This window comes from Streptomyces sp. AC512_CC834 (assembly GCF_019049325.1).
In the GTDB taxonomy this organism is placed as follows: Bacteria; Actinomycetota; Actinomycetes; order Streptomycetales; family Streptomycetaceae; genus Streptomyces.
This window is the reverse complement of sequence record NZ_JAGMUO010000051.1, coordinates 7,259-64,929: the sequence shown is the minus strand read 5'-3', so window position 1 is coordinate 64,929 and position 57,671 is coordinate 7,259. Positions and strand designations below refer to the sequence as shown.

Here is a 57,671-nt window from a genome sequence, read left to right as displayed (position 1 = left end):
CAGGGAGGCGGTCAGGGAGTCCTCCCTGCCTCCCTGGCCCGTCGGTGGTGCGCTCCCTGCCGGTTGAGCGGGTCAGGCGGCGTCGTCGAGGGCGGTCTGCTCGGTCACCCAGGCGCGGACGGCGGTCGGGTCGTAGCGGACGTGCTTGCCGACGCGGAAGCCGGGCGGTCCGATGCGCTTGCGGCGCCACTGGTAGACGGTTTCGACGCTCGGGAGGCTGAACATGGTGACGAGGTCTTCGGGGGTGAGGTAGCGGTCCGGGAGGCCGCCGCGCAGGGTGGCGCGGGCGTCGGTCGGCTCATTGGGTGGCATGGCGGTGGTGACTCCTCGTGTCCGTCGGGCGGTGCGTGGGAGTGGTGCCGGTCGCCGTCCTGGAGAGTTGCTGTATTTCAGCGTCCGCAGCGTCCCAGCGTCCGCACGGCCGCATTGGGGCAGGCCAGCGGGGGTGCGGGGTGTGGACGCTGGTGCGGACGCTGTGGACGCTGGACGGCTGTAGCGTCCGCAGTGCTGGACGTGTCCGGGCCGCTGGTGTGCGGCCCGGCCCGGCGGTGTTCCGGCTACGTCAGGACTGGTCAGGCAGGGTTCTGCCCTGCCCCGTGGGGGCCACCTCCGGCCACAGAGAGCCTTGGTCGGGTGCGGACGCTGACGGGTCGTCGTCGGGTGCGCGGGAGAGGATCAGCAGCTTGTGCCGGTGCCGGTCGCGGCTACGCTGCGTGTCGTCCACCGTGATGCCGATGGACCGCAGCAGCGGAGCGAGCCGCTTGACGCGTCCGCCGGCACGGGTGGCGTCCTTGGGCCAGGTCGGCGGCCGGACCGGGCCCGGCACGGGCAGCGCTTCGAGCAACTGCGCGGCGGTGCCCTGCCAGGTGCCCGCCTGGTCGACCAGGGCGGCGATGGCCATGGCGAACGGGTCGCCTTCCATCGCGTCCGTGGCGACGTTCGCCGACGTGGCGAGGTAGTCGTCCAGTGTGCGCCAGCCCTGCGTCTGGTCGACGGCCGCGAGGACGCGGGCGAAGTCGGCCATGCGCGGCATGGACTGAAGCCGCACCGACGGGAGCACGGCGAGCGCGCACGCCAGCACGTCGAACAGGGCGGCGAGCACGGCCGGACGGTCCACCGCGAAGGTGGCGTCCAGCTCTTCCTCGGAGCGGCGCCGGTGGGAGTCGATGAGCTGCAAGTCCAGCAGCAGCACGCGTTCGGCCAGGTCCCCCGCGAGAGCTCCCGCGTCGATCGTGGTCATGGCGAGCACCCGCTTGAAGGTGAGGACCACCACGTCGTCGTCGGTGTACAGGGCACGGTCGACCACGCCGTCACCGGTCACCGCCTTGCACAGGGTGTCCGACAGCCACGGGGCGATCGCGCTCACGTTGTCCAGGCACAGGGCCCACGAGCTGAACGCCTGCCGGGACCACGCCTTCTCGTCCCGCGGCTTGCTCCGCTTGGAGGCCGGGGACGGATCGATGAGGTTGATGAACATCTGTGCGGCCTTGGACTTGCCCGTGCCCTGCTCGCCCTTGCACACGAGGGCCGGGTGCGGGATGTCGGGAATCCAGGCCGCCACGAGCCACGCAACGAGCTGGTGGAACGCGGATTCGTCCATGTTCAGCAGTGCGTGCAGCTTGGCCAGGCCGTCACCGTCCAGCACCGGCGGGGGCATGGGGGCCATGGCACCGGAGCGGCGGAAGAGCACCGGCGAGCGGTCAACGACCTGCCAGCCGAGACCGGAGACCACGACCGCGCGGCCGTCGGCGCTGCCGAGGTCGACCACGCTCGCGCCGTCCGGTGCCTGCCCTACGCGCAGGTTCACCGGTACGGGGTCGTGGTCTTCCGCGATGCCTTCCAGCACGGTCATGGCGTCCGCGAGCGCGGACTGTGAGGCCACCTCCCCGGGGTAGGCGTCCGCGAACCGTCGGGCCAGACGCTGACGCAGGCCCGCCTTGCCCCGCAGCGGCACGGCGAGGTTCGCCCCGTCCAGGGCTACCGCGTAGGGGCGGCCGTCGGTGGACATCACGAACCGGTACGCCTCGCGCGCCATGGCCACGATCCGCGCGGCGGCCGGCGGCTGCTTGCCGCCCTCACCGCCGCCGCCGGGCGGGACCGGCCGACGGGTGTTCACGGTCCCGCCGCCGGTGTTCACGCGGTCGGGGGTCGTGTTCACGGGGCGGGTCGATTCGTTCATCTGAGTGTTCACCTCGTTCACGCGGACACTGCCTCTCCGGTCGGGCCTGCGCACGCCCGCACCGGTCGGGGTGCGCGCAGGCAGTCGGGCCGTCCGGCCCGCTGGACGGGGTGGTGCGGGGTCGATTCGTGCAGGTGGGGGGTCGACCGTGCGCCGGTCGCATCGGCCGTCAGTCGGGGCGTGACGCCGGGTGTGACGCGGGCCGTCACGCTGGCCAACGCCGTCTCGTGAACGTGCGCGAGTCGGGCCAACAGCGGCCAGTCGACCGGACGGACGACCGGCCGGGTCGGGTCGACCCACGCCAGCAGAACCAGGGCGAGCGACAGCGGCAGCCGGTCGGCCTTGCGGCGGTTGCAGTCGACGCACGCCAGCACCAGCGAGGTGACCGACCACGTCCGCCACAGCGACTGAGGCGCGATGTGATCGAGGGTGGCCTGACGCAGGTCGGCGAACGGGCAGCGGCAGTAGGCACAGCGCTGCCCGTGACGGCGCGCGAGCTGCTCCTTGCGCACGCGCCGCGTCGCGGAGTTGACCGGGCGGAGGCGACTCATGCCGCCTGCTCCATGTCGTCGGCCGTGAGCGAGCGCAGCGCCGTGGCGCAGGCACCCAGCACCGGAAGCACCTGGTAGCGCGGAACGTCCAGCCGCCGGGCCACCTCCGTGATGCTCAGCCCCTGCCCCACGTGCATCAGCAGGGCCCGGCGGGAGGTCTCATCCATGCGCAGCAGGGCCGCACGCTGCGCCGCGCTCATACGGGCCAGCTCCGTGCGCTCCCACGCGTGCAGCGACTCCACCGGCACCGGGTCCGCCGACAGTCCCGGGTTGTCGATCTGGATCAGCAGCAGCGCCGTTTCCACGAGCCGGTTGGCGGTCGGGTAGCTGGCCCCGAGACGTTCGGCCAGCCGCCGCATGGGCAGGCCCTCCAGGCGCAGCAGCAGGGCCGCCCGCTCACGCTCCGGGAGCGCGGACACCATCGTGTCGAGGTAGGCGGGCAACGTCGTGCGGGCACAGCCCTCGGGCAGCACCGGGCACAGGGTGTTGCAGGTCGACGGGTCCGTCCAGTCCACGAGGTACTCCGAGGTCGACCCACGGCGGAAGTACTGGTGAACCTCGGTCTTGACGCGACCGAACAGGAAGATCCGACGCTCATCCGCGCTCAGCTCATCGGCCGCCATGAGCGGCTTGGTGGTCTCCCTGGCCACGGCCACCCAGACGTCCTGCGCGATGTCGTCGGCCAGCCCGACGGCCCGGTCACGGTCCATGCCGTGGTTCATCAGCTTGCGGGCCGCGTAGCTCTCCAGACGGCCCCCGCCGAACTCCTCGTACAGGCCGGCCAGGCGCTCCGTCTGCTTGGGCGTGAGAGGGATGATCTCGCCCCGGTCCAGCCTCCGCCCACCGGGGCCGTTGCCCCGAGACGCGGTTGCCTTGATCCGACCTTCTGTCTTGGTTCCAGGCATGATGGATGTGCCCCTTCGAGGGTCAGGGAGCGGCTATCTGCTTGGCGGTAGGGAGCCGCTCCTTGCTTTGCCCTGGCGGATGACCAGGGCTTTTCTTGGTTCAGTGCACGCCGGGCAGGCGGTCTCCGTTCGATCCATCCGACCGGCGGGCACATCCCTAAGGTTCCCTAGGGCACCCTAGGGTGTCAAGGGGTACAGTAGGGATGTCGTCCACTGAGACAAGGGAGCTGACGAGATGTCGGAGCAGGCCGACAATCGAGCGCCGTACGCGCAGATTGCCGCCCACTACGCGGAACTGATCACGTCTGGTGAGCTACAGCCGGGCTCACTCCTGCCGAGCATCAAGAACCTTGCGCAGGAGTGGAAGGTCAGCTCCGCAACCGCCGAAAAGGCGCTGCGAAAGCTTCGCACTGACGGGCTCGTACGGGGGATCCACGGCATCGGGACAGAGGTTTTGGATCAGCCTTCCCCGATGTCTTCCGGGGCCCAGCGACAGGACCGGGGCCGCCGAAGCGGGTCGAGTTGGGGATCCGGCGAACGGTCCGACTCCCACCAGGCCGCCGTGGTGCCGGCGCCCGCAGATGTGGCGCGAGGCCTGGACATGTCGCCCGGTTCGGATGTGATCAGGCGACGTCGCGTGTATCGCGACCGGCACGGGATTGTTGCGCACTCCACGTCATGGATCCCCGCCCGGTACGGGAAACTGATCCCGGAGTTGCTGAAGAGCGACCGCCTGACCGGCGGGACGTCGCTGCAGCTCATCGCTCGCGCCACCGGCCACCCGATCACTCACCGGATCGATACCGCGTCCGCACGGCGACTGACGTCGGAGGATGCACAACTCTTGGAGTTGAACCCCGCAGAGCCGCCGACAGAGCCGGTGGTCGTGATGACTGCCAAGTTCGTCGACAGCGAAAGCAACGTTGTGGAGTACGGCGTTGACCTCGGAGGGCCTGGCCGAACATGGCGCACCGAATCGGAAGTCTCCTAATGGCAGCGGCCGACAATGCCTCCCAGCCACTCTGTGTCCTGATGGCAGGGCTTCCGGGATCAGGTAAGACGACGCTTTCCCGTGCGCTCACGGCTCGTGGTTTCGTGAGGCTTTGCCCAGACGAGGAGATGTTTCACCGACATGGCGTGTATGGGGTCGATTTCCCTCGAGGGGTCTTCCCGACCCTCGAACGTCCTGTTCTCGAAGAGACCGCCGAAGAACTCCGCGAGCAACTCCGGTCCGGCCACGACGTTGTGGTTGACCACGGGTTTTGGACGCCGGACGACCGCGCTCGTTGGCGGTCAGTCGCGACCGGTGCCGACGCGAGCACGGCGCTCGTCTACCTGGAAGCAAGCCACGAAGAACTCTGGGCCCGCGTGAGCAAGCGCAATGCTCGGCATGCGGCCGATCCGAACTCGATCTACTTCACCGAAAGCGACCTGATTCGCTACCGATCCCGTTTTATACCCCCGGAGCAGGGCGAACCGCACCTTGTGTACAACGGCGACCCCGAGTCGGTGCTGAAAGCGTTGAACGAGGAGGCTCAGCAGAGCAGGGGATAGAAGGAGCGGCCACGCCGCGCCTCCCACTGGCAGCTCGCTTCGCTCGCGCGCGTCAACCGGCCGGACCGCTCGCCGCTCGCGAACAGGCAAGAGGAGCACCCCCGCCGCCGCTGCTCCTCTTGCTTCCGCGCCCCTCGTCACCCACTGAAGAGACCACCCCGCGCGGGGTGGTCTCTTCGTCTTCTGGAGAGGTTAGCGTCCGCAGCGTCCGCAACCCCTCGCCCACTAAGAGCCTCCCTGACCTGCCCAAAGAGGCTCTTAGTAACGCGTGGTGACCGGACGCTGCGGACGCTGGCGGACGCTAAACAGTTTGTTTAGCGTCCACAGGAACGGTGCAGGTCAGAGAGGGTCCGAAAGGTCCGGCGGACGCTGCGGACGCTGTTTTCCCTCAACTCTCTAGGAGAAGAGGATGGGGAGCTCTTCAAGGGAGAGTCGCGTGGTCTGTACGGCCGCCTCCCCACCTGAAGAGCCGTCGTAACCACGCCGGGAGCGGCAGGGGCCCGTGATGGCTGCGCAGGGAGGCCGTCTGACCCCTTGGAAGACCCCAGGATGGCAATCCAGGGGGGCGGGGCGCCTGGATTGCCATCCTCGCGTGCACACAACCGGTGTAGCCGCGCACCGGGCCTGCTTCGAGTAGCGGCCGGCGCGCGAGCGGAGCGAGCCGAGAGACTCGCGGCCGTAGGCCGCTCCTCCTTGCCCTTCCTTCTCGAAGGGGAGGCCCGCAGGCCACGTTGAGTAGGGGTCTCCTGGTTTCCGAGCTGGGTCGAGCCCATGGGTTAGCCCGGACACGACGACGGAAGGATGCTGGCATGCCCAAGCCGAAGAGCTTCACCACATGGTTGAAGACCCACGCCGATCAGCGCAATGCCATTGGGGATCTCGCGCGGGACGTCTCCGCTGACCCTGACTGGCCCTCACGTAAGGGAAGGCAGGGCCAGCTTGACTACCTCGAAGAGTGCGGCGCCATCGACGCGGCTATCGAGACGCTCGAACGTGCCTGGGCTCAGTACGAGGCATACCGGGCCGTTCAGACAGATACCTGAGTGGTCGGGAAGGCGGATGGCGCCTCGTTCGCCGTAGGCCATGAGCGAGCCAGGGCCCGGAACCTGTCTGGAACCTCCGAGGTCAACAAGCAACGACAGGCAACGACCACCAACGACCGACCAACCCCAGGTCAGTTGAGGTGCACGTCTCACTGACCAGGGCCGAATCACGGGCGGTCGAAACCCAGGGCAAGAAGAAGTAGACGTACGCCCAGTAAGCCCCTGTCCTGCGGTTGCTTCGCGGGGCGGGGGCTTACTGGTGCTCAGGGGTCGTCCGCGGACCGGCACGTGGACGCTTGGTCGTATCAGGAGGGCGGCCAGGCGTCGGCCATCTCGAAGGAGACCACCGTTCCGCCGAAGCGGCTGGGACCGGAGTGCCATGAGTCGGCGATGGAGTCGACCAGCAGTAATCCGCGTCCGTGCGCGTCGTCGGCGTCGGGGCACCTCAGTCGCACGCTCTCCGGGAGTCCCGGATTGTGTACTTCGACCCGGAGCGAGGTCGTCACACGGAACCACTCCACCCGGACGAGCCAGGGCGTATCCGACTTGCCGTGGACGACGGCGTTGGTCACCAGTTCCGAGAGCAACAAGGCACAGTCGTCGACCGAACAGGTCGGCTGGTAGGGAGAGAGGAACTTCCGGAACCAGCGCCGAGCCCGGGGCACGGACTCGGTGACGGGGTGCAGGGTCATCGCGCCGAGACGTGGTGACCCTCACACGGAAAGCGGTCGATCGTGTAGGCCATCAGTACCTACTCCCGCCGCAGTGGAGGCGACGCCGCTTCCGACTGCGGAGCTCCCGTCTGTCCGCGCTGACGAGCTTTGAAGTCGTCGTTCTCGCCGCTGACACCACAGCAGCGGAATGGTCGATCCCGTACGACGCCATACAGCACCCCTCATCTTGAAGACCGTTCCCGCAACATCTCTAGACATGAACTGTGGCCAACGTCTCTAGAGACGTCAAGTCGTTTGAGAAAAGCGCCTCTTGGCAGAGCGGGGCGGCTACTCGCAGCGAGCGAACCCCCGACCTGTGGCCTAAGGTGTCTAGAGAAGAAGAGGAGGCTGACGGGATGGCCAACACCGGAGACGACCGGCGCCCCAAGTACCAGCGGATCGCGGACACGCTGCGCGAGGCGATCCAGTCGGGCGAGTACGGTCCCGGTGATCGACTCCCGGGAGAAAACGACCTCATGGCCACGCACGGCGTGGCCCGCATGACGGTCCGCCAGGCTCTGAGCGTCCTGCGGGACGAAGGCGTTGCCGAAGCTCGCAAGGGAGCCGGCGTGTTCGTCCGGGAGTTCCGTCCGCTTCGGCGCCGGGGCATCCAGCGTCTGTCCCAACGGCAATGGGGCAACGGCCGTTCCATCTGGTCGGCCGACATCGAGAACCGCTCACTCGAGGTGGACCGGGTCACCGTGTCCGAGGAACCAGCGCCCGACGGCATCGGCGCGGTCCTGGACCTGGCCGACGAGGAGACGGTGTGCGTGCGGCGTCGGCGCTTCGTCCTGGACGGCAAGCCCGTCTTGCTCTCGACGAGCTACCTGTCCACGTCCCTGGTCGCCGGGTCCGCGATCACCCAGGAGGACACCGGACAGGGCGGGACGTACGCCAGGCTGGCCGAACTCGGCTACAAGCCGGTGCACTTCCGCGAAGAGATCCGCTCGCGCATGCCGTCGAAGGACGAGGTGGCCCAGTTGAGCATGTCCGCGGGCACCCCGGCCATCCTCGTCTGCCGCACCGCATACACGGACGAAGGCCGCCCCGTCGAGATCAACGAAATGACGCTGGACGCCGCTTCGTACATCCTGGAGTACGAATTCGGCGCTTGAACCCGGCGGTCGTGACCGGCTCCAAAACTGACGGTCATCGTTGGCACCTGGGTCTCTGGTCACTAGGAGATCCACATGTCGAAAGACGCCTCCGGCCGCCGTGCGGGTCCCGGACCCGGAAGCCGTGCAGGCGGATGTTGTCCGTGTCGACGTCGTCCGGCTCGGGGCGGCCCTCCAGTACGAAGCCGCAGAGCGCGCGCAGTGCGTCTTCGCCCAGTTCCAAGGGGTGGAACGGCAGTGGGTACGGCTCTTCGTCGTCGTCCGGCCAAGGAATGACGTCGGCCGGACGGTCTCCGGCCCAGTAGGGCAGCTCGAAGGTCATTGGTTCGCCGATGTTCTCGATGATGCCGCTGTCCGGGGACAGGCTCAGAGAGCGGACGAGTCGGCCGTCCTCCCACACTGCGAACGCGAGCCAGTCCACGACGCTGTGCATGGCGTGCAGCACGAGCCGCCGCCCGATGCTCGCCGCCACGAGGTGTTCCGGGAGCTGGGAAGGAAAGTCGATCATCACTCTCTGGTCGCCGATGACATCGAGGCCGGGCCAGCTCGCCGCGTACGCCGTCCCCTCCGGGGGGTATACGCCGTCCCAGAGCGTCGAGCCCTCGCTCTCCTCTGTCTCCCAGCCCGGGTAGAGCAGCCGCATCATGCCGGCCGTGCGTACGAGGTCCGCCGGGCCCACTTCTCGCAGCAGCCTCGGTACGTCGCCGTCGGCGTACACCAGAAAGCCCGTCTTGGCTCCCAAAGCCCCTCCCCAGGGTGTGCCCTTCGTTGACGGGTGCACCGTAGCCGTCCCCACTGACAACGCGAGATGGCGAAGCCCGAGGTCCCGGATGGGCCGTCTCTGGGCTGCCCGAGGTCACGCGACAGTGGCCAACCATGACGGCCAACGTCGACCGCCAGGCGCACGGCCACACTGCCCCTGACCATCCCATCCCTCCAGGTTGACTCACAGAGCGCCGCAGATCACAGGACGCGTACCGGGATACGCTCACAGCGTGGCTCGGGTCAGCCGATCTGCTTCCCAGGGGGGAATTGTGAGGAATCCATCGCATGGTCGGATATCGCGCAGGGTGACGAGCGCGGCGTTCGCCGTCGTGCTGCTCACTGGAGGAGCGGTTGCCTGCGGAGAGGAGGCGGCGAGCGACTCCGCGTCCGTGAATGAGGGTTCGCCCGGGGTGCCGCCCGCAACGGCCGTGGCGAAGGCGGCGACGGGCTCCGAGGGCATCACGTCGCTTCATTACCGGGTAACCGGCACCGTGCCGGAGCAGGGCAGGGTGACGGCCGAGGCGTCCATGAGCACGGCGCCCCTGACCATGAGTATGAAGATGAACGTGACCGACCAGGGTGAAGACAGCCGGCTGGAAGTCCGGTTCGTCGACGAGGTGATGTACGTCCGGGGGGATGCCGTCAACTCCGAGATGTTGAAGGGCGCGAGCTGGTTCAGCGCCGCGCCGGCCGTGTGGGGCCGTGACGCGGTGGACAACAATTCCTACGGATTGCTGCCACGTCAGCTCGAAGGCAGCCCGGCCGTGCAGTCGGCGATGCTGACGGCCTCCAAGGACGTGCGGAAGGTCGGGACGGAGACGATCGACAGCACCCGGACCACTCACTACAGAGGAACGATCACCAGTAAGGGCATACGCGCCGTCCGCGCCGCTGCTACCGACAAGGCGGCTCGCGAGCGCCAGAACGACAGTCTTGGCCAGTTCACGGCTCTGCGTGTCGAAGGCACGCTCACCATGGATCTGTGGATCGGCGCCGACAACCACACCAAGCGGTTCCGCATGCGGGCCGATACGTACGCGACACGGGGCGGCACCGAGGGCAAGCCGCTCGAGCTCATCGACGGCGATCCCCTCGACATGACCATCACATTCCTCGACGTCAACCAGCCGGTGACCGTCGAGGCGCCACCGTCCGAAGAAACCATCGACCTCGCCGCACTGGCGGACGAGGCACAGGCAGGCTGAGCGACAACGGCCACGGTCCGGAACATAGTTGGCCAATGCCTGAGTTCAGTTGGCCGGAGCGCTCCCTGGTGCCGGCCTCGGATGTCATGGACCGGAGCTGGCCCGTAACAGTCTCCGCCCTGCCCCTTGGATCTCATGTCGGCGGACGGGTCATCGGCCGACAGCCGTTCGGCGTCTTCCTCCTCCTCGACGGCGTGCCGAACGCAGTCGGCCTTGCTGAGGTCACCGCCATGCCTCACCACATGGAGCTGCCTGCTTTGGGCGCCACCGTCGCCGGTGAGGTGATCTGGCACGCGGACCACAACCGTCAGGTGAAGATCCGCCTCGATGAATGGCATGTGCCCGGCTGATCACCCGCCCCGAAGCGGCGCCCCTGGGCCGTCCGGGATTGCTCGACAGGGCGGTTCCTACAGGTTCGCACCGCTCGTCGAGACCGAAGCGGGACCACATTGCGAGGTCGGCGTCACGGAGAGTGGCGATCGGCGGCAATACGCAAGCCCGTGCAAGCATACTCAAGTATGCTTGCTGTATGTCCTCAACGACTCGCATCACCGTCACGCTCCCCAGCGATCAGGTGGCGGAGCTCCGCAAGCTCACGGACAACGTCTCCGGCTACGTGGCGGAAGCTGTGGCCCGCCAGATCCGGCACCAGCTTCTGGGTGACGACCTCCGTCGGCACGAGGAAGAGCACGGAAACTTCAGCGACGAGGAACTCGCCGAGGCCCACGCGAAGATTTTCGGCACTACCGGCTCCGCCAAGGACGCGGACGCCGCGTGAGCGAGCGCGTCGAAACCGTCGTTCTGGCCTCGGAAGGGCTCTCCTCCTGGATCACGCAGGACCGCAAGCTCCTCGCGATGTTGCAGGTCTTCCACGACATGGGAGCCGACCTGGTGATCGGGGCGAACACCATCGTGGAAGTCAGCCATGCCCGTGCCAACATCCCCCGCCTGAACTGGGCCCTGTCCCGTATCAAGGTAGAACCGGTCACCGAGCAGGCAGCCAAAGCGGCAGCGGAACTCCTCAAAGGAGCCGGGCTGCACGGGCACAAGTACGCCATCGACGCCACGGTCGCCGAGGTCGCGCTCCGCCAGCCGAAACCCGTCGCCCTGCTGACGTCCGACAGCGACGACATGACCAAGCTCTGCGGCAACCAGGTCCGCATCATCTCTCTCTGACCCACCAGCCCACCCGGAGCATGCACCCTGGCAGGTTCTGTTGTACTGCCGCCACCCGTGTCCCATCCGCCGGCATGGTGTGGTGGTGGCTACTCACGGCGAGGTATCACACCGTGCATGCGTGTCGGGCAGTACTTGGCACTGTCAGTAGCCAGAGAGCAGAGTTGGCCAATGAACTCGTGGTAGCTGTCGGGGGCGTCGCGCTCCTTGCCGGGCGGCCCGTCGACCCAGTGCTGCCAGAGTCCGTTCGGGGCGAGGAATCGCGCGGCGTGATCAGCACCGAGTCTGGCGTCGAGCAACAAGAGCGCGCCGAGGGCGGCCGGCTGGTCGTAGTAGAGGTCCGGGCGAGGTAGGTACCGGTCAAGGTAAGCGATCAAGGGATCGGCGTCGGCAGGGGTGCCGAAGGTGGCCAGAGCGACGCAGTACGCCTGCCCCGCGTAGGGCCCTTCGCTGGCGAGCAAGAGTTCGCCAAGACGTTCCCGGTACTCGGTCCGGCCGGCAACGGCGATGAGCCAGGCTGCCGTCTTGCGCTCGCGCCATCCTCGGTCGAGCAGCATGCCCAGTTCACCAGGACTGATCTCACCGGCAGCCTTGCCCAGCTTCCGCAGGAACTTGGCGCGGGCGCGCCCGCTCATACCGAGAAGTGGGCCACCGACCTTGAGGTACCGCCGGTCGGGCGTGACGTATCGGCGGATCAACTTGAGCCGCTCGTCCTCTTCTTCGGTGTCACACATGGCAGCATCCTCGTATGGACGAAGCCGTCGGACCAGCGACGTCCGAGAAGCAGACTTCCCCGGACTTCCCAGTGGCCGTCCGGTGCCGGGGGCGCGGTCTTCGCGGTGATCCCTGGTCAGTGCGGCCAGCAGCTTGGGGTCGGAGTAGACCTCTCTGCGGTGCAGGAGCAGTCTCGGCGGTTCCTGGAGCCGGGCATGGGTCTGCTTGTTCTTGTTCACCAGCTCGGAGAAGTTCACGGCTGCGCTCTCGCTACTGGTGAGCTGCCGCGGGGTCAACGCACCAGTGGGAGGAAGATCGTGTCGACGATCTCCTCGATGACGTCGTCGGGCACCGGGGCGAAGGTCGAGAGGATCTCGTGGCGCAGGAGGACGAAGGGGAGGGTCTTGATGCGCTCGGTGAGGAGCTCGGGCCTGATCTCGCCGCGGTCGACGGCGCGGTCGAAGAGCGAGTCGAGCGCTGCCTTGCGGCCTGTCGCCACGGGATCGAACAGGCCGCTGGGGTCTCTTCCGGTTTCCCGGTGGTAGCCGGCCAGGTGCGCGTACATCACGGTGACCAGCGGCACATGAGCGGAGCCGATTTCCCGCATGAGGGTGAGGACGTCCTCCCGCAGGCTTCCCGTGTCGGGAACGGTGGGGCGGGACTTCGTCAGGATGTGGACGATGGTTGCCCGGATGAGTTCTTCACGGTCGGACCAGCGCCGGTAGAGCACCGGGGGGCTGGTGCCCGCGCGCTTGACGACGGCGTCCATGGTGAATCTGGCGTAGCCGTTGTCGACTAGCTCTTCCCAGGCCGCGTCGAGGAGTGCCTTCTCCAGTGCTGCACCGCGGCGTCGCTGAGTCATCGTTCGTTCTCCACTGTAGATAGAGTTGTCTTTCTTACGGTATCGGCTTACCTTGAGGAGGATAAGGAAGATTCTTCTATCTTAAGGTGCTGACCGTGAGCACTTCCCACAGGCTCGCCCCCGCCCCCACCGACACCGGCCGTGTAGACCCCGCCGTGGTGCGGATGGCGATCACCCTCATCGTCGGCGCCCTCGGGGTCGTCTTCGACACCACCATCGTCAGCGTCGCCCTGAACGGGCTGGCCAAAGACTTCGACGCCCCGCTCTCCACGATCCAGTGGGTCAGTACCGGCTACATGCTGGCCGTCTTCGTCACCATCCCGCTCGCCGGATGGGCTCAGTCGCGGATCGGCGGCCGGCGCCTGTGGATCGTGGCCCTGGGTGCGTTCCTGGTCGGTTCGCTCCTGAGCGCACTGGCCTGGAGCGTGACGAGCCTCGTCGTCTTCCGTCTCGTGCAGGGCCTCGCGGGCGGCGTCATGATGCCGCTGATGTACACCCTGCTCATGCAGGCGGCCAAGGGCCGCAACATCGGCAAGGTCATGGCCGTCATCACCGTGCCCACGGCGCTCGGCCCGATCCTCGGCCCGGTTCTGGGCGGTCTCATCCTTCACCTGGCCGACTGGCGATGGCTGTTCTTCGTCAACATCCCCTTCTGCGTCGTCGGGATGTGGCTCGCCCGGCGCACCCTGCTCGACGACCGGCCCGCACCCGACAGCCCCCGCACCCGCCTGGACGTGGTCGGCCTGCTCCTGCTGTGCCCGGGTTCCGCGGCCCTCCTCTACGGCCTCTCCCAGGTCGACGGCAGCACGGACTTCGCCGGCGCCCGGGTCCTCGTTCCGCTGCTTGCCGGGCTCGTTCTGGTCGGGGGCTTCATCGCCCGGGCTCTCGCCCTGGACACCGGCTCACTGGTCGACGTGCGGATGTTCCGACACCGCTCGGTGGCCTCGTCCTCCACCCTGCTCTTCCTGGGCGGCATCTCTCTGTTCGGGTCGATGACGCTGCTGCCCCTGTACTTCCAGCAGGTCCGCGGCGCGCCCCCCCTTGACGCCGGACTGCTGCTCATCCCCCAGGGAGTCGGCGCCCTCGTCGCCCGCGGCCTGGCGGGCAAGTACATGGACAGCGTCGGCCCCCGCGTGGTGGCGCTCGTGGCCTTCGCGTTCGTCGCCGCATCCACCGTGCCGTTCGCCTTCGTCACCGCCGAGACCAACGAAGTCCTGTTCATGGCCGCGCTGTTCATCCGCGGCATCGCCCTGGGCGCTGCCATGATCGCGCCCATGGGCGCCGCCTTCGTAGGGCTGGAGCACCAGGAGATCCCTGACGCCAGCATCATCACCCGCGTCGCCCAGCAGATCGGCGGCGCGGTGGGCGTCGCCGTCCTCGTCGTCGTCCTCCAGCAGAACATCGGCGACGCCCACACCCCCGGCGCTCTGGCAGGCGGCTTCGACCACGCGTTCTGGTGGTGCGTGGCCCTCACCGCCGCCGCTGTCCCGCTCTGCCTGCTCCTTCCCGGCCTCCCCGAGCCGACGGCCCCCGCCGACGGCAAGGCAAGGGGGACCGACAGGACGACGGATTCGTCCGCACAGTGAGCATGGCCGTGTCGGCACCTCATGAGTCCCAACGCCCCGCTCACGTCGGAAGGGCGTCGCCGACTCTGTAGCGTGCGCGTGGACAGCGGGCTTCCGACCGCACACGTCGCAACCTCCCGAGACACCACACCTAATCGGCGTACCCGGGCAGCGACGGCCACCGCACCGTCAGGACCACGGACTCCTCCTCCGCGTACCACGAGTGGTCGACACCTCTGCCCCACACGACGTAGTCGCCCTGTTGGGCCAGTACGACGCTGCGGCCGGGCAGTTCCACCCGGAAGCGACCGCTGATGAGGACCTGGAGGGCAGTGCGTTCTTCACCGGTGACCCAGTGCGTGCGCTCGTCCCCCTGCGGATGGACACCCCATTTGATCTCCACCGCCTCGCTGTGCCGAGGGTCGGAGGCGTCCTTGAAGTGCCCCAGCAGCCACCCTCGGTCCAGTGCCGCGTCCTTGCCCGCGTTGCCCACGTACACGCTGTCCGTCATGGCTCCGGAAGCTAGCAGCCGAAGCTGGGGGCCGTGTGTGTGCGTGTCCGGCGAAAACCCTTCGCACCTGCACGCCTTGCCAGGTACGGTCGCCAGCGCGTTCCCGGCGTGGGGAGTTCGAGAGCCCCGCGTGCGGCCGCACCCGTAGTTCCCGCTTCCCGCTTCCCAAGATGAGAGCAGGTTTCGTCCATGGCATGTCGTATCGGTGAGCTGGTGCTCGGTTGCCGCGACCCCGAGGTGCTGGCGCGGTTCTGGTGCGAGGTGCTGGACTTCGTGGTGCTCGATCAGGAGGGGAACGAGTACTTCGAGATCGGGGCGCGCGACGGGTTCGGCGGGAAGCAGCCGACGATCATCCTCAGCCGCAGGGACGAGCCGGAGCCCGGCAAGTCCCGGCTGCACATCGATCTCAACGCCACCGACCGCGATCAGGACGCCGAGCTCGAGCGCCTCCTGAAGCTCGGGGCGCGCCGGGCCGACATCGGCCAGACCGGCGAGGAGCAGTGGCATGTCCTCGCCGATCCCGAAGGAAACGAGTTCTGCCTGCTCAAGGCCCGGCTCAACCCGCTCTGATCGACTCGCCTGATCGATCCGCTCTGATCAAACCGGCGTCCCCTCGGGCGGCATGAGTTCTCGTACTCAGGTGGCCTGCGGGGGCGCTTGCTACGTTGTGGCCCACTTCGTGGTCACGGCGTTCAGGGGGACGGCATGCGGTCGACCGGTGGTAGCGGGGGTATGGGGGGTACGGGGGGACTCCAAGGGCTCAGGCCCGGCGATCCCCGGGAGATCAGCGGCTACCCCGTGCACGCCCGCATCGGCGAGGGCGGCATGGGCACGGTCTACCTGTCGCGCACGCGGGGGAACCGGCCGGTCGCGCTCAAGGTCATCCGCCGCGAGTACGCCGAGGACCCGCAGTACCGTCTCCGGTTCGCGCAGGAGGCCCGGGCGGCCCGGAAGGTCGCCGGGTATCACCTGGTCCCCGTCGTCGACTTCGACACCGATGCCGAGCAGCCGTGGATCGCGACCGCGTACCAGCCGGGCCCGGCTCTCTCCGCCGTGCTCGATGCGTACGGTCCGCTCCCGATGGCGGCCGCCCTCCAGATGACGGGGTGCGTGGCACGGGCCCTGCACGCCGTGCACACCGCCGGGTACGTGCACCGGGACGTCAAGCCCAGCAACGTCCTCCTCGGCGCGGAGGGCCCCTGGCTGATCGACTTCGGCATCGCGCGCTCGGTCGGATCCACCCGGCTCACCACCGCCGGCGGCCTCGTGGGAACGCTCCGCTACATGTCGCCGGAGCACGCGCGCGGGACGCGCCCCGGACCGCCCAGCGACGTGTTCTCCCTCGGCCTGCTGGCCGCGGTCGCGGCGACCGGGCGGCATCCCTACGGCGACGCCGGTGACGTGGCCGTCGCCGCGCTGATCGCCGGTACGGACAGCCACCCGCCCGCGCTCGACGACTGTCCCGCGCCCCTGCGGCACATCCTGCGGGCGGCTCTCGCCGCGGAGCCGGAGGAACGGCCCGACGCGGCCGCTCTGGCGGCTCTGTGCGAGGAGGCGGCCGGACGTTCCCTGGCCGACCTCGACGGGTGGTTGCCGGGGCCGGTCGCCGCCGTTGTGGCCGATATGGAGGAGGCGGTGACCGCCGCCACCAGGAGTGCGGCCGATCCCGATCCCGACCCCGGCCCCGGCCCTTCGTCGGCGACGCCGCCGATGCCGGGCGCCGTACCGGCCGCCGCACCAGCCGCCGGGTTCGGGCCGCCGCCTCACATGCCCACGGTGCTCGTCCGTCCCCGTCCCAGTCCCCGTCCGTCGCTGCCCGGGCGGGGGCGCCGACGGGTGCTGACCGCCGGGGTCGGTGCCCTCGCGGCCGTGGCCGTGGGTGTCACCGCCACGGTCGTATGGCAGGGGAGGAACGACGGGACAGGGACCGGGACCGGGACCGGGGTGGTGTCGCCGGAGCCGTCCACGAGCGGTGGTGTCGGCGGCGAGCGCCAGGTGCCCTACGCGCCTGAGGGCTACCAACTGCTGTTCGCCAACAAGCCCTTCACCTTCGCCCCGCCCTCCCGGGACGACCAGGCCAACCACCTGGACCTCGACGTCCCCCGGGCCACGTACATGGAGCGCGGAGCCCTGCCGGGACCGGCGGAACTCGTCTACAACTCCGACGGCTGGCTCGGCAGCATCCTGGTCGTCGTCGGGGAACGGAAGACCGTCTGCACGGAAGAGCAGCAGACGGCCGTACTGTCCCATCCGCTGCCCGCCGCCGAACTGCGCCTGGGCCGGCAGGTCAAGGTCGGCACCATCCTGTGCGCCATCACCAGCAACGACAGCGTGGCGGAAGCGGAGATCACCGGCATCGTGCCGGGGGAGGGGAGCACGGGACTGCCGACCTTCAAGGGGTACGTCAGCGCGTGGAAGCGCCCCCCGGTGGACAACTGACGGCAAGCGGCCGGCTCGGGTCAGCTCGGGTCGGCTCAGGCCGGTTCCACCGGCAGCCACAGCTCGCTCGTCGCCGTCGTGAAGTCCTCCGCGCGGTCGAGGATCGCGACGATCGACGGGCCCGGGCGCAGGCGCCACGGGTTGGAGGGGAACCACTCGGACGCGGTGGCCGCCCAGGTGGTCTGGAGGGCGTCCGGGTAGCGGCCCGAGCTGCGGAAGACCGCCCAGGTGCCGGGCGGTACCTCGATGGCGTCGAGATCGTCGGGCGCCGGGGTGTCCCGGGAGACGGCTACGCCGTGCAGGTAGGTCAGTTCGGTGCCCTCCGGACTGTCCTGGGCGAGGTCGTCGGTGACCTGGAGCAGGCCCGCCGGGTCGGTGTCGCCGAGGGACTTCAGGCGGACGTGCTCCTGCGGGGGCAGCGCGGCGATGTGCTCCTGGATGTGCGGGTTGACGCCCTCGTAGATCAGCGGGACGCGGGTCGCGTGTCCGATCAGGCGGAACGCGGGGCGGTCGGCGAAACGGGTGTCCATGGGGGTGCTCCCTTCGACGGTCAGGCGGAACCTGAGCTGCGGCTGTGTCTGAAGGGGGCCGCCGTCTCGGCGTACGTCACGCGGGGCGGCGCCGTGGACCGTCCGGAACGCACGTCCGAACGCCTCCGTGGAGCCGTACCCGTGCCGCACGGCGATGCTCAGCAGGTCGTCCTCGCCCCGTACGACGTCGGCGGCCGCCACGGTCATGCGGCGCCGGCGGACGTACTCCGACAGCGGCATGCCCGCCAGCGACGAGAACATCCGGCGCAGGTGGTACTCGGTCGTGCCGAGCGTCGCGGCCAGTGCGGGTACGTCCGGTTCCTCGCCGAGGTGTTCCTCGACCAGGCCGACCAGCTCGTTCAGTGCCGAGATCATGAGACGGACCTCCCTTCGGCATCCACCGTGGCAGGGGGTGCCCCTGCCGCACCCGATCGCGCCGGTCCGGTCCGGTTGGGTCCGGTCCGGTGGGGTCAGGCGGATACGGGGGCGTGGTCCGGCCAGGTGAAGGCGTAGCCCGGGCTGCCCCCGCGGGCCAGGCGCACGTAGCGGAGCAGCTCGCGGACGATGCCCGCGTTGCCCATCGCCCAGCCGGTCTGCGGTTCGAGGTCGCGTGGCGGCGGCCCGAGTTCGACGTTGGACCAGCGGGCGCCGTCGGTGTCCCGGGTCGCGCGGGTGACGAGGTCCGTGACCAGGACGTCGGCAAAGCCGAACGCGTCCTGCTGCTCGGCGATCCGGTCGCAGGCCAGGGCCAGGACGCCCGCGGTGCCGCAGCAGCGGCCGTTGTTGTCCCAGAAGCCGGGGCGCAGCCGCTGGGGGATGCCGGAGTGGGTGACCGTGTGCCAGCAGCGGTTGGCCAGGGCGGTCCAGGCGGGGTCGGACGTGACGTCCCGCAGCGTGCGGAAGAGCTGGGCGTCGCCGGCCGGGCCGTGGCACCAGCCGTAGGCGACGGGGGCGATCCGGTCGGGGAGGAACTGCGGGGTGGAGTGGGGGGCCAGGAAGCCGTGGGGGCCTGCTTCGTCCCGGGCCACGACGTCCGCCGTGGCGGACAGCGCCAGGTCGAGCAGGTCTGTGCGGCCGGTGGCTCCACCGACGCGGGCGAGGGCCAGGGCGATGCCGAGGGTGCCGTGCGAGACGTGGTGCAGGCGGGAGTCGGTGTCTGGACGGTGCGGCCAGTGGACGCCGTTCGCGGTCTGCTCCGCCGTACGCAGGTACGGCTCCACGGCGAGGACGGCCAGGTCGGGGTCGCCGGCCAGGAGTGCGCCCAGGCCGATGCCCGCGTTGCCGCCCATCAGCTCGAAGAGTGTGCCCCAGCGGGCGCCGTCGAAGCGGGACCGGACGAGCCGCAGGGCGCGGTCCGCGGCCTCGCCCGCAGCCGTGTCGCCCAGTTCGGCGTGGACCGTCCGCAGGACCAGGGCCAGCCCCGTGCGGCCGAAGTACAGGGAGTCGTCGTCCAGGTCGTCGACGCGGGCGGCGAGGCCGCGGGCCGCCCGCAGGGCGGTGTCGGCGTACGCGTCGTCCCCGAAGTGCCGCCACGCTTCCAGGAGTACGGGGATGGTGCCGGCCGTGCCGTCGTAGAGCATCGGTTCGACGGCGTCGTCCGAGGGCCTGGTCGGCCAGGCGAGGCCGCCGTCCGGGGTCTCCCTCGCCGTCCCCGTCAGCCACCGCAGGGCGTCCACCGCGATGTCGTCGACCTCGTCGACCGCCACGACCGTGGCTTCTGGTGCCGTCATGGGGGACACTCTCGCATCCGTGTCCGGTCCGGCCCAGGGGTCCTCGCAGGCCGCGGGATCAGTTCGCCGGCGTCAGGTGCCCGCGGCTGCCCCGGCTGCCCCGGCTGCCCCGGCGTCCGCGCAGGGTCCGCCACACCGCGCCCAGGGCCAGCGACTGGACCAGCGCCGAGAGCACGATGCCGCCGATGAGGAACCACGTCGGGGTGTCGCCGGCCCAGCCCGCCTCGCCGAGCCAGGCCACGAAGCCGAAGGCCGGGAAGGTGAACAGGGCCGGCCAGACCCAGATGAGGGACGCGTCGGGGCCGGTCGCGAAGAGGGGTGCCGCCGCGGCGATCGCCATCGCGCCGCCGACCAGGGTCAGGTAGACCGCCGAGACGCGGTTGGCGACGGCCAGGCGGGTCAGGCGGGTCAGGGTGCGTATCGGGCTGGTGGTCTTCATCGGCTCTCGGGCTCCCCGTGCGTCGGCTTGGTCCGGCTTCCTGTCTCCAGGGTCGGACGGGCGCGGGCTCGGGGCCTGAGTACCCGTACTCAAGTGGGACGACGCGACACCTACGCGACACCTGTGCGAGGGCGTACGGGCGTACGGGCGTGTGGGCGTGCGGTACTGCGGCGACCGGGGTCGGCCCGGCCGCCGTAGTACTGCCGCGGTACCGCCGTAGAGCCGCCTAGTACCGCCTAGTACCGCCTGGTGCCGCCTAGCACCGGCGTGGTGCCGCTACCGCGTCAGCCGCACTGGCAGGGGTTGCCCGACTGGCAGCCGCAGCCGCAGCCCGAGCCGCAGCCGCACGCGGCGATCAGCGGCAGCTCGCGGATGTCGGTGGGCTGCTCGGTGGGACGTTCCTGCGCGGGGTCGGGCTTCGTGCTGGGGGAATCGGCCATGGTTCCTCCTGGAAGCTGGTGCCTGGGTCTCCGGGGCTCTGAGTCTTCGGATCCATTGCACGCCCCGAGTGGCCGTCGCATCAACGGCGCACTGGAGCGAACGCGCGCCGCCGGTCCGCCCCCGCGCGAGCGGGGTCAGGCGCCCTCGACCTGCGTCGCCGGCTGGATGTCCGCCTGGAGGTCGTCCGCGTGCTCGCCGGTGACCAGGTAGACGACCCGCTTGGCGACCGCGACGGCGTGGTCGGCGCAGCGCTCGTAGTAGCGGCCCAGCAGGGTCACGTCGACCGCCGTCTCGATGCCGTGCTTCCAGCGGTCGTCCATCAGGTGCTGGAAGAGGCCGCGGTGCAGGAGGTCCATCGCGTCGTCGTCCTGCTCGAGCTGGAGGGCCAGGTCGACGTCCTTGGTGATGATCACTTCGGCGGCCTTCGCCATCAGGCGCTGCGCGAGCTGGCCCATCTCCAGGATGGTCGCGTGCAGGTCGTGCGGCACCGCCCGCTCCGGGTAGCGCAGCCGGGCCAGCTTGGCCACGTGCTGGGCCAGGTCGCCCGAGCGCTCCAGGTCGGCGGACATCCGCAGCGACGTGACGACGATGCGCAGGTCGGTCGCCACCGGCTGCTGCCGGGCCAGCAGGGTTATCGCCCGGGCCTCCAGTTCGTGCTGGAGGTCGTCGACCTTCTGGTCGGCCTCGATGACGGCCTCGGCCAGCTTCAGGTCGGAGTCGAGGATCGCGGTCGTGGCGCGTCCGATGGCCGACCCGACCAGCCGGGCCATCTCCACCAGACCGTCACCGATCGAATCAAGTTCCTCGTGGTACGCGTCCCGCATCAGGATTCCCTCTCGTACGTCCGTTTCGGGGGCTCGCAGCGGCCCGCTGCCCCTCGCCGTGCCCCCACGCTTACACGTTCCGGCCTGTACGCGTCCGTTTCCGGCACCACAAATGAACCATCACTGGCTCCAAGGTGAACTCTGGGCGACGAGTGTTCGAGGTCGCACCCCGATGGCTGGGGCGGGGACGTTCGCCATGCCTAACCTGGAGACATGGACGTGAACGCGGCGGTCGCCGCAGCGGCTGCGATCGCCGGAGTGCTCACCGGCGTCATCGCCATGCTGGCGTTCCGCTGGAGCGAGCGCGACCAGAACCGCCCCACCCGCACCTCCCTGCACACCGACCCGGTGCTCCCGCCCGGCGTGGACACCGTCCTGTCGGTGCTCAGGTCCTCCGCCGTCGTCCTCGACGAGGCCGACGCGGTGGTCAAGGCCAGCTCGGCGGCGTACGCCCTCGGCCTGGTCCGGGGCGGCAAGCTCGCCGTCGAACCCATGCTGCAGATGGCCCGGGACACCCGGCGGGACGGGGAGATACGGCAGGTCGAGCTGGATCTGCCCAGGCGGGGGACGGGGCGCGGAGAGGCGCTCGCCGTCTCCGCACGCGTCGCGCCCCTCGGGTCACGGCTGGTGCTGCTGCTGGTCGAGGACCTCACCGAGGCCCGGCGCATCGAGGCCGTACGCCGCGACTTCGTCGCCAATGTGAGCCACGAGCTGAAGACGCCGGTCGGGGCGCTCTCGCTGCTCTCCGAGGCCGTCATGGACGCCTCGGACGATCAGGAGGCGGTGGAACGGTTCGCCGGACGCATGCAGATCGAGGCGACCCGGCTCACCAGCCTCGTACAGGAACTCATCGACCTCTCCCGGGTCCAGAACGACGACCCCCTCGACGACGCCGAGCCCGTCCGGGTGGAGGAACTGGTCGCCGAGGCCGTCGACCGCTGCCGGCAGGCGGCCGGCACCAAGCAGATCACCATGGCCGCCGGAGGAACGGCGGATCTGCGCGTACGCGGCAACCGCGGCCAGCTCGCCGCGGCCCTCGGCAACCTCGTCGAGAACGCCGTCAACTACTCTCCGGCCCGCACCCGCGTCGGCATAGCGGCCCGCCGCGTCGCCGCCACCGGCGGCGACCTGGTCGAGATCGCCGTGACCGATCAGGGCATCGGCATCTCGGAGAAGGACAAGGAGCGCGTCTTCGAGCGCTTCTACCGCGTCGACCCGGCCCGCTCAAGGGCCACCGGAGGCACCGGTCTGGGTCTCGCGATCGTCAAGCACGTGGTCGCCTCGCACGGCGGGGAGGTCACGGTGTGGAGCGCCGAAGGCCAGGGCTCCACCTTCACCCTGCGACTGCCGGAGGCGGGCCGGGCCCGCGACCGCGCCCAGCAGCGTTCCGACCGCGCCGGACTCAGCGACGAGACCGAGCGGTCCCTCTCATCCCCCCCGACATCCCCGTACGAATCGCTTCCCGCCCCGGAGGTCCTTCCGTGACCCGTGTGCTCGTCGTCGAGGACGAGGAGTCCTTCTCCGACGTCCTGTCGTACATGCTCCGCAAGGAGGGCTTCGAGGTCGCCGTGGCGACCACAGGCCCCGACGGACTCGACGAGTTCGAGCGCAATGGCGCCGACCTCGTCCTCCTCGACCTGATGCTGCCCGGCCTGCCGGGCACCGAGGTGTGCCGCCAACTGCGCGGCCGCTCGAACGTCCCCGTGATCATGGTGACCGCCAAGGACAGCGAGATCGACAAGGTTGTCGGTCTCGAGATAGGGGCCGACGACTACGTCACCAAGCCCTTCTCCTCCCGCGAGCTGGTCGCTCGCATCCGTGCCGTACTGCGCCGCCGCGGCGAGCCGGAGGAGGTCGCGCCCGCCGCCCTGGAGGCCGGTCCCGTCCGCATGGACGTCGACCGGCACGTGGTGACCGTCGGCGGCACCAAGATCGACCTGCCGCTCAAGGAGTTCGACCTGCTGGAGATGCTGCTGCGCAACGCCGGCCGCGTGCTGACCCGCATGCAGCTCATCGATCGGGTGTGGGGTGCCGACTACGTCGGTGACACCAAGACCCTCGACGTCCACGTCAAGCGGCTGCGCGCCAAGATCGAGCCCGACCCGGGCGCGCCGCGGTACCTGGTGACGGTGCGTGGGCTCGGGTACAAGTTCGAGCCGTAGAGCGGCCGGCGCCGGGTCGGGCGGATCGCCCGGCCGGACGTCCAGCCGGCGTGTACGCGTACGGCGAAGGGCGGGACCTCTCCCGGAGGCCCCGCCCTTCGCCGTACGGCGGTCTCAGTGACCGGTACCGGTCTCCTGCGAGTCGCCGGTGCCCGTGCCCGTGCCGGTACCCGTGCTGGTACCGGTCCCGGTCCCGGTTTCGGTGCCCGTACCCGTACCCGTGCCGTTCGTGGCGGCTCCGGTCTCGTTCGCGTCCCCGGTGGGCTCACCGGTGCCCTCGGTACCGGCGGCCGTCTCGCCGTCGGCCGGGGTGCCCGGGCTCTCGCCGTCGGTGGGCTCGCCGGAGTTCTCCGCGGAGGCTTCCCCGGAGGGCTGCGAGGACGCGCCCGGGGCCGCCGGGACGTCGCTCGGGCCCCAGTCGGAGAAGTACCGCTCGGCGGGCACGACGAAGGCGCGCAGGCTCACGTCGCCGGTCTCGCTGAAGGTGAAGGTGATCTTCTGCGCGTTGCCGTCCTGGATCGCCTCGCGGCTGCTGGGCAGGACGGCGGCGGCGTTGTCCTTGCCGCCGAGGATCAGGGAGCCCCCGGCCGGGACGGTCAGGTCGCCCTGCTCGCCCTTGGCGGGCTTCAGTTCGGCGGACTTGCCGGTGCCGGACACGGTGATGGACTCGAGCTTCTGGTCCGTCCTGCCGTTGTTGAACAGGGTGGCGGAGACCACGGCCGGGCCGGTCGACTCCAGGTCGGGCTGCGTGATGACGACCGCGTTCTGGATCTTGATGTCACCGACGGTCGTCGCAGCGTTGTCCGGCTTGATCTCCAGCGTCTGGGCGTTGTGACCGGCACCGCACGCGGCGAGCGAGGCGATCGAGAACGCGATGGCGGCGGCGGCGAGGGCACCGCGTCGAAGGCTGCTGCTCACGGCGGCGGCAACTCCTTGGACTCGAGCGTTGGTGGCGGCAACGGATAAAGCCGCCCTAAGTGACTGTCAGCGACCTCAGGCTACCGAGCCGTTCCCGGGCCGCCGCACCCGACCCTCCCCGAAGACACCCGGCTTCGCTCGCCAGGCGGTAGGCCCGGGGCGCGGGCGGGGGTGCGGTCGGGGCGCGGGCGGGAGTGCGGGTGGGGGGCGCGGCGCGCCGCTTCCGGGCCCGTTCCCGAGTCGTTTTCTGGCTCGAACTCGTCCGCCTTTCAGGTATGCGGCGCTCCGCCATACCGGTCGTGGATCGGTACGCGAAATTTCCGTGAAGGAATGCGCGGGACGCCCGGAAATTGATCACCGGTCGGCCGGCCCGGAGCGCCTCGTGATCAATTCCGGAATCGTCCGGAACCCCGCCATGACCACCGAACGGAGTAGCGGAAGTCGCACACGCGGAACCGGACATATGGGGATCTTCGGGTGGGTGGCGGGGGCTCCGGATGTGTGTGACGTGCGCGTTTCGCCCGGCCTGGAGAGCCGCTCCGACCTGCGAATACTTTCTTCCGCTCGCCCGGCGCAGCACGTTCCTGTTGCTGTTGTCAAGCCCCGAGATATGCCCTGACCTGCGAAAACGCCATTCAGAAGACGCCGTTTCCGTGTTACCCTGGATAGCCACGGAAGGGGTACCTGTCACATGACGTTCAAGGTTGGCGACACCGTGGTCTATCCCCATCACGGGGCCGCGCTGATCGAGGCTATCGAAACTCGCCAGATCAAAGGCGTGGACAAGACCTACTTGGTGCTGAAGGTCGCCCAGGGCGACCTGACGGTACGTGTGCCAGCGGACAATGCGGAGTTCGTCGGCGTGCGTGATGTGGTCGGTCAGGACGGGCTGGACCGGGTCTTCGAGGTGCTGCGTGCGCCGTACGCCGAGGAGCCCACGAACTGGTCGCGTCGTTACAAGGCAAACCTGGAAAAGCTCGCCTCCGGCGACGTCATCAAGGTCGCGGAAGTCGTACGCGATCTGTGGCGCCGCGAGCGCGAGCGCGGACTCTCCGCCGGTGAGAAGCGCATGCTCGCCAAGGCCCGCCAGATCCTGGTGAGCGAGCTGGCTCTCGCGGAGAACACCAACGAGGACAAGGCGGAGGCCCTGCTCGACGAGGTGCTCGCCTCCTGACCTGAGGCGAGGCGCAGACCGTCACCCACTCGGTTCAGCGCACTGAAATGCCGTGGTGCCCGATGACATCTCTGCTGTCGCCGGGCGCTGCGGCATGTTCGTACCCGGATTCGGTTTCCCGCGTCCGGACGCCCGGAAGCCGATGATCCTCGTACGCTCATCCCGGGAGGCTTTCCCCGGGTCCTGGCGTGCCGGGCCCGGGCTGCTGGCTCGACCAGGGTCACGGAAGGGTCCGGTCAAGGCGTCGCGCCCGGCACGGTGAGGCCATACCCAACTAGGTCGAGCACACAAACCTGACAGGAACCGATGTCTGACGAATCGCGTCCCTCGCCCACCCGGCAGGCCCCCGACACCCGTGCGAACACACCGACCGCCGCCGTGATTCCGGCGGCCGGCCGGGGCGTACGGCTCGGTCCGGGCGCTCCGAAGGCCCTCCGCGCGCTGGGCGGCACGCCCATGCTCATCCACGCGGTCCGGGCGATGGCCGCCTCCCGCGGGGTCTCCCTCGTCGTGGTCGTCGCCCCGCCCGACGGCGCGGCCGAGGTCAAGAGCCTCCTCGACGCACACGCGCTGCCCGAGAGGACGGACTTCCTCGTGGTGCCCGGCGGCGAGTCCCGGCAGGAGTCCGTACGGCTCGGTCTGGACGCGCTGCCGCCCGAGTACGGGATCGTCCTCGTGCACGACGCGGCCCGGCCCCTGGTGCCGGTGGACACGGTGGACGCCGTGATCGACGCCGTACGGGAGGGCGCGCCCGCCGTGGTGCCGGCGGTGCCGCTCGCCGACACGGTCAAGCAGGTCGAGCCCGCCGAGGTGCCGGGCGAGCCGGAGCCGGTGGTGGCGACGCCGGAACGGGCACGGCTGCGGGCGGTGCAGACGCCGCAGGGGTTCGACCGGGGGACGCTGGTGCGGGCCCACGGGACGGTGACCGAGAACGTCACGGACGACGCGAGCATGGTCGAGCAGCTCGGGCTCGCGGTGGTGGTGGTGCCGGGGCACGAGGAGGCGTTCAAGGTGACGCGCCCTCTCGACATGGTGCTCGCGGAGGCGGTCCTGGCGCGACGGAGGATGAACGATGGGTTCTGAGGGTTCTGGCGGTCCTGAAGGTTCCGAGGGTTCCGAGACGGGCGGGTTGCCTTTGCTGCCGCAGGTCGGGATCGGTACGGACATTCACGCCTTCGAGGACGGGCGCGAGCTGTGGTGCGCCGGGCTCAAGTGGGAGGGCGAGGGTGCCGGGCTCGCCGGGCACTCCGACGCGGACGTCGTCGCCCACGCGGCGTGCAACGCGCTGTTCTCCGCTGCGGGGGTCGGGGACCTGGGGCAGCACTTCGGCACCGGGCGGCCGGAGTGGTCCGGGGCGTCGGGGGTGACGCTGCTGGCGGAGGCGGCGCGGATCGTGCGGGCGGCGGGGTTCCGGATCGGGAACGTGGCGGTGCAGGTGGTCGGGGAGCGGCCCAAGATCGGCAAGCGGCGGGACGAGGCGCAGAGGGTTCTTTCCGCGGCGGTGGGGGCGCCGGTGTCCGTGTCGGGGGCGACGACGGACGGGCTGGGGTTCCCCGGGCGGGGGGAGGGGCTGATGGCGGTGGCCACGGCGTTGGTTGTGCGGGTGGATTGATGCCGGACCGGGGGTGACCCGGGGGTGACCCGGGGGTGAGGGGTGCGCGGCGTACGGCGTACCGTGCGGGGCTCCGCCCCGCGCCCCGCCAGGGGCCCCGCCCCTGGACCCCGGCCTATGCCCACCCACCACCCGACTCGGTCGGGCAAGAGGCGGGACCCCCTCCGCGTTCCGACTCGGTCGGGCGAGAGGCCCGCATTCGTCCGCGCTCGGGCTCGGTCCGGCAACAACGCGGGCCGTGTGCCCGTGGCAGTGCTCGGCGCCTATTACCCTGGACCTCGTGACTATTCGGCTGTACGACACCAGCACCCGGCAGATTCGTGACTTCGCCCCCCTCGTACCGGGCTGTGTCTCGATCTACCTGTGTGGTGCCACCGTGCAGGCCGCCCCGCACATCGGGCACGTCCGGTCGGGGCTGAACTTCGACATCATGCGCCGCTGGTTCGCGTACCGCGGCTACGACGTCACGTTCATCCGCAATGTCACCGACATCGACGACAAGATCATCAGGAAGGCGGCCGAGCAGAACCGCCCCTGGTGGTCCATCGGGTACGAGAACGAGCGGGCGTTCAACGATGCCTACGACGCCCTCGGCTGCCTGCCGCCGACGTACGAGCCGCGCGCCACGGGCCACATCACCGAGATGGTCGAGATGATGCGCGGGCTCGTCGAGCGCGGGCACGCCTACGAGGCCGAGGGCAACGTCTACTTCGACGTACGGTCCCTGCCGGGCTACCTGTCGCTGTCCAACCAGGACCTCGACGACCTGCGCCAGCCCTCCGGGGAAGGCGAGACCGGCAAGCGGGACCCGCGCGACTTCGCCATGTGGAAGGCGGCCAAGCCCGGAGAGCCGAGCTGGGAGACGCCGTGGGGGCGGGGGCGGCCGGGGTGGCACCTGGAGTGCTCCGCGATGGCGCACAAGTACCTGGGGACCGAGTTCGACATCCACGGGGGCGGGATCGACCTGATCTTCCCGCACCACGAGAACGAGATCGCCCAGGCCAAGGGCTTCGGCGACGCGTTCGCCCGGTACTGGGTGCACAACGCCTGGGTCACCATGAGCGGCGAGAAGATGTCGAAGTCGCTCGGCAACAGCGTGCTCGTCGGCGAGATGGTCAAGCACTGGCGGCCGGTCGTGCTGCGGTACTACCTCGGTACCCCGCACTACCGCTCCACCATCGAGTACAGCGAGGAGTCCCTGCGCGAGGCCGAGTCCGCGTACGCGCGGATCGAGGGCTTCGTGCAGCGCGTCACCGAGCTGGCCGGACGGAGTGTCGAGCCCGCCGCCGAGGTGCCGCCCGCCTTCGCCGAGGCGATGGACGACGACCTGGGCGTGCCGCAGGCCCTCGCGGTCGTGCACACCACCGTCCGGCAGGGCAACAGCGCGCTGGCCGCCGACGACAAGGACGCCGCGGTCGCCCGCCTCGCCGAGGTGCGGGCCATGCTCGGGGTGCTCGGGCTCGACCCGCTGGCCCCGCACTGGGCCGGGGAGCAGGAGCAGGGCGAGGATCTGCGGCACGTCGTCGACAGCCTCGTACGCCTTGTCCTCGACCAGCGGGAGTCCGCGCGGGCCCGCAAGGACTGGGCCACCGCCGACGCCATCCGCGACCGGCTCGGGCAGTCCGGTCTGGTCATCGAGGACAGCCCGCAGGGGCCCCGCTGGAGCCTCGGCTCCCGCTGACCCGGCCCGGCGTCGAAGACCGGTTCCGCAGGCCGGTTCCGCAGGCCGGTTCCGTAGATCGATTGTGCCGCCCGGCCCTCCGGGCGGCACACTGCATAAGACGTACGCAACCAGACGCACGCACCACGCACACCCCGAGAGACGCAGAGAAGCGGAGACAGGTAACTCATGGCCGCGAACAACCGCCGCATGTCCGGCAAGAAGGGCGCGCAGGTCGGCAGCGGCGGCAAGCGACGCCGGGGCCTGGAAGGCAAGGGGCCGACGCCCCCCGCCGAGATGCGCAAGGGGCACGCCAAGCAGCGCGCCGCCAACGCGAAGGAGCGCCGTGCCACGGGCGGCCGCCCGCAGCAGCGGCGCGGCGGTGGCCGGTCGACGTCCGAGCTGGTCGTCGGCCGCAACCCCGTCTACGAGGCGCTGCGCGAGGGCGTGCCCGCCTCCACGCTCTACGTCCAGCAGTTCATCGACAACGACGAGCGGGTCCGCGAGGCCCTCCAGCTCGCCGCCGAGCGCGGTGGGATCAACCTCATGGAGGCCCCCCGCCCCGAGCTGGACCGGATGACCAACGGGCTGAACCACCAGGGCCTCGTGCTCCAGGTCCCGCCGTACGAGTACGCGCACCCCGAGGACCTGGTCGCCGCCGCCCACGACGAGGGCGCGGACCCGCTTATCGTCGCCCTCGACGGCGTGACCGACCCGCGCAACCTCGGTGCCGTCGTCCGCTCCGTCTCCGCCTTCGGCGGCCACGGCGTCGTCGTGCCCGAGCGGCGCGCGGCCGGCATGACGGCGGGCGCGTGGAAGACGTCCGCCGGTACCGCCGCGCGTACGCCGGTGGCGCGCGCCACCAACCTCACCCGGGCGCTGGAGTCGTACCAGAAGGCCGGCATCACGGTCGTCGGCCTGGCCGCCGACGGCGAGGCCGAACTCGGCGACCTGGACGCCCTCGACGGTCCCGTGGTCATCGTCGTCGGCAGCGAGGGCAAGGGCCTGTCCCGGCTCGTCGGCGAGACCTGTGACCACCGGGTCCGTATCCCGATGCCGGGCGGTGCGGAGTCCCTCAACGCCGGTGTGGCGGCGGGGATCGTGCTCTACGAGGCGGCGCGTCGGCGGGTGTGAGGGCGAAGGGGGAACGGGTGTGCGACTCGGTCCCCCACACGGGGTGTTCCGGGCGGTCCGGACCCGCTTGACGCTGTCCGGACAGTTCCGGGCGGTCAAGGCAGTGTCCTAACGACACATCACTCGGTTAGATGAGTGTGGACACCAGAACACCCCGCACACCCACGGGGGACCGCTCGTCGGGATACGACGACGCTCCCGCGCTGAGCATGGTGAAGGTGCCGAGCGATCCGGCCCAGGTCATCGTCAACCACGCGAGTTTCCGCGTGCAGTTCGGTGCCTCCGCGCGGCGGACCCAGTCCCCGCGGATCGAACGGCACCTGAGCGCCACCCAGGACACCGCCCGGATGCCCGCCGCCCCGGCCGCCGGCCGCCGCCGCGCCGTCGTGTGGAGCGGGCGGTCCGACCCGGACGACACCGGCGCGCACCGGCTGCTCCAGGCGGTGCGGGCGGGAGTCGGCCGCCACGCCGAGGACCCGGGCGCCGACCTCTCCGCCGACGCCGGGGCCACGCAGGTCATCCCCCGCGTCGACCTCGACGGCGGCCCCCTGGACTACGACGACGGCCCCGCCACCCAGACGCTCGAGACGCCGCTCGTCGGCGCCCAGCGCGGTCCCGTCCCCGACGGCACCCGGCTGCTGCCCGCCATGCGCACCGTCGGCAGCGCCTACGACGAACCCGGCTACGGTCAACCCGCCTACGGCACCGAAGACTTCGGGTCCGGTACGGACGGCCACGACGGCTACGCGGGCCACGACGGTTACGGCGACGAACCGGACCCGGGCGGGCCGCGCAGCAGGCGCCGCTCCGACGACACCGCGCGGCACGCCTACTTCCCGGGCCGCCGCATGAACCTCGGCGTCGTGCTGCTGCCGCTGCGCGTCTTCCTCGGCTTCATCTCCGTCTACGCCGGCATGGGCAAGCTCTGCGACCCCGTCTACTTCGACGGCGGCGAACGCGGCTCCATGGTCAAGTGGCTCAACACCCTGCACCCCTGGGACGTAGCCGAACCGCTGCGTCAGTTCGCCCTCGCCCACCCCGTCGGCGCCGGACTCGTCATCGCCTTCCTCCAGGTCCTCGTGGGCGTCCTGACCGTGCTGGGCTGCTGGCAGCGCGTGGCCGCCGTCATCGGCGCCGGCCTGTCCGCCGCGCTGCTGGTCACCGTCAGTTGGAAGAGCGTCCCGGTCTACGACGCGCCCGACATCATCTACCTCGCCGCCTGGTCCCCGCTGATCATCGCCGGCGCCCCCGTCTACTCCGTGGACGGCAGACTCGCGGGCGGGGCCTGGCGCCGGCTCGGCCCCCGCGCCGACATCTGGGACCTGCGCCGCTACGTCCTGCGCCGCGGCGCGCTCGTCACTTTCCTCGTCGCCGGTGTGACTCTCCTGATCGGCTCCGTCCTCGGCGGTGCCGTCCGGGACGCCGACCGCGTGGTCGTGCCCGGACCCGGCGAGTCCCCGCGCAACGAACTGCCCGGCTCCCCGCTCCCGCAGGACCCCGGCACCAGCAAGCCGAAGACCTCGTCCCCGGAGGCCTCCGCCTCCCCCACCCAGGGCGCCACCAGCGGCGCGGCCACCCCGTCCAAGGACGCCGCGACCACCCCGGGGGCGACCCGCGACAGCGGCACCGTCACCGGCGGCGGTACGCCCAGCCAGACCCAGGGCACCACGGGCCAGGCCCCGCCCCGGCAGTCCTCCCCGGCCGACAGGGCGCCGAGCACCACGGCGGGACCGACCGCGGGCGGCACGACGTCCGGCGGCGGCGGAGGAGGAGGCTCCACCGGCGGCTCCACCGGGAGCGGTGACGGCGACGGCTCCTCCTCCACCGGAGAGCCCGGCGGCCGTCTCGTCGGCGGTCTCCTGGGGTAGCCCGACGTGCCCGCGCCCCGCTCCCGGCGCCCCGCTCCCGGTGGCAACCGGGCGCGGGGCGCGCGCCGTTGGCGCGTCTGTGCTCCGCCGCGTACGTCGGGAAGCCTCGCCTGCCGACGTGTACCGGCACTCCAGCACCGGTCTTCGGCTGGACTTTCCCGGGCTGAGCCGGGCACATGGCAGCCAGCCCGGAGTCCGTTATGGCCCACGTTATGGCCCATGCGGTCCAGAACTTGTATTGTGCTGGTATGCCTCGACCTCGTGAGTTCGATGAAACCCGTGTGCTTCTCGCCGTCCGTGACGAGTTCTGGGACAAGGGCTACGCGGCGACATCGATGGACGACCTCCTGCGCGTGAGCGGGCTCGGTAAAGGCAGCCTCTACGGGGCGTTCGGGGACAAGCGCAGCCTGTTCCTGCGGGTGCTGCGCGACTACGACGACGCGAACCTGCTGGTGCTGCGCGAGCGTCTGGATTCCGCGGCGCGGGGGATCGACATGGTGCGCGAGTTCGTACTCGGCCTGGCCGGCGATCCGACCGGGACGGCCGCGCGTCGGGGTTGCCTGCTGGCCAACAGCAACGCGGAGCTTGCCGCCAGCACTCCGGACGTCGCGGCCGAGGCCCGCCGCAGCTACGACGCGATCGCCACCGTCCTCACCGAGGCGCTGGAGCGCGCCCAGCGCGAAGGCGACCTCGACCCCGACCTCGACCCTTCTGAGACCGCCCGCGCGGCCCTCGTGGCGCAACTGGGCCTCATGGCTCTCGGGCGCACCGGCATGGACGTCGGAGCGCTCGCCGGGACAGCCCAGTCCGCCCTGGCGCGGTTGCTGCCCGCTCCGGCGCGGTAGCGGCAACGCACCGGCCGACCCGTACCGCCATGGCCTGCGACCGGCGGCTCCGAACCCCGGGGCGCGCCGTGAAGACCCGACGCCAAGCAATCTTGACTGTACGGTCCATATCGGGGAGAGTTGTGGACGCAACGGTCCACAACTTGAAGGAGGGCGGCATGGCCGTCTTGGAAGACAAGGTCGCCGTGGTCACCGGGGCCAGCAGCGGCATCGGGTTCGCGACCGCGCGCGCATTCCGCGACGAGGGCGCCACGGTGTTCGTCACCGGCCGCCGCAAGGACGCGCTGGACGCCGCGGTCGCCGAGCTCGGTCCCGGCGTGACCGGCGTGGTCTGCGATGCTTCGGTGCCCTCGGAACTCGATGCGTTCTACAACACCGTGCGCGACCGGGCCGGACGCATCGACGTGCTGGTCGCCAACGCCGGCGTCGGCACCGCGGCGCCGTTCGGCGAGGTGACGGAAGATCTGATCGACTCGCTGTTCGCCACCAACGTCAAGGGAACGATCTTCACGCTCCAGCAGGCACTGCCGCTGCTCAGCACAGGCGCTTCGGTAATCCTGACGGGTTCGACCGCTGCGACCCGGCCCAGCCTGGGACTTGAGATCTACGCGGCGTCGAAGGCCGCGATCCGCACGCTCGCCCGCGGCTGGGCTCTCAGCGCCCGCACACACGGCTTCCGGGTCAACGTCGTGTCCCCGGGCAGTACGCGCACCCCTGGTCTGCTTGAGCTGGTCCCACCCGAGATACTCAAGCAGGCCGAAGGCGACATTCCCCTCGGCCGGCTTGCCGAGCCCGAGGAGATCGCCGCCCTGACGACGTTCCTCGCCTCGGACGCGTCGAGCTATGTCAACGGTGCCGAGTTCTTCGCCGACGGTGGATACGCGCAGGCATGAGCCCTCTCGCAGGCGCCGATTAGGCGTTGTCCCGACAACCGCCGCCCCCACCCCTCGCCCCCACCCCCCGTACCGGCTCGTCCGCATCGGGTACGGCAGGTGCCTCGTGGTGCCGACCATCCGGGGCGAGTGGGCCGTCGCCCACGGGCCGGGCCCCTCAGCGGGCGGCCAGGGCCGCCAGTTCGCGGGCCGCCTCGGTCAGGTCCTTCGCGGTGTCGATCGCGCGCCAGTAGGAGCCCTGCGGGATCGGGAAGCCGGACAGCCGGCGCTCGCGGGCCAGCCTCGGGAACGTGGTCCGCTCGTGGTCGCCGCGCTCCGGGAGCATCGCGGCGAAGGTGGACGAGAAGACGTACACACCGGCGTTGATCTCGAAGGTGGACGGCGGTGCCTCGATGAAGTCGGTGATGTGACCGAAGCCGTCCGTCTGCACAGCGCCCCACGGCAGGCGGGGGCGGGCGAGGGCGAGGGTCGCGACGGCGTCCCGCTCGGCGTGGAAGTCGGCCATGTCGCGCAGCGAGAAACGGGTCCAGATGTCGCCGTTGGTGGCGTACCAGGGCCGGTCCGGGTGCGGCAGGTGCGCGGCGGCGTACTTGAGGCCGCCGCCGCGGCCCAGCGGCTCGGGCTCCACGACGGTGGTGACGGAGAGCGGCAGGTCGGCGCTCTCCAGCCACTTCTGCAGCACCTCGGCCAGATGACCGCAGGACACCACGACGTCCGTCACGCCCTCCTCGGCGAGCCAGGTGAGCTGATGGCCGATGATCGGAGTCCCCGTGCCCGGGATCTCGACCATCGGCTTGGGCCGGTCGTCGGTGTAGGGGCGCAGCCGGGAACCCTGCCCACCGGCCAGGACGACGGCTTGAACGGGGCGGCGGGACGCGGCGTTCGGATCGGTCATGCCCGAACTGTACGCGGCGCCCCACCGGCCGCCGGAGGGTCCTTAGCTGTGCGCCGCCAGGACGCCCGAGGCGAAGGCGGTGTCGCAGACAGGGCGGGCGTACGACTGGGCGCGCGTCGGGCCGTACACCTTCACCGCGGCGCGGCCGAGGGCGCGGGCGATGGTGGCGCAGTGGTCGGCCAGCGACGGACGCTCGTTCACGGCCTGCTGGAGGTGGGTCAGGGCGACGCCCGGGTCCTCCTCCTGGAGCTCGGTCAGCAGCCGGTCGCGCAGCACCTCGTGCGGCGCGCGGGCGGCGGCCCGGGACGAGGCCTTGGACGAGGAGGCTTCCGACGCGGCGAGCACCGAGTCCGAGGGATCCCCGGACCAGTTGACCCGGGTGACCGCGAGGGTCCCGGAGAGCACCAGGACGACGGGCAGGACGAAGGCGAGAGAGCGGCCGATCCGGCGGGCGGGGCCCCGGCCGCGTCGCGTCTGTCGGGCGGTGGAGTGCTTCACGGAATGCTTCACGCGAGTGAGGGTAGCGCCCGGTAATGATTTGGCGACATTTAGTCACCCTATCGGGGGATGAAGGGCGGCTCGGAACGGGATAGGGCGTTGACGAACGCTGGTCGAAAAGTCCGGTGTGCCGGGGTATTTGTCGACAACGGGTCGACGGCGAGGCGACGAGGTGACGACGAAAGGAGCCCCGCGGCAGGCCGCGGGGCTCTTTTTCGTCAACGCGGGTGAAATCACCCGGTCGCGTGGTTTCTCGGCGCGGGGTTTCCCGCGCCCACCGGCTCTCAGTCGGTGAGACGCTCGCCCGTGGAGGACGAGAACACGTGCGCCTCGCCCGGACGCGGCACGACGTGGACGGTCGCGCCCTTCTCCGGCACCGCGCGGCTGCTGACGCGGACCACGAGGTCCTTCGTCTCGCCGCCGACGTCGACCGTGCCGTAGATGTAGCCGTCCGCGCCGGTCTCCTCGACGACGTTCACCGAGACCGCGAGACCCGCCGGGGCGTCGTCGGCCTCCTTCGACAGGGTCTTGGACGCGCCGCCGTTCAGCTCCACCACGTCGAAGTGCTCGGGGCGGACACCGACGGTGACCGTACGGTCGCCCTTGTCGGAGGCGGCCTTGAGGGCGTCGCGGTTGACCGGGACGACGCTGTTGCCGAACTTCACGCCGCCGTCGGTGATCGGGACCTCGACCAGGTTCATGGCCGGGGAGCCGATGAAGCCGGCGACGAAGAGGTTCGCGGGCTTGTCGTACATGTTGCGCGGGGTGTCGACCTGCTGGAGCAGACCGTCCTTGAGGACCGCCACGCGGTCGCCCATCGTCATGGCCTCGACCTGGTCGTGGGTGACGTAGACGGTGGTGATGCCCAGGCGGCGCTGGAGCCCGGCGATCTGCGTACGGGTGGAGACACGGAGCTTGGCGTCCAGGTTGGACAGCGGCTCGTCCATGAGGAACACCTGCGGCTCACGCACGATCGCGCGGCCCATCGCGACCCGCTGGCGCTGACCGCCGGAGAGCGCCTTCGGCTTGCGGTCCAGGTACTCGCTGAGGTCGAGGATCTTCGCGGCCTCCTCGACCTTCTTCCGGATCTCCGCCTTGTTGACGCCCGCGATCTTGAGGGCGAAGCCCATGTTGTCGGCGACCGACATGTGCGGGTACAGCGCGTAGTTCTGGAACACCATGGCGATGTCCCGGTCCTTCGGCGGCAGGTGCGTGACGTCGCGGTCACCGATGCGGATGGCGCCGCCGTTCACGTCCTCGAGCCCCGCGAGCATGCGCAGCGAGGTGGACTTGCCACAACCGGACGGGCCGACCAGGACGAGGAACTCGCCGTCCTCGATGTCGATGTCGAGACCGTCGACGGCGGGCTTCGTGGAACCCGGGTATACGCGGGTCGCCTTGTCGAACGTAACAGTGGCCATGGTGATGGGCCCCCTTCTACCGGCAGGAACGTGCCGGACGATCCGTTGTAGGAAGGTGGTGGTGTAGTCCACACGAGTGAAGCTGGGCAGGACGGTACCCGGCGTTCACCTGGTCTGTCAGTACCTGTGGGGGTGTGAACTTCGCCGAAATTTTCGAATCCCGTCGTTCACCGGCTCTGTGTAGAGTGGAGCGGCCTGCGCGCGCGCCGCCGCGCGTGTGCCTCCTTAGCTCAGATGGCCAGAGCAACGCACTTGTAATGCGTAGGTCGTCGGTTCGAATCCGACAGGGGGCTCCAGCTCCGGCACGGACACCGCCCCCGCGATCTTGGATCGTGGGGGCGGTGGCGGTTCTTCGCGTTTTCGCGGCTACTTGCCTTCCGGCAGGGGTTCCGCCTCGCACGTCGCGCCGGGGCGCGGGAGCTCTCCGTTCAGCAGGTACGCGTTGACGGCGTTCTGGACGCAGGGGTTGCCGCTGTCGTAGGCGCCGTGGCCCTCGCCCTCGTAGGTCAGCTCCACGCCCACCTTCTTGCCGAGCCGCTCCGCCATGCGGGCCGCGCCCTCGTACGGGGTGGCGGGGTCGCCGGTGTTGCCGACGAGGAGGACCGGGGGTGCGCCGGGGGCGCTGACCTCGGGGTGTTCGGCCGCCCCCGGTACGGGCCAGCCGTCGCAGGACAGGGCGCTCCAGGCCAGGCCGGGGCCGAAGAGGGGGGAGGCCTCGAGGAAGTCCGGCAGGCGGGAGAGGACGTCCGCGACGGTGTAGCGGTTGCTGGAGTCGTCGCAGGTGATGGCTCTGAAGGCGTCGTCCTCGTTGCTTTCGTCCGGGTCGGTGTCGTCGGGGTCCGTGTCGTCGGGGTCCGTGTCGCCCCCGGCACCCTGCTGGCCCAGTGCCTCGGCGAGGTCCTGGAGGATGTCGCCGTCGTCGTCGGCCGCCGCCTCCAGGGCGACACGGAGCGCGGGCCAGTAGTCCTGCCGGTAGAGCGAACCGCTGATGGCGTCGATGAGTTCGTCGCCGTCGAGTTCGCCCCCGTCCGAGGCGGGGAGCGGGGTGTCGTCGAGGGCGGCCTCGAGGGCGACGGTGGCGTCCACGATCGCCTCGGCGTCGGAGCCGAGGGTGCAGCCCTGTTCGGCGCACCAGGTGGCGAAGTGCTCGAAGGCGAGCTGGAATCCGGCGGCCTGCGTGAGGGCTTCCTGCATCATGTCGTGGGTGGGGTCGACGACGCCGTCGAGTACGGCGCGGCCGACGTTCTCCGGGAAGAGGTGGGCGTACACGCCGCCGAGTTCGGTGCCGTACGAGATCCCGAAGTAGTGGAGTTTCTCGTCGCCGAGGACCTGTCGCATCAGGTCCATGTCCTGGGCGGCCTGGGTGGTGCCGACGTGGGGGAGGACGTCGCCGGAGTTCTTCTTGCAGGCGGCGGCTGTTTCCCGGTTGAACTCGACGAGTGCGTTGGTCTCGTCGCCGCCGTCGTCGGGTGTCGCGTCCACCTCCTCCTCGTCGGGGAGGCCGGCGTCCAGGCAGCGCACGCCGCTGCTGTTGCCGACGCCGCGCGGGTCGAAGCTCACGAGGTCGTACCGGGTGCGGAGCTTCTCGTAGTCGGGGGCGAGGCCGGGCAGAGTGGTGACTCCGGAGCCGCCGGGGCCGCCGAAGTTGAAGAGCAGCGAGCCGATCCGGTCGTCCGGGTCGCCGCTGGTGCGGGCCCGGATGAGTTCGATGCCGATCGAGTCGCCGGAGGGATTCTTCCAGTCCAGCGGGGCTCGCAGGGTGCTGCACTGCCACCGGGTGCCGTCGGGCAGTGCTCCGGGGGCCTGACCGCCGCCCTGGACGGGGGTGGGGGCGGGGCAGTCCTTCCAGTCCAGGGACTGGCCGCGGAACTCGTTCATCGCTTGTTCGTCGGTCGCCGTGCCGCTGTCCCCGCGCCGCTCGCCGTCCTGTGCCGCCGGCGCGCAGGCCGTCAGGGAGGAGGCGAGCAGGGTGGCCGTGGACAGCAGGACGACGCTGGATATCGCGCGTGCTGAGGGCATGGCCACAGCCTCCGGCCGCCCGGCCCCGGACGCACGGTGTGGCGTCCATTCGGGGGCCGCGCGGCCGGGCGGTCGGGCGGTCGCCTTCTCGTTCAGTCGGCTTCTCGGGCGGTCGGCTACTTGGGCGGTCGGCTACTTGGGCGGTCGGCTTCGGGGGGCAGGAGCAGACCTGAACGGATGGCGTTGACGCCGGTCTGGAAGCGGCTGGTGGCCTGGAGCTCGTCCATGAGTTCGGCGATGTGCCGACGCGTGGTACGCAGGGACATGCCAATCCGGCGTGCGACGACTTCGTCCTTGTGTCCTTCGGCCATGATGCGGACGATCGCCGCCTTGATCTCGTCGCCGGTGTGGTCGGTCTGCCCAGTGGCCGACGGGTACGGGGTGGCTCTGGCCCAGTGCTGGTCGAAGATGCGGGTGAGGAGAGCGAGGACGGTGGGTTCGCGCACGACGACGCAGGAGCTGTCCCCGGGGAGAAAGGCGATCTCGCCGTCGTAGACGGTGAATTGGTCGGCGATCTCGGTGGTGGTCCGTATGTGCGCGCCGACGTCGGTCAGTTCGTCCGCGAGTGACGAGGTGGGTGTGTCGGTACGGACGGTGTGCTGGTAGAGGGTGCGCACGCGGACGCCGCGACCGAGCAGTCCGAGGGCCGTGCGGCGGGCCTCGGCGAGCTGGGCGGGGAGTGGAGGACCGCCGGGCTGCATGGTGAGTACCTCGGATTTGCAGCGGTCGGTGATTTCTTCGATCATGAGCTGCGCGGTGCCGGTGTCGAGGACGACGTCGACGGCGTCGCACTGACTGCGCGCGCGGCGGCCCTCGAGGTAGCAGGGCAGGAGGGACAGCAGACGCGCGCGTGCTTCGGTGACGCTTTCCTGGAGTTCGTGGATCTGTCTTTCGGTCGACCCGACCAGTGCCACCACCGCGGCGTCGGGGCTCACGGGGACCAGCGTGCCGTCTTCGGCCATCGGATGCAGCAGACACAGTGAGCGCAGTACCCGCTCCACGCGTGCGACCTCGTCCGTGGTGAGGTGCAGTCGCGCCAGTACTTCCCTGCGCTGAAAGCGGCCGGCCCGCACGGCGTGCTGGTAGGCGGCGCTCGCCACCTCGTCCAACTCCGCCAACTCCGCCAGGTCCGGTCCGCCGTCGAGACTGAAGGACATTCGGTGGCTCTTCCCTTCGCTGCTCTCGTCACGGATACGTGACTTTAAGAGATGAACCGTGCGGTGCGCTTCGGGCGGGTGATCCGCGGGTGATCTGCGGGTGGCGTAGGGGTGTTGGCAGGTACACCATCCTTCGGGGCTTGGAGCCAGTGACCACGACCGCGATTGCGGGCACAGTTGATCCGGTAGACAGACGTGGGCACCGACAGCGGGCACCGACAACGGGGCACCGACAACGGGGCATCGACAACGGGAGACGACATGAGCGTTCGGGCCGGATTGACGGCTTCAGCAAGAGGCCTGGGCCTGGCCCTGATGTCGATGGTGTTCTCGCTGGTGTTGTTCTGCCTCTCGGTGGTGTCGGTCGCGCTGGTGATCGTGGGTATCGGTGTCTTCACCACCCCCTGGGTGACCGCCGCCGCGCGGGCGAATGCCAATGCCCGCCGGCGGCTGGCCGGAGAGTGGAGCGGCGTGCGCATCGCTGTGCCCTACCGGCCGGAGCCGCAGTGGCAGGGCGGGATCGTGGGCCGGGTCCAGCGCTGCCAGTGGGTGCTGAAGGACCCGGCGACCTGGCGTGACCTGCTGTGGATGATCGTCGACCCGATCGCGGGCTTCGTTCTCGCCATGTTCGCCGTCGCGCTCGTCCTCTACGGGGCGTGGGGCTTCGTCCTGGCGGCCGGGGTGTGGCGTCCCATGCGGGATGTCGGCTACTGGTACGCGTTCATTCCGGTCGACGACCAGCTCACCGCGGTGGCGGCGGCCGCCCTGGGCGCGGTGTTCATCGCCCTGGGGCTGCGCTACAACCCGGAGATCCTGCACGTGCACGGTCGGCTCGCCCACGTGTTCCTGGCGCCCGACCACGAGCGCGAGCTCCAGCTCCGTATCGAGCACCTCAAGGAGACCCGGGCCGACGCGGTCGATGTCTCGGCGGCCGAACTGCGGCGGATCGAGCGCGACTTGCACGACGGGGCGCAGGCCCGGCTGGTGGCGATGGGCATGAGCCTGGGCACCATCGAGCATCTCGTACGCACCGATCCCGACCAGGCGACCCGGCTGCTGGCCGAGACCCGCAAGTCCTCCGCCGAGGCCCTGGACGAACTGCGTCAGCTTGTCCGGGGCATTCACCCGCCCGTCCTGGCCGAGCGGGGCCTGGGCGACGCGGTCCGTGCGCTCGCGCTGCGCGGCACGATCAAGACCGAGGTCGGCGTGGAGGCCATCGGGCGGATGGCCGCACCCGTCGAGGCGGCCGCGTACTTCTCGGTGTCGGAGATGCTGACCAACGTCGCCAAGCACGCCGAGGCCGAGCGCGTCTGGATCGACATGCGCCACGAGGAGGGGATGCTGCGGATCACGGTGACCGACGACGGCAGGGGCGGCGCGGATCCGTCACGGGGTACCGGCCTGGCCGGCATCGAGCGCAGGCTCGGCGCGTTCGACGGGATCCTCGCCGTCAACAGCCCGCTCGGCGGCCCCACCACTGCCACCATCGAGCTGCCCTGCGACGTCCTCTCGCAGGATGTCCACTCGTCCTGAACGCCGCCTGATCACCGCCTGATCACCGCCTGATCACCGCTTGATCACCGCCTGACCGCCGCACGCGTCGACGCCGGCAGATCACCGATCTGTCGGCGTCGGTGTCGACGCCTGCGCCTGCGCCTGCGCCGGGTCCGCGGCTCCGCGGCTCGCCGTCGGCCGGCTCCGTGGCCGCCGCTGCCGCCTCGGTTAGGGGTGGCCCGCGTGCCGTAGGGGGTGCTGCCGCTGCCGGGACGTACGCGTCCGGGTCCCGCCGGGCCGCGGTCCTGCTCGTCGTGTCCTCCACCGCATTCCCGGTGCGCCGATTCCCGGGCCCGTACCGACCCCTGACGGGGTGCGGTAAGGGCCGCTAAGGGGCTTGTAGGGGGAGCGGGCGCGATTGCTTTGCTCATACCGTGGCCGAGCCTGCTTCCGCAGGGAGCCCTCTGCACGGAAGTGGTCGGCGCAACACCAAAGACGCCGTGGCTTTGGGCAGCGGTGACATTCCTGTCGACGATGAGGAGCAAGCATGCGCTTCGGTCTGATATATCTCCTGCAAAATCCTCGCCCGTGGACCGAGGACGGCGAGGAGAGGGTACTGAACGAGGCTCTCGACCAGGTCGAACTCGCCGACCGACTGGGATTCGACACGGTCTGGGCGTCCGAACACCACTTCCTGGACGAGTACTCCCATTCTTCGGCACCGGAGGTCTTCCTCGCCGCCGCGGCCGCGCGTACCACCAACATCCGGCTGGCCCACGGAATCGTCACCCTGCCGCCGGCGGTGAATCATCCCGCGCGCATCGCCGAGCGCATCGCCATGCTCGATCTGGTCTCCGGCGGGCGCGTGGAGTTCGGTTCCGGGCAGGGCAGCACCCAGCACGAACTCGGCGCCTTCGGTGTCGACCGGGCCACCAAGCGCGAGCAGTGGCGCGAGGCGATAGGCGTGATCACCCGCATGTTCACCGAGGTGCCTTTCACCGGCCACCAAGGCGAGTGGGTCGACATGCCCCCGCGGAACGTGCTGCCCAAGCCCAAGCAGAAGCCGCACCCCCCGCTGTGGGTGGCCTGCAGTTCGCCCGAGACCGTGGAAACCGCCGCCCGTAACGGCGTGGGAGCCCTGTCCTTCGCGTTCATGACGCCGGAAGAGGCCAAGGAGCGGGTCGCGACCTACTACCGGACCATCGAGTCGGACGACTGCGTACCGGTGGGCAAGGCGGTCAACGCCAACTTCGCCGTCGCGCTGCCCTTCCTCTGTCACGCCAATGAGGAGACCGCGTACGAACGGGCCATGGGAGGCGTCGACTTCTACGTCAATTCCTTCATGCACTTCTACGTGCAGGGCGGCCACCGCCCCGGCACCAGCGACCTGAAGACGGAGTTCGCCAAGCAGCCGCCGGTCCCGCCGGAGAACGCGGCACGCATGGACACCGTGGTGCGCCGCGGCATCGGCACCCCCCAGAAGCTCGCCGAGATGATCCGCGTGCAGGAGGAGGCCGGCGTCGACGAGATCATTTTCCAGGTGCAGCTCGGTGCCAACAAGCACGAGCACATCTGCGAATCCCTCGAGCTCTTCGCCCGCGAGGTCATGCCGGAGTTCGCCGAGCGGCGCGAGTCCCGCGAACTGGCCAAGCAGGATCGTCTGGCCCTGCCGGTCAAGAAGGCCATGGAACGGGTCGAGAGCCCTGTCGTGGACGTGTCCGACTACGTGATCCGCAGCGACATGGAGGAATTCCAGCGCCCGCAGCCCTCGACCGAGAGCTGAACCGCCACCCACCGGCGCGCTTTTCCCGACTGGTGCGCGAGCCCGGTCGAGCCGCCCCGGCGCAAATGCCCCTCACGCCTCTTGCGCCGGGGCTCCGCACTTTTTCCGTGAATGGAATCGAGAGGAATTCCGTCATGTATGCGTTCGAAGAGTCGGACAAGATCGACGCCGAACTGGACGCGGTCTGGCAGACGGTGTCCGACGTACCGTCCTGGGCCACCTGGGACCCGCACGTCCTTCAGTGCGGCTTCGAGGGGCCGTTCGAGCCGGGCAGCGGCGGCTGGACCATTTCCCGCGTCGTGTCCCGTCAGCGCGGCTACTTCAAGGTTCTCCAGGTCGAGGAGGGGCGCTCCTACACGACGGAGTCCCCGATGCCCGGCGGCAAGATGCTGATCATCAACAACTACCGCCCGGACGAGCCGGGCCGGGTCGCGGTGAGCCGCCGGGTCGAGGTCCACGGGCCGTTCACCCCCGTGTTCCGGCTGTTCTGGGCCAAGGCATTCCAGGGCGACACCCGTATCACCTTCAAAGCGCTGGAGCAGGAAGCCCGGCGCCGTACCGCAGAGGCGGGCAGTGCGCGATGAGTGAAGCAGTGGTGATAGGCGGCGGGTTGGCGGGACTGCTCGCCGCGCGAGTGCTCTCGCGGCACGCCGACAGAGTGACCGTCATCGAGGGGGACACCTACCCCGACGGGCCCCAGCAGCGCAAAGGCCTGCCGCAGGGCCGGCAGAACCACATGCTGATGGCCGGTGGTGCCGAGGCACTCGACCAGTTGCTGCCCGGCACCGTCGCCCGGCTGACGGCGGCCGGCGCCCACACCCTCAGGATGGGCCAGGACATGCTGACCCGCTCCTCCGAGGGCTGGTTCCGCACCTTCGAGGACGAGTCGTACACCGTCGCCTGCAGCCGGCCGCTCATCGACCACGTCGTCCGCAGCCAGGTACTCGGCACCGCGAACATCACCTTCCTGGAGTCCACCAAGGCGGTCGGACTGACGGGTGACGCCAACAAGGTCACCGGGGTCTGCGTCGAGCGGGCCGACCGCTCGGAAGGGGTCGTCAGCGGCGACTTGGTCGTCGACGCCTCCGGCAACCGTTCCAAGGCGTCCGAATGGCTCGCCGGCATGGGCCTGCCCACGGTGAAGGAAGAGTTCGTGGACGCCGGCCTCACCTACGCCGGCCGGGAGTTCGAGGCCCCCGCCGAGGCCGCCAAGGATTTCCCCGGCGTCCTCATCCAGGCCGTCCCCGGCACCGGACGCCCCGGCAAGGGCGCGGCGTTCATGCCACAGGAGGACGGCCGCTGGATCGTCTCCCTCATCGGCACCCAGGGCGGCCAGCCGCCCACCGCCGAAGAGGGATTCATGGACTTCGCCCGCGACGTGGGCGACCCCGTCGTCGCCGACATCATCAGCACGGCCCGCCCGTTGACCCCGGTCCGCGGCTCCCGCGGTCTCGCCAACCGCCGCCGTCACTATCACAAGCTGCCGGTACCCGACGGCTTCCTGGCCCTCGGCGACGCCGTCATGGTGCTCAGCCCCAACTACGCCACCGGCATGTCGATGGCCGCCTTCGGGGCCCTGGCGCTGCGCACTCGGCTCAAGACACACGGCCTGGAGCCGGGACTGTCCCGCAAGGTGCAGGACGACGTCGCCAAGGCCGGTGAGGGTCCCTGGACGATGGCCAGCACCACCGACCTGTTCTTCCCCGGCGTCAAGACCAACATCACCGTCCGGGGTGCGGCCATGCAGCAGAGCATGGGCGCCCGCTACTCCAGGACCGCGGCGGCCAACGAGGACGTGCTGCGCGCCGTGTACGAGGTCAGCACCCTGCGCAGTCCGCAGAGCCGGATGATGTCGCTGCCGCTGCTGGCGGCCGTACTGCGCGGTCCCGGCAAGCCCCCGCTGACCCCGGGGCAGGCGAAGGCCCAGTTCCCGCAGATCGGCGAGCTGTTCGCGAGCGGCGTGAAGCCGGACCTCTCTGACGCGGGCCTCTGACCGCCCGACACCGCTGACCGTCCGACACCGCTGACTGTCCGACACCGCTGACCACACCACCTGAGAGGAGATGGCCACCTGTGAGCAACGAGGAACGGCTCCTTCAATACCTCAAGCGCACTCTCGCAGAGCTGCGGGACGCTCGCAGATGTCTCGACGAGGCGGCACGCAAGCCCGACGACGAGTCCGTCGCGGTCGTGGGGATGGCGTGCCGTTTCCCGGGTGGTGTGGCGTCGCCGGAGGATCTGTGGCGGCTGGTGTCGGACGGTGTGGACGCGGTGTCGGAGTTCCCCTCCGACCGTGGCTGGGATGCGGGCGTGTTCGACCCGGAGCCCGGGCGGGCGGGGAAGACGTACGCGAAGGAGGGCGGTTTCCTTTACGACGCGGCGGACTTCGATCCCGACTTCTTCGGTATCAGCCCGAACGAGGCGCTGGTCATGGACCCCCAGCAGCGGCTGCTCCTGGAGTCGTCCTGGGAGGCCGTGGAGCGTGCGGGCATCGACCCGCTGTCTCTGAAGGGCAGCCGCACCGGCGTGTTCGCGGGCGTGATGTACCACGACTACGCCCAGGGGAAGGAGGCGGGCAGCTCCAGCGCCGGCAGCCTGGTCACCGGCCGGGTGGCCTACACCCTCGGCCTCGAGGGACCGGCGGTCTCCGTCGACACGGCGTGCTCCTCGTCGCTGGTCGCCCTCCACACGGCCGCGCAGGCCCTACGCCGCGGAGACTGCACGCTCGCCCTGGCCGGCGGCGTCACCGTCATGTCCAACCCCGAGATGTTCGTCTACTTCAGCACGCAGAGCGGCCTCGCCAAGGACGGCCGCTGCAAGTCCTTCTCCGAGTCGGCCGACGGCATGGGCTGCTCGGAAGGAGTGGGCGTGCTGCTCCTGGAGCGGCTGTCCGACGCACGTCGCAACGGTCACCCGGTGCTCGCCGTGGTGCGCGGCAGTGCCGTCAACCAGGACGGCGCCTCCAGCGGGTTCACCGCTCCCAACGGCCCCTCGCAGCAGCGCGTCATCAAGGCGGCCCTGTCCGGCTCACGACTGGCCCCGGGTGACGTGGACATCGTCGAGGGGCACGGTACGGGTACGACGCTGGGTGACCCGATCGAGGCGCAGGCGCTGCTGGAGACGTACGGCCAGGACAGGGCGGCGGACCGTCCGCTGTGGCTGGGGTCGATCAAGTCGAACATGGGCCACACGCAGGCTGCGGCGGGTGTCGCGGGCATCATCAAGATGGTCATGGCGATGCGTCACGAGACGATGCCCAAGTCCCTGTACTCCGACGAGCCTTCGTCCAAGGTGGACTGGGACGCGGGTGCTGTGCGTCTGCTGACGGAGGCCCGGGAGTGGCCGGCGGCCGAGGACGGGCGCCCGCGGCGTGCGGGTGTGTCGTCGTTCGGTCTGAGCGGGACGAACGCCCATGTGATCGTGGAGGAGCCGCCGCTGGCGGAACCGGCGGAGGTGACCTCCGAGGACGGCGAGGTCATGGACGCGGTGCCGGTTGCCGAGCCCGAGGCGTCGGCTGTGGGTGCTCCGGTGGGTTCGTCGGTGGTGCCGTGGGTGGTGTCGGGGCGTGGCGCGGGTGCGGTGGTGGCGCAGGCGGAGCGGCTTGCCGGGTGGGTGGGTGAGCGGCTCGAACTGTCGCCGGTGGATGTGGGGTTGTCTTTGGTGTCGTCGCGGGCTGCGTTGGAGCGGCGTGCGGTGGTGGTGGGCCGGGACCGCGAGGAGCTGCTGACCGCGCTGGGCGGGGTGGAAGGCTCGGTGGTGCGGGCGCGTGCGGGTGGCCGGACGGCTGTGCTGTTCACGGGTCAGGGCAGTCAGCGGCTGGGGATGGGCCGGGAACTCTACGACGCCTTCCCGGTGTTCGCGTCTGCTTTCGATGCGGTGTGTGGGCGGTTGGACGGTCTGCTGGGGCGGTCGTTGCGTGAGGTGGTGTGGGGCGATGATGCCCGGCTGCTGAACCGGACGGTGTTCGCGCAGGCGGGGTTGTTTGCGGTGGAGACGGCGTTGTTCCGGCTGGTGGAGTCCTGGGGTGTGCGCCCCGACTTCGTGGCGGGGCACTCGATCGGTGAGGTGACCGCCGCGCATGTGGCGGGAGTGCTGTCCCTGGAGGACGCGGCGACGTTGGTGGCGGCGCGGGGCCGGCTGATGGACGCGCTGCCCGAGGGCGGAGCGATGCTGGCCGTAGAGGCCACCGAAGAGGAAGTCCTGCCGGTGCTGTCCGACGGTGTCGGGATCGCCGCCGTCAACGGGCCCACGTCCGTGGTGGTGTCCGGCACCCAGACCGACGTCGACACGGTCGCTGAGCACTTCACCACGCTGGGTCGGCGGGTGTCCCGGCTGCGGGTGTCGCATGCGTTCCACTCGCCGTTGATGGAGCCGATGCTGGAGGAGTTCCGTGCGGTGGCGGCGTCGCTGTCGTATGCGGAGCCGTCCCTGCCCGTCGTGTCGAATGTGACGGGTGCCCTGGCGGTGGCGGGGCAGTTGACGGACCCCGAGTACTGGGTGCGTCACGTGCGTGAGGCCGTCCGTTTCGCCGACGGGGTGGCTGCTCTGCATCAGCAGGGTGTGGTGCGGTTTGTGGAGTGCGGCCCGGACCCGGTTCTGACGGGTCTGGCCCGGCAGACTCTCGACACGGCTGCCGATGAGGTCATGTTCGCGTCCGTGCTGCGCAAGGACCGTCCGGAGGATGTGACGGCCGTGACGGCGCTGGGGCAGGTGTTCGCCTCGGGCGGCACCGTCGACTGGACCGCCTTCTACGCCGGACGCGGCGCTGAACGCGTCGACCTGCCCACCTACGCCTTCCAGCGGCGCCGTTACTGGGTCGATGCGCAGGTCGGTGGTGGTGACCTCGGTGCGGCGGGGTTCGACACCGCCGAGCATCCGCTGTTGAAGGCCGCGCTCACCCTCGCCGACAGCGACGGCGTGGTGCTCAGCGGACGGCTGTCGTCCCGGGCGCATTCCTGGGCGAGGAAGAACGACGTGCTGGGCACGGCGCTGTTCCCCACGGCCGGATTCGTCGAACTCGCTCTCGCGGCGGGGGCGTTCGTCGGCTGTGACGGCGTGAGCGAGCTCAGCGTCGACGTGCCTCTCGCACTGTCCGAACACCAAGAGCCGACCTTCCAGGTGTCCGTCGCGCCTGCGAACGAAGACGGCAGCCGTAAGGTGACCATCCATTCCAAGGGGATGGACGCGGACTCACCGAGCGTTCTGCACGTGACCGGAACTCTGACGGTCGAGACGCAGCAGTCGCACGCCGATCTGACTCAGTGGCCGCCGCCCGGTGCGACCTCCGTGGATGTCGAGGAAGCCCGCGGAGCACTGTTCAGGCGCGGATACGGGCACGGGCCCGCACTCGAGGCCCTCTCGGCTCTGTGGCGGCGCGGTGACGAGGCCTTCGCCGAAGTGACGCTCCTTGGGTTCGAGGGCGCACCGGACGAGGCCGAGGGCTTCACCGTTCACCCGGTGCTGTTCGAGGCCGCCGCCCTCCTGCGGCATTTCGTCCCCGGTGCGGAGGACGGAGTAACGCTGCCGCTGGAGTGGGAGCGGGTCTCCCGGCACGCACCGGGTGTCACGACCCTGCGCGTACGTGTGGCGCGCCCGCAAAGCACGGAGGGTACCGAGGGCTTGGTCTTGGACCTGGCCGACTCGGCGGGCGGCCCGGTGTTGTCGGCGGGGTCTGTCACCTCCGCCCCCATGACACAGGACAGGCTCGCCCTGGCCACCGGAAGCCGTCCTGATGCCATGTTCCGCCCGCAGTGGCAACACCACGACGTGTCCGCGTCGTCCGCGCCGTCCGAGCAGAAGACGTGGGCGGTGCTCGGCACCGACACCTCCGGCGCTCTGGGGCAGACCTCTGTTCCGGTCCACCCCGACGTCGCCTCCTTCGCCGAAGCCGTCGCACGCGGGGACGCGGCCGAGGAGACCGTACTCATGGTCGCCGCGCCCGCTGCCTCCGCCGATGCCGACACCGACGCGGACCGGGACGTGCTGTCCGACACCCGTTCCGTGCTGGAGCGGATACGCCTGGCAGTGCAGTCCTGGACCGCGGACGAACGGCTCGGCTCGGCCCGGCTCGTCGTGGTCACGGAGGGCGCCGTCTCCGCCACCCCGGACACCGCGGGGCTGGTCCAGGCCGCACTGCGTGGCCTCGTCAGCTCGGCCCAGGCCGAGGACCCGGACCGGTTCGGGCTGCTGGACCTCGATGGTTCCGAGCAGTCCCGCGCCGCGCTGCCCGCTGCCCTGGCGCTCCTGCACGACGGGGAACCGGACGTTGCGATCCGCGAGGGCCGGCCTCTCGTCTCCCGGCTCGTCGCGGCCGATCCGGCCCTCGGATCCGGCACCTTCGGCCCGGCGGCCCACACCGCCCCGGTCCCGTCCCGGCCGTCCATGGCCGAAGGAACGGTGCTGGTCACCATCGGCGTTGACGGCAACGGGATGCTGATCGCCCGGCACTTGGCCGACCACCACGACGTACGGCATCTGCTGCTCGTGTGTGACAAGGAGGCCGCGGCGCCCGACGTGAGCGACCTGCGTGCCGCCGGCGCCGACGTCGTCGTGCGCTCTTGCGACCTGTCCGACCGGCAGGAACTCGCCGGGGCGATCGCCGACGTACCGGCAGGACAGCCGCTGAACGCCGTGGTGCACACGGCCTTCACCGCGGCCAACGGCCTGTTCGACGCGATGACCCGGGACCGCGTCGAGACGGCGCTGCTGCCTAGGGCGGGCGCCGCCTGGCACCTGCACGAGCTCACCCGGGGTGCGAACCTCGCGGCGTTCGTGCTCGTCTCGTCCTCGACCAGCCTGCTGCACGGTGTCGGCCAGGCCAACCAGGCCGCCGCGGCCGGATTCCTGAACGCGCTCGCCCAGCACCGCCGCGCCCAGGGACTGCCGGGCCTCTCCCTGGCCTTCGGCCCGTGGAGCGGCGGGTCCGACGGAACGGAGGACGCCGCGCTCCGGCAGCGGGCGAGCGAACTCGGCACGCCCTATCTGGAGGCCGGGGAAGGACTCGGTCTGTTCGACCGTGCCCTGGCCGTGTCCATGGCCAGGACAGACGGTGGCGAGGGTGACGGCGACGGTGAGGACGGAGGCGTCCTGGTTCCCTTGCGCCTCGACCGCGCCGCTCTGCGCGCCCGTCCCGATGAACTGCCGGCCGCGCTGCGCGGCATCGTGAGGGTGCCACGTTCCTCGGCGGGGGCCGCCGACACGGGCCGTGAACTCCGCAGGCGGCTGCTGTCCCTCACTCCCGAGGAGCGGGGCCGTCAACTCCTGGACCTCGTCCGCTCACAGGTCGCCTCGGTGCTGGGTCATGCCTCGGCGACCGCCGTGGAAGCCGACCGGGCCTTCAAGGACCTGGGATTCGACTCGCTGGCCGCGGTGGAACTGCGCAGGCGACTGGACCGGATGACCGGCCTGTCCCTGTCGGCAACGCTCGTCTTCGACCACCCGAACTCCCGCGCGGCGACCCAGTACATCGACGGTCTGATCCTCCCGGAGGACGGCGCGGGCCCGGCCCAGGAGGTGCTCGGCGAGGTCGACCGGCTGGAGGCGCTGCTGACCGGACTGAGTGCCGAAGCGGCCGGGCTTGAGCAGGAACGCATCACCAGCCGGCTCGAGGCGCTGGTGCGTAGCTGGCACGACGCGAGGGGCGGGGCCACGACGGACGACTCCTCGGCCGGCTACGAGTCGGCCACGGACGAGGAGCTCTTCGACGTCCTCGACAGCGAGCTGGGCATCGCGTAGCCCGGCGTCGGCGTCGGCGTCGGACCGGTCCAGGTCCAAGTTCAGGTCCAGGTTCAGGTCCACGAACCGTATGAGCAGAACGGATTGAGGGGGAAGAGGGACAGATGGGCAACGACGAGAAGCTGCGCGAATACCTCAGGCGCGCGACGTCGGACCTGCAGCAGACCAAGCGGCGCCTGCGCGAGGCCGAGTCCCGGCAGCACGAGCCGATCGCGATCGTGGCCATGAGTTGCCGCTATCCCGGTGGCATCACCTCGCCGGAGGACCTGTGGGACCTCGTGGGCTCGGGCGGTGACGGCATCTCCCTCTTCCCCGACGACCGTGGCTGGGACGTCGCGGAGCTGTACGACCCGGAACCGGCCACACCCGGCAAGACCTACTGCCGTGAGGGCGGGTTCCTGCACGACGCCGGTGAGTTCGACGCCGACTTCTTCAAGGTCAGCCCGCGAGAGGCCCGGGAGACCGATCCTCAGCAGCGGCTGCTGCTGGAGACGTCCTGGGAGACGTTCGAGCGGGCCGGCATCGATCCGCTGTCCCTCAAGGGCAGCCGCACCGGTGTGTTCGCCGGTGTCGTCTACCACGACTACTCGGCCGACAGCGGCACCGGTTCGCTGGCCAGCGTCGCCTCCGGGCGGATCGCGTACACCCTCGGTCTCGAGGGTCCGGCGGTCACCGTGGACACGGCCTGCTCGTCCTCCCTGGTCGCCCTGCACTGGGCCATCCAGGCACTGCGCGCGGGGGACTGCTCACTGGCACTGGCCGGTGGCGCCACCGTCATGTCCACCCCGGTGTCCTTCGTCGGCTTCAGTCAGGACCGTGGTCTGGCCCCCGACGGCCGCTGCAAGGCGTTCGCCGCGGCGGCCGACGGCACGGGCTGGGGCGAGGGCGTGGGCATGCTGCTGGTGGAGCGCCTGTCGGACGCACGCCGCAACGGCCACCCCGTGCTGGCGGTCGTCCGCGGCAGCGCCGTCAACAGCGACGGGGCGAGCAATGGTCTGACGGCCCCGAACGGACCGTCGCAGCAGCGGGTGATCCGGCAGGCTCTGGCGAGTGCACAGCTCGCTGCCGACCAGGTCGACGTGGTGGAGGCACACGGTACGGGTACGACGCTGGGTGACCCGATCGAGGCGCAGGCGTTGCTGGCGACGTACGGCCAGGACCGTCCCGAGGACCAGCCGCTGTGGCTGGGGTCCATCAAGTCGAACATCGGTCACGCGCAGGCCGCGGCCGGTGTCAGCGGCATCATCAAGATGGTCATGGCGATGCGCCACGGCGTGATGCCGAAGACGCTGCACGTGGATGCGCCCAGCCCCAACGTGGACTGGACGGCCGGCAACATCCGGCTCCTCACCGAGCGGATGGAGTGGCCCGACAACGGTCACCTCAAGCGGGCCGGGATCTCGTCGTTCGGTCTGAGTGGGACGAATGCGCATGTGATCGTGGAGGAGCCGCCGGTGGAGGAGCTGGCGGAGGCGTCGGCTGCGCGGGTTCCGGTGGGTTCGTCGGTGGTGCCGTGGGTGGTGTCGGGGCGTGGCGCGTCTGCGGTGGTGGCGCAGGCGGAGCGGCTTGCCGGGTGGGTGGGTGAGCGGTCCGAACTGTCGCCGGTGGATGTGGGGTTGTCTTTGGTGTCGTCGCGGGCTGCGTTGGAGCGGCGTGCGGTGGTGGTGGGCCGGGACCGTGAGGAGTTGCTGACCGCGTTGGGGTCGGTGGCGGCGGGTGAGGGTGCCGCGGGTGTGCAGCAGGGGGTGGTGTCGGATGGTTTGACGGCTGTGCTGTTCACGGGGCAGGGGAGTCAGCGGCTGGGGATGGGCCGGGAACTGTATGACGCCTTCCCGGTGTTTGCTTCTGCGTTTGATGCGGTGTGTGGGCGGTTGGACGGTCTGCTGGGGCGGTCGTTGCGGGAGGTGGTGTGGGGTGAGGATGCCCGGCTGCTGAACCGGACGGTGTTTGCGCAGGCGGGGTTGTTCGCGGTGGAGACGGCGTTGTTCCGGCTGGTGGAGTCCTGGGGTGTGCGCCCTGACTTCGTGGCGGGGCACTCGATTGGTGAGGTGACCGCTGCGCATGTGGCGGGGGTGCTGTCCCTGGAGGACGCGTCCGTGTTGGTGGCGGCGCGGGGCCGGCTGATGGACGCGCTGCCCGAGGGCGGGGCGATGCTGGCGGTGGAGGCCACCGAGGCAGAGGTCCTGCCGGTGCTGTCCGACGGTGTCGGGATCGCCGCGGTCAACGGGCCGACGTCTGTGGTGGTGTCCGGCACCGAGGCCGATGTCGATGCCGTGGCTGAGCACTTCACCACTTTGGGGCGGAGGGTGTCCCGGTTGCGGGTGTCGCATGCGTTTCATTCGCTGTTGATGGAGCCGATGCTGGAGGAGTTCCGTGGGCTGGTGGCGTCGCTGTCGTATGCGGAGCCGTCCCTGCCCGTCGTGTCCAACGTGACAGGTGCCCTCGCGGTGGCGGGGCAGCTCACCGACCCCGAGTACTGGGTACGTCACGTGCGTGAGGCCGTCCGCTTCGCCGACGGGGTGGCTGCCCTGCATGAGCAGGGTGTGGTGCGGTTTGTGGAGTGTGGTCCGGATCCGGTTCTGACGGGTTTGGCCCGGCAGACTCTCGACACGGCTGCTGATGAGGTCACGTTCGCGTCGGTGCTGCGCAAGGACCGTGCGGAGGATGTGACGGCGGTGACGGCGCTGGGGCAGGTGTTCGCTTCGGGCGGCACTGTCGACTGGACCGCCTTCTATGCCGGACGCGGCGCCGAACGCGTCGACCTGCCCACCTACGCCTTCCAGCGGCGCCGTTACTGGTCGACCGCCAGCATGCCCGCCGAGGCCGGACCGGGCCACAGCTCCGCCTCTGTGGCCCGAAGCACCGAGGGCGTCGGACCGGTGGACACCATTGACGCCGCCTTCTGGGATGCGGTGCAGAGAGGAGACAGCTCCTCACTCGCCGCGGAGTTGGAGCTGTCGGCGGACGAACTCAAGCCGGTTGTACCAGCGTTGGCTGACTGGCGTCATCGTCGTAAAGAAGCGGCTCTGCTTGACTCCTGGCGCTACCGCGTGACTTGGAAGCCGACCGAAGCGTCGGCGTTCGACACCCCGGCGGACGCTTCTGCCACCGCGGAGACCTGGCTTGTCATTCGGCCTTCGGCCGGAGCGGGCGACACCGCCTCGCGTATCACCGAGGCACTCGCCGCAGAGGTGGAGGTCGTGTCGCTGGAGGTCGCCGACCCCGACCGTGCCGCGCTGGCCGGGGAACTCCGTGCGGTGGTCTCGGCCGCCGGTCCCCGCCGGATCCTCTCGCTGCTCGCGCTCGACGACCGTCCGCACCCGCGCCACCCGGTGCTCACCCAGGGAGGCGCCGCGACCGTACTTCTCGCGCAGGCGCTGCAGGACGCCGAGGTCACCGCACCCCTGTGGTGCGTCACCAGGGGCGCTGTCGCCGTGGACGACTCGGCGGAACTTCTCAGTCCGCACCAGTCGGCTCTGTGGGGGCTGGGCGCGAGCCTCGGTCTGGACGAGCCGGGCCGCTGGGGCGGCATGATCGATGTTCCCGAGACGCCTGATGCCCGGGCGGTGCGCCGCCTGAGCGCTGTGCTGCGCGCGGACAACGGTGAGGACCAGGTCGCCGTCCGGCCCAACGGCGTGTTCGTCCGGCGCATGGTTCGTTCCCCGCTCGGCGTCGACCCCGGCACGGCGACGCGGAGCCAGGACATGGACGGCTCCGGGACAGGACCCGGCTCCCGGCGCCGTTTCGTCGCCGGTGGCACGGTTCTTGTCACGGGTGGCACGGGCGGGCTGGGCGCGCACGTGGCCCGCATGTTCGCCCGGAACGGCGCGGAACACCTCGTACTCACCAGCCGTCGCGGTCCCGCCGCGGAGGGCGCCGAAACCCTCACGACGGAGCTGGAGCTTCTGGGCGCCCGCGTCACGATCGCCGCCTGCGACGTCGCCGACCGCACCGCTCTGGCAGCCCTGCTGGAGTCGCTGTCCGACGGCCCGGCCCTGCGGGCGGTGGTCCACGCGGCCGGCCTGCCGCAGCGCATCGCCTCCCTGCCCGAGCTGGACCTGGAGGAGTTCGCTGAAGTCGGCCGGGCGAAGATTCTGGGTGCGCTGCACTTGGACGAGCTCTTGGCGGACCGGCCGCTGGACGCGTTCGTGCTGTTCTCCTCCGGCTCGGCCGTATGGGGCAGCGGTGGGCAGGCGGCGTACGGCAGTGCCAACGCTTTCCTGGACGGTCTCGCCCACCGGCGCCGTGCCCGCGGACTGACGGCCACGTCCGTCGCCTGGGGTTCGTGGGAGGGCGGCATGGTCGACGCCGAACTCAGCGCGATCATGCGCCGCATGGGCGCGCCGGCGATGACGCCCAGCACGGCCGTCGGCGCGCTGGGTCAGGTGATCGACGGCGACGAGAGCCACCTTGTGGTGGCGGACTTCGACTGGTCACGGTTCGTCCCGGCCTACACGCTCGCCCGGCCTCGTCCCCTGATCGATGAGATTCCCGACGTACGGGCGGCCCTCGCCGGCGACACCGAGGAGGAGTCGTCAGGGTCCGCCGCACCGGAGTTCGCGACGCGGCTGGCCGGGCTGCCGAAGGCCGAACAGAGCCGGGCGGTGCACGAACTCGTCCGTTCGCACGCGGCGGCCCTGCTCGGATACGACGACGCCACCGCGCTCGACACCAAGCGGGCCTTCGACGACCTGGGCTTCGACTCCGTATCGGCCGTCGACCTCAGAGGACGGCTGAGCACCGCCACCGGCAGGAAACTGCCCAGCACCATGGTCTTCGACTACGCCAACCCGGCGGCGCTCGCGGACTTCCTGCTCGCGGAACTGGCCCCGGCGGCCGAAGGGTCGGAGCGACTGCCGCTGCTGACCCAGCTCGAGCGGTTCGAGGCTGCGGCCGTCGGTCTGGACCCGAAGGAGATCGAGGCCGACCGGATCGTCTCCCGGCTCCAGAGCCTTGCGGCACGACTCAACGACGTCGTGGGCGCCGAGGCGGACGAGGCCGCGGACGTCGGCCAGAAGCTGGAGTCGGCATCGGCCGACGACGTCTTCGACTTCATCGACAAGGAACTCGGCCTCACCTGAGTGAGCACACCGCAGGCCTCTTCCCATGCACGACGGGCGGCCCGTGGCAGGACCGGCTCACGGCGTCATCGGCCCCACCCGGTACGTGACAAGCCGTTCCGGCCCATTTGACCAGCCCTCCCGGCTCGCAAGACCGGGCTTTCGAATTACAGGACTCGGAGAGACTGAGATGGCGAACGACGAGAAGCTTCTCGACTATCTCAAGCGTGTCACGGCCGACCTCCACCAGACCCGGCGGCGCCTGCAGGAAGTCGAGGGTCAGGAGCCGGAGCCGATCGCGATCGTGGCGATGAGCTGCCGTTACCCCGGCGGCGTGAGCACTCCGGAGGAGCTCTGGCGGCTGGTCGACGAGGGTCGGGACGCCATCTCGCAGTTCCCCTCCGACCGGGGCTGGGACATCGGCAGGCTCTTCGACCAGGACGGGGACCGTTCCGGGACCAGTTATGTCCAAGAGGGCGGCTTCGTCCACGACGTCGGTCACTTCGACCCCACGTTCTTCGGTATCAGCCCGCGTGAGGCGCAGGCCATGGACCCCCAGCAGCGGCTCATGCTGGAGGTCGCCTGGGAGGCGTTCGAGCGCGGGGGCATCGACCCCACCTCGGTCCGCGGCAGCCGAGTCGGTGTCTTCGCGGGCTCTGGCATCCAGGACTACCAGTCACTCCTGGACGCGGCACCGGAACTGGCCGAGGCCTACATGACCACCGCCGGCTCGGCGGCCGTCATCTCCGGCCGGGTGGCCTACACCCTCGGTCTCGAGGGTCCGGCGGTCACGGTGGACACGGCGTGCTCGTCCTCCCTGGTCGCCCTGCACCTGGCGGCCCAGGCCCTGCGCTCGGGGGAGTGCTCCCTGGCCCTGGCCGGCGGCGTCATGGTGATGTCCACTCCCTCGCCGTTCATCGCCTTCAGCAAGCAGCGGGGACTCGCTCCCGACGGCCGCTGCAAGGCGTTCGCGGAGGCCGCGGACGGCACCGGCTGGTCCGAGGGCGCGGGCATGCTGCTGGTGGAGCGCCTGTCGGACGCGCGCCGCAACGGCCACCCGGTGCTCGCCGTGATGCGCGGCAGCTCGATCAACCAGGACGGCGCGAGCAACGGCCTGACCGCCCCGAACGGTCCGTCGCAGCAGCGCGTCATCCGTCAGGCCCTCGCCGCGGCCCAGATACCGGCGTCCCAGGTCGACGTTGTCGAGGGGCACGGTACGGGTACGACGCTGGGTGACCCGATCGAGGCGCAGGCACTGCTGGAGACGTACGGGCAGGAGCGGTCGGAGGACCGTCCGCTGTGGCTGGGCTCCATCAAGTCGAACATCGGTCACGCGCAGGCCGCCGCCGGTGTCGGCGGCATCATCAAGATGGTCATGGCGATGCGGCACGGCCGGATGCCCCGCACCCTGCACGTGGACCAGCCCTCGACGCACATCGACTGGTCCGCCGGCAAGGTACGACTGCTCACGGAGCCCGTGGAGTGGCCCGAGGGCGATCATCCGCGCCGCGCCGGCATCTCCTCGTTCGGCGTCAGCGGTACGAACGCGCACATCATTCTGGAGCAGGCTCCGCTCCCCACGGCCGAGGAGACCGAGACCGCCGGTGCGGACACCCCGGCACCGGCTGTCCGGTCCGGATCCGTGCTGTGGTCCGTCTCCGGTCGCAACGCCGACAGTCTGCGGGCGCAGGCCGAGCGTCTCCACGCCTACGTCGACGGCGATGCCACGCTGTCGCCGGTGGATGTGGGGTTGTCTCTGGTGTCGTCGCGGGCTGCGTTGGAGCGGCGTGCGGTGGTGGTGGGCCGGGACCGTGAGGAGCTGCTGGCGGCTTTGGGGTCGGTGGCGGCGGGTGAGAGTGCCGCGGGTGTGCAGCAGGGGGTGGTGTCGGATGGTTTGACGGCTGTGCTGTTCACGGGGCAGGGGAGTCAGCGGCTGGGTATGGGCCGGGAACTGTATGACGCCTTCCCGGTGTTTGCTTCTGCGTTTGATGCGGTGTGTGGGCGGTTGGACGGTCTGCTGGGGCGGTCGTTGCGGGAGGTGGTGTGGGGTGATGATGCCCGGCTGCTGAACCGGACGGTGTTC

The 57,671-nt window shown here is 70.3% G+C and carries 46 protein-coding genes, 1 tRNA gene and 2 pseudogenes; 29 read left to right on the top strand and 20 right to left on the bottom strand.

All coding sequences use genetic code 11. The features are described 5' to 3' along the window. Window positions 1-72: 72 nt before the first annotated feature. The 4 genes from KUM40_RS19295 to KUM40_RS19280 form a co-directional block, all read right to left on the bottom strand. The gene (locus KUM40_RS19295; RefSeq protein ID WP_217167240.1) at window positions 73-312 is read right to left on the bottom strand and encodes a helix-turn-helix domain-containing protein; all 240 of its coding nucleotides are present in this window, start codon (window positions 310-312) and stop codon (window positions 73-75) included. Between the two features lie 250 nt (window positions 313-562). Then, complete coding sequence (locus KUM40_RS19290; RefSeq protein ID WP_217167239.1) at window positions 563-2,179, bottom strand: ATP-binding protein; 1,617 nt, start codon at window positions 2,177-2,179, stop codon at window positions 563-565. Window positions 2,180-2,196: 17 nt separating this feature from the next. Then, complete coding sequence (locus tag KUM40_RS19285) at window positions 2,197-2,730, bottom strand: HNH endonuclease (RefSeq protein WP_217167238.1); 534 nt, start codon at window positions 2,728-2,730, stop codon at window positions 2,197-2,199. Continuing rightward, window positions 2,727-3,635, bottom strand: a complete 909-nt coding sequence (locus KUM40_RS19280) for a sigma factor-like helix-turn-helix DNA-binding protein (protein ID WP_217167237.1) — start codon at window positions 3,633-3,635, stop codon at window positions 2,727-2,729. The genes KUM40_RS19285 and KUM40_RS19280 overlap by 4 nt, the downstream gene beginning before the upstream one ends. Window positions 3,636-3,870: 235 nt before the next feature. On the opposite strand from KUM40_RS19280, the gene KUM40_RS19275 reads away from it, so the two are divergent. The 3 genes from KUM40_RS19275 (at window position 3,871) to KUM40_RS19265 (ending at window position 6,232) form a co-directional block, all read left to right on the top strand. Beyond that, on the top strand, window positions 3,871-4,626 hold the full coding sequence (locus tag KUM40_RS19275; protein WP_217167236.1) for a GntR family transcriptional regulator: 756 nt from the start codon (window positions 3,871-3,873) through the stop codon (window positions 4,624-4,626). Continuing rightward, entirely contained in the window at window positions 4,626-5,189 is a 564-nt protein-coding gene (locus KUM40_RS19270) for an ATP-binding protein (protein ID WP_217167235.1), read from the top strand. The genes KUM40_RS19275 and KUM40_RS19270 overlap by 1 nt, the downstream gene beginning before the upstream one ends. A gap of 809 nt (window positions 5,190-5,998) precedes the next feature. Then, window positions 5,999-6,232, top strand: coding sequence for a YozE family protein (locus tag KUM40_RS19265; protein WP_217167234.1), 234 nt, complete (start codon window positions 5,999-6,001; stop codon window positions 6,230-6,232). A gap of 305 nt (window positions 6,233-6,537) precedes the next feature. On the opposite strand, the pseudogene KUM40_RS19260 reads toward KUM40_RS19265, so the two are convergent. Then, window positions 6,538-6,977, bottom strand: a pseudogene (locus KUM40_RS19260) (ATP-binding protein). A 324-nt stretch (window positions 6,978-7,301) separates the two neighbouring features. Here KUM40_RS19260 and KUM40_RS19255 point away from each other — a divergent pair. Beyond that, entirely contained in the window at window positions 7,302-8,060 is a 759-nt protein-coding gene (locus KUM40_RS19255) for a GntR family transcriptional regulator (RefSeq protein ID WP_217167232.1), read from the top strand. A gap of 34 nt (window positions 8,061-8,094) precedes the next feature. Here the strand turns inward: KUM40_RS19255 and KUM40_RS19250 are convergent, their stop codons facing one another. Continuing rightward, window positions 8,095-8,802, bottom strand: a complete 708-nt coding sequence (locus KUM40_RS19250; RefSeq protein WP_254395325.1) for a hypothetical protein — start codon at window positions 8,800-8,802, stop codon at window positions 8,095-8,097. A gap of 328 nt (window positions 8,803-9,130) precedes the next feature. On the opposite strand from KUM40_RS19250, the gene KUM40_RS19245 reads away from it, so the two are divergent. From KUM40_RS19245 to KUM40_RS19230, 4 genes are all read left to right on the top strand, one after another. Next, window positions 9,131-10,030 (top strand): hypothetical protein, encoded by a 900-nt coding sequence (locus KUM40_RS19245; RefSeq protein ID WP_308401187.1) that lies wholly within the window; start codon window positions 9,131-9,133, stop codon window positions 10,028-10,030. Window positions 10,031-10,065: 35 nt separating this feature from the next. Beyond that, a complete protein-coding gene (locus KUM40_RS19240; RefSeq protein WP_217167231.1) occupies window positions 10,066-10,380 on the top strand; it encodes a hypothetical protein in 315 nt (104 codons plus the stop codon). 179 nt (window positions 10,381-10,559) lie between these two features. After that, on the top strand, window positions 10,560-10,808 hold the full coding sequence (locus KUM40_RS19235) for a type II toxin-antitoxin system CcdA family antitoxin (protein WP_217167230.1): 249 nt from the start codon (window positions 10,560-10,562) through the stop codon (window positions 10,806-10,808). Then, complete coding sequence (locus KUM40_RS19230; protein ID WP_217167229.1) at window positions 10,805-11,206, top strand: DNA-binding protein; 402 nt, start codon at window positions 10,805-10,807, stop codon at window positions 11,204-11,206. Before KUM40_RS19235 ends, KUM40_RS19230 begins: the two co-directional genes overlap by 4 nt. Before the next feature lie 89 nt (window positions 11,207-11,295). On the opposite strand, the gene KUM40_RS19225 is transcribed toward KUM40_RS19230, so the two are convergent. Both KUM40_RS19225 and KUM40_RS19220 read right to left on the bottom strand, forming a co-directional pair. Next, on the bottom strand, window positions 11,296-12,177 hold the full coding sequence (locus KUM40_RS19225) for a DUF6000 family protein (RefSeq protein WP_374227396.1): 882 nt from the start codon (window positions 12,175-12,177) through the stop codon (window positions 11,296-11,298). 35 nt (window positions 12,178-12,212) lie between these two features. Next, on the bottom strand, window positions 12,213-12,782 hold the full coding sequence (locus tag KUM40_RS19220; RefSeq protein WP_217167228.1) for a TetR/AcrR family transcriptional regulator: 570 nt from the start codon (window positions 12,780-12,782) through the stop codon (window positions 12,213-12,215). A gap of 164 nt (window positions 12,783-12,946) precedes the next feature. On the opposite strand from KUM40_RS19220, the gene KUM40_RS19215 reads away from it, so the two are divergent. After that, on the top strand, window positions 12,947-14,368 hold the full coding sequence (locus KUM40_RS19215; protein WP_217167301.1) for a DHA2 family efflux MFS transporter permease subunit: 1,422 nt from the start codon (window positions 12,947-12,949) through the stop codon (window positions 14,366-14,368). 130 nt (window positions 14,369-14,498) lie between these two features. Here KUM40_RS19215 and KUM40_RS19210 read toward each other — a convergent pair whose 3' ends face one another. Then, entirely contained in the window at window positions 14,499-14,858 is a 360-nt protein-coding gene (locus tag KUM40_RS19210; protein ID WP_217167227.1) for a signal peptidase I, read from the bottom strand. 189 nt (window positions 14,859-15,047) lie between these two features. Here KUM40_RS19210 and KUM40_RS19205 point away from each other — a divergent pair, with 189 nt between their 5' ends. Beyond that, complete coding sequence (locus tag KUM40_RS19205) at window positions 15,048-15,428, top strand: VOC family protein (protein WP_217167226.1); 381 nt, start codon at window positions 15,048-15,050, stop codon at window positions 15,426-15,428. A 162-nt stretch (window positions 15,429-15,590) separates the two neighbouring features. Further along, a complete protein-coding gene (locus tag KUM40_RS19200) occupies window positions 15,591-17,297 on the top strand; it encodes a serine/threonine-protein kinase (protein ID WP_217167225.1) in 1,707 nt (568 codons plus the stop codon). Window positions 17,298-17,332: 35 nt separating this feature from the next. Here the strand turns inward: KUM40_RS19200 and KUM40_RS19195 are convergent, their stop codons facing one another. The 5 genes from KUM40_RS19195 to phoU all read right to left on the bottom strand — a co-directional run bounded on the left by KUM40_RS19195 (window position 17,333) and on the right by phoU (window position 21,261). Then, window positions 17,333-18,202: an AraC family transcriptional regulator gene (locus KUM40_RS19195; RefSeq protein ID WP_217167224.1), complete on the bottom strand. Its 870-nt coding sequence runs from the start codon at window positions 18,200-18,202 to the stop codon at window positions 17,333-17,335. A gap of 95 nt (window positions 18,203-18,297) precedes the next feature. Then, a complete protein-coding gene (locus tag KUM40_RS19190; protein ID WP_217167223.1) occupies window positions 18,298-19,557 on the bottom strand; it encodes a lanthionine synthetase LanC family protein in 1,260 nt (419 codons plus the stop codon). 58 nt (window positions 19,558-19,615) lie between these two features. Further along, window positions 19,616-19,996: an SCO4225 family membrane protein gene (locus KUM40_RS19185; protein ID WP_217167222.1), complete on the bottom strand. Its 381-nt coding sequence runs from the start codon at window positions 19,994-19,996 to the stop codon at window positions 19,616-19,618. A 284-nt stretch (window positions 19,997-20,280) separates the two neighbouring features. Next, a complete protein-coding gene (locus KUM40_RS19180) occupies window positions 20,281-20,436 on the bottom strand; it encodes a hypothetical protein (RefSeq protein WP_217167221.1) in 156 nt (51 codons plus the stop codon). A gap of 135 nt (window positions 20,437-20,571) precedes the next feature. Beyond that, on the bottom strand, window positions 20,572-21,261 hold the full coding sequence (phoU, locus tag KUM40_RS19175; protein WP_217167220.1) for a phosphate signaling complex protein PhoU: 690 nt from the start codon (window positions 21,259-21,261) through the stop codon (window positions 20,572-20,574). A gap of 213 nt (window positions 21,262-21,474) precedes the next feature. Here phoU and KUM40_RS19170 point away from each other — a divergent pair, with 213 nt between their 5' ends. Continuing rightward, on the top strand, window positions 21,475-22,746 hold the full coding sequence (locus KUM40_RS19170) for a cell wall metabolism sensor histidine kinase WalK (RefSeq protein WP_217167219.1): 1,272 nt from the start codon (window positions 21,475-21,477) through the stop codon (window positions 22,744-22,746). After that, entirely contained in the window at window positions 22,743-23,423 is a 681-nt protein-coding gene (locus tag KUM40_RS19165) for a response regulator transcription factor (RefSeq protein WP_217141006.1), read from the top strand. The genes KUM40_RS19170 and KUM40_RS19165 overlap by 4 nt, the downstream gene beginning before the upstream one ends. 114 nt (window positions 23,424-23,537) lie before the next feature. Here KUM40_RS19165 and KUM40_RS19160 read toward each other — a convergent pair whose 3' ends face one another. Continuing rightward, window positions 23,538-24,341: a copper chaperone PCu(A)C gene (locus tag KUM40_RS19160; protein WP_217167218.1), complete on the bottom strand. Its 804-nt coding sequence runs from the start codon at window positions 24,339-24,341 to the stop codon at window positions 23,538-23,540. A gap of 691 nt (window positions 24,342-25,032) precedes the next feature. Here KUM40_RS19160 and KUM40_RS19155 point away from each other — a divergent pair. The 8 genes from KUM40_RS19155 (at window position 25,033) to KUM40_RS19120 (ending at window position 33,527) form a co-directional block, all read left to right on the top strand. Continuing rightward, entirely contained in the window at window positions 25,033-25,515 is a 483-nt protein-coding gene (locus tag KUM40_RS19155; RefSeq protein ID WP_003953493.1) for a CarD family transcriptional regulator, read from the top strand. A gap of 306 nt (window positions 25,516-25,821) precedes the next feature. Further along, a complete protein-coding gene (gene ispD / locus KUM40_RS19150) occupies window positions 25,822-26,598 on the top strand; it encodes a 2-C-methyl-D-erythritol 4-phosphate cytidylyltransferase (protein WP_217167217.1) in 777 nt (258 codons plus the stop codon). Further along, on the top strand, window positions 26,588-27,127 hold the full coding sequence (ispF, locus tag KUM40_RS19145; RefSeq protein WP_217167216.1) for a 2-C-methyl-D-erythritol 2,4-cyclodiphosphate synthase: 540 nt from the start codon (window positions 26,588-26,590) through the stop codon (window positions 27,125-27,127). The genes ispD and ispF overlap by 11 nt, the downstream gene beginning before the upstream one ends. 280 nt (window positions 27,128-27,407) lie before the next feature. Continuing rightward, complete coding sequence (gene cysS / locus KUM40_RS19140) at window positions 27,408-28,808, top strand: cysteine--tRNA ligase (protein ID WP_217167215.1); 1,401 nt, start codon at window positions 27,408-27,410, stop codon at window positions 28,806-28,808. Between the two features lie 168 nt (window positions 28,809-28,976). Then, window positions 28,977-29,921 carry a 23S rRNA (guanosine(2251)-2'-O)-methyltransferase RlmB gene (gene rlmB / locus KUM40_RS19135; RefSeq protein ID WP_217167214.1) on the top strand — a complete coding sequence of 315 codons (945 nt, stop codon included), beginning with the start codon at window positions 28,977-28,979 and terminating at the stop codon, window positions 29,919-29,921. Window positions 29,922-30,052: 131 nt separating this feature from the next. Further along, window positions 30,053-31,789, top strand: coding sequence for a DoxX family membrane protein (locus KUM40_RS19130; RefSeq protein WP_217167213.1), 1,737 nt, complete (start codon window positions 30,053-30,055; stop codon window positions 31,787-31,789). 248 nt (window positions 31,790-32,037) lie between these two features. After that, window positions 32,038-32,634: a TetR/AcrR family transcriptional regulator gene (locus KUM40_RS19125; RefSeq protein WP_217167212.1), complete on the top strand. Its 597-nt coding sequence runs from the start codon at window positions 32,038-32,040 to the stop codon at window positions 32,632-32,634. Window positions 32,635-32,792: 158 nt separating this feature from the next. Further along, the gene (locus tag KUM40_RS19120) at window positions 32,793-33,527 is read left to right on the top strand and encodes an SDR family NAD(P)-dependent oxidoreductase (RefSeq protein WP_217167300.1); all 735 of its coding nucleotides are present in this window, start codon (window positions 32,793-32,795) and stop codon (window positions 33,525-33,527) included. Between the two features lie 157 nt (window positions 33,528-33,684). On the opposite strand, the gene KUM40_RS19115 is transcribed toward KUM40_RS19120, so the two are convergent. The 3 genes from KUM40_RS19115 to msiK form a co-directional block, all read right to left on the bottom strand. Continuing rightward, a complete protein-coding gene (locus tag KUM40_RS19115; RefSeq protein ID WP_217167211.1) occupies window positions 33,685-34,422 on the bottom strand; it encodes a nucleotidyltransferase family protein in 738 nt (245 codons plus the stop codon). Between the two features lie 42 nt (window positions 34,423-34,464). Then, window positions 34,465-34,920, bottom strand: a complete 456-nt coding sequence (locus KUM40_RS19110) for a hypothetical protein (RefSeq protein WP_217167299.1) — start codon at window positions 34,918-34,920, stop codon at window positions 34,465-34,467. Window positions 34,921-35,204: 284 nt separating this feature from the next. Beyond that, the gene (gene msiK, locus KUM40_RS19105) at window positions 35,205-36,341 is read right to left on the bottom strand and encodes a diacetylchitobiose ABC transporter ATP-binding protein MsiK (protein ID WP_217167210.1); all 1,137 of its coding nucleotides are present in this window, start codon (window positions 36,339-36,341) and stop codon (window positions 35,205-35,207) included. Between the two features lie 219 nt (window positions 36,342-36,560). Here msiK and KUM40_RS19100 point away from each other — a divergent pair. Then, window positions 36,561-36,637: transfer RNA gene (locus tag KUM40_RS19100), tRNA-Thr, on the top strand. 70 nt (window positions 36,638-36,707) lie between these two features. On the opposite strand, the gene KUM40_RS19095 is transcribed toward KUM40_RS19100, so the two are convergent. Next, on the bottom strand, window positions 36,708-38,360 hold the full coding sequence (locus tag KUM40_RS19095; protein WP_217167209.1) for an alpha/beta hydrolase: 1,653 nt from the start codon (window positions 38,358-38,360) through the stop codon (window positions 36,708-36,710). 116 nt (window positions 38,361-38,476) lie between these two features. Further along, window positions 38,477-39,517: a hypothetical protein gene (locus KUM40_RS19090; protein ID WP_217167208.1), complete on the bottom strand. Its 1,041-nt coding sequence runs from the start codon at window positions 39,515-39,517 to the stop codon at window positions 38,477-38,479. A gap of 261 nt (window positions 39,518-39,778) precedes the next feature. Between KUM40_RS19090 and KUM40_RS19085 the strand changes: the two genes are divergently transcribed. From KUM40_RS19085 to KUM40_RS19055, 7 genes and pseudogenes are all read left to right on the top strand, one after another. Then, the gene (locus tag KUM40_RS19085; RefSeq protein ID WP_217167207.1) at window positions 39,779-41,050 is read left to right on the top strand and encodes a sensor domain-containing protein; all 1,272 of its coding nucleotides are present in this window, start codon (window positions 39,779-39,781) and stop codon (window positions 41,048-41,050) included. Window positions 41,051-41,558: 508 nt separating this feature from the next. Next, entirely contained in the window at window positions 41,559-42,794 is a 1,236-nt protein-coding gene (locus KUM40_RS19080; protein WP_217167206.1) for an LLM class flavin-dependent oxidoreductase, read from the top strand. Window positions 42,795-42,928: 134 nt separating this feature from the next. Then, complete coding sequence (locus tag KUM40_RS19075; protein WP_217167205.1) at window positions 42,929-43,378, top strand: SRPBCC family protein; 450 nt, start codon at window positions 42,929-42,931, stop codon at window positions 43,376-43,378. Then, window positions 43,375-44,787 carry an NAD(P)/FAD-dependent oxidoreductase gene (locus KUM40_RS19070; protein WP_217167204.1) on the top strand — a complete coding sequence of 471 codons (1,413 nt, stop codon included), beginning with the start codon at window positions 43,375-43,377 and terminating at the stop codon, window positions 44,785-44,787. The genes KUM40_RS19075 and KUM40_RS19070 overlap by 4 nt, the downstream gene beginning before the upstream one ends. 98 nt (window positions 44,788-44,885) lie before the next feature. Next, window positions 44,886-50,528: pseudogene (locus KUM40_RS19065) on the top strand (beta-ketoacyl synthase N-terminal-like domain-containing protein); the annotation flags it as partial. Between the two features lie 104 nt (window positions 50,529-50,632). Continuing rightward, window positions 50,633-55,609, top strand: coding sequence for a type I polyketide synthase (locus KUM40_RS19060; protein WP_217167202.1), 4,977 nt, complete (start codon window positions 50,633-50,635; stop codon window positions 55,607-55,609). Between the two features lie 25 nt (window positions 55,610-55,634). Next, window positions 55,635-57,671, top strand: a 2,037-nt coding sequence (locus tag KUM40_RS19055) for a type I polyketide synthase (RefSeq protein ID WP_374227395.1), incomplete at its 3' end; no start/stop codon positions are given.

Coding starts and splice junctions, on each gene's coding strand:
- KUM40_RS19295 (WP_217167240.1), bottom strand. CDS start 312: ATGCCACCCAATGAGCCGACCGACGCCCGCGCCACCCTGCGCGGCGGC.
- KUM40_RS19290 (WP_217167239.1), bottom strand. CDS start 2,179: ATGAACGAATCGACCCGCCCCGTGAACACGACCCCCGACCGCGTGAAC.
- KUM40_RS19285 (WP_217167238.1), bottom strand. CDS start 2,730: ATGAGTCGCCTCCGCCCGGTCAACTCCGCGACGCGGCGCGTGCGCAAG.
- KUM40_RS19280 (WP_217167237.1), bottom strand. CDS start 3,635: ATGCCTGGAACCAAGACAGAAGGTCGGATCAAGGCAACCGCGTCTCGG.
- KUM40_RS19275 (WP_217167236.1), top strand. CDS start 3,871: ATGTCGGAGCAGGCCGACAATCGAGCGCCGTACGCGCAGATTGCCGCC.
- KUM40_RS19270 (WP_217167235.1), top strand. CDS start 4,626: ATGGCAGCGGCCGACAATGCCTCCCAGCCACTCTGTGTCCTGATGGCA.
- KUM40_RS19265 (WP_217167234.1), top strand. CDS start 5,999: ATGCCCAAGCCGAAGAGCTTCACCACATGGTTGAAGACCCACGCCGAT.
- KUM40_RS19255 (WP_217167232.1), top strand. CDS start 7,302: ATGGCCAACACCGGAGACGACCGGCGCCCCAAGTACCAGCGGATCGCG.
- KUM40_RS19240 (WP_217167231.1), top strand. CDS start 10,066: ATGCCTGAGTTCAGTTGGCCGGAGCGCTCCCTGGTGCCGGCCTCGGAT.
- KUM40_RS19235 (WP_217167230.1), top strand. CDS start 10,560: ATGTCCTCAACGACTCGCATCACCGTCACGCTCCCCAGCGATCAGGTG.
- KUM40_RS19220 (WP_217167228.1), bottom strand. CDS start 12,782: ATGACTCAGCGACGCCGCGGTGCAGCACTGGAGAAGGCACTCCTCGAC.
- KUM40_RS19215 (WP_217167301.1), top strand. CDS start 12,947: ATGGCGATCACCCTCATCGTCGGCGCCCTCGGGGTCGTCTTCGACACC.
- KUM40_RS19210 (WP_217167227.1), bottom strand. CDS start 14,858: ATGACGGACAGCGTGTACGTGGGCAACGCGGGCAAGGACGCGGCACTG.
- KUM40_RS19205 (WP_217167226.1), top strand. CDS start 15,048: ATGGCATGTCGTATCGGTGAGCTGGTGCTCGGTTGCCGCGACCCCGAG.
- KUM40_RS19200 (WP_217167225.1), top strand. CDS start 15,591: ATGGGGGGTACGGGGGGACTCCAAGGGCTCAGGCCCGGCGATCCCCGG.
- KUM40_RS19195 (WP_217167224.1), bottom strand. CDS start 18,202: ATGATCTCGGCACTGAACGAGCTGGTCGGCCTGGTCGAGGAACACCTC.
- KUM40_RS19190 (WP_217167223.1), bottom strand. CDS start 19,557: ATGACGGCACCAGAAGCCACGGTCGTGGCGGTCGACGAGGTCGACGAC.
- KUM40_RS19185 (WP_217167222.1), bottom strand. CDS start 19,996: ATGAAGACCACCAGCCCGATACGCACCCTGACCCGCCTGACCCGCCTG.
- KUM40_RS19180 (WP_217167221.1), bottom strand. CDS start 20,436: ATGGCCGATTCCCCCAGCACGAAGCCCGACCCCGCGCAGGAACGTCCC.
- phoU (WP_217167220.1), bottom strand. CDS start 21,261: ATGCGGGACGCGTACCACGAGGAACTTGATTCGATCGGTGACGGTCTG.
- KUM40_RS19170 (WP_217167219.1), top strand. CDS start 21,475: ATGGACGTGAACGCGGCGGTCGCCGCAGCGGCTGCGATCGCCGGAGTG.
- KUM40_RS19155 (WP_003953493.1), top strand. CDS start 25,033: ATGACGTTCAAGGTTGGCGACACCGTGGTCTATCCCCATCACGGGGCC.
- ispD (WP_217167217.1), top strand. CDS start 25,822: ATGTCTGACGAATCGCGTCCCTCGCCCACCCGGCAGGCCCCCGACACC.
- ispF (WP_217167216.1), top strand. CDS start 26,588: ATGGGTTCTGAGGGTTCTGGCGGTCCTGAAGGTTCCGAGGGTTCCGAG.
- rlmB (WP_217167214.1), top strand. CDS start 28,977: ATGGCCGCGAACAACCGCCGCATGTCCGGCAAGAAGGGCGCGCAGGTC.
- KUM40_RS19130 (WP_217167213.1), top strand. CDS start 30,053: ATGAGTGTGGACACCAGAACACCCCGCACACCCACGGGGGACCGCTCG.
- KUM40_RS19125 (WP_217167212.1), top strand. CDS start 32,038: ATGCCTCGACCTCGTGAGTTCGATGAAACCCGTGTGCTTCTCGCCGTC.
- KUM40_RS19120 (WP_217167300.1), top strand. CDS start 32,793: ATGGCCGTCTTGGAAGACAAGGTCGCCGTGGTCACCGGGGCCAGCAGC.
- KUM40_RS19115 (WP_217167211.1), bottom strand. CDS start 34,422: ATGACCGATCCGAACGCCGCGTCCCGCCGCCCCGTTCAAGCCGTCGTC.
- msiK (WP_217167210.1), bottom strand. CDS start 36,341: ATGGCCACTGTTACGTTCGACAAGGCGACCCGCGTATACCCGGGTTCC.
- KUM40_RS19095 (WP_217167209.1), bottom strand. CDS start 38,360: ATGCCCTCAGCACGCGCGATATCCAGCGTCGTCCTGCTGTCCACGGCC.
- KUM40_RS19090 (WP_217167208.1), bottom strand. CDS start 39,517: ATGTCCTTCAGTCTCGACGGCGGACCGGACCTGGCGGAGTTGGCGGAG.
- KUM40_RS19085 (WP_217167207.1), top strand. CDS start 39,779: ATGAGCGTTCGGGCCGGATTGACGGCTTCAGCAAGAGGCCTGGGCCTG.
- KUM40_RS19080 (WP_217167206.1), top strand. CDS start 41,559: ATGCGCTTCGGTCTGATATATCTCCTGCAAAATCCTCGCCCGTGGACC.
- KUM40_RS19075 (WP_217167205.1), top strand. CDS start 42,929: ATGTATGCGTTCGAAGAGTCGGACAAGATCGACGCCGAACTGGACGCG.
- KUM40_RS19070 (WP_217167204.1), top strand. CDS start 43,375: ATGAGTGAAGCAGTGGTGATAGGCGGCGGGTTGGCGGGACTGCTCGCC.
- KUM40_RS19060 (WP_217167202.1), top strand. CDS start 50,633: ATGGGCAACGACGAGAAGCTGCGCGAATACCTCAGGCGCGCGACGTCG.